The following is a 57,671-nucleotide window of genomic DNA, read 5'->3' on the forward strand; positions in this document are numbered from 1 at the left end:
GCGGGAACGGACGTCGTCCATCTGCGGCGGAGCCTCATCGACCAGGTCATCGTCTTCGCGGGGGAGATCGGGCCGTCCGCCTCCTGAGTCGTTCTCCTCTGGCGCCGTCCTACTCCTGAACCGGCCCCGTCCGGGGCCGCGGGTCTAGCCGAGATCATCTTCACTACGCTTCGGTCGTCCCGTGCGGAGGTCGTCCGCCCAGGCCGCACGCGGGTGGTGTGCCGGTGCGATCTGCTGGTGGTGGACGCCGAGGGCTCTGCGGCCGGGCACGTCAGTCGACACAGAGCTCGTTGCCCTGGATGTCCTGCATCACGATGCGGGATCCGTTCTCCTCGTCGGCCTCCATGACCCGCACACACACCAGTGGGAGGCTCCATGGCCGGTTGCTGCGGACCGTGTACACCGGACCATGCACACCGGACCGTGTCCATGCCCTGGCGCCGTGGAACCGTGACCAGCTCGCCGAAGGCGCGAGGGCTCAGCCCGGAGAACGGGTTGTCCAGGGCGGCTCCGACGCCGTGATCACACCAGCCACGTCCGGAGCATCTCAGCTCGCCGGTCGGCCTGTGTGCCTTTCACGGCTGACGGTCCGCCCGCTTCCTCGCGTGGTGCTGGCGCGCCGCCATTGCGAGCAGGACCGGCGCCGGCGGATCGCCGAGGCGGTCTGCGCGCTGATCGCGCGCTCGGGCATGGAGGCCGTCAGCCTCCGCGACGTCGCCTCCCGGGCGGGTGTCTCCGGCCACCGCGCTGGCCATCCTGCAACGGAACGTCGACTACCTGCTGGAAGGCGGGTCCGACCGCAACTGACTCCTCCGCTCCGGGCGACAGGCGCGCACCAGTTCCAGTGGCAGCCTGCTCAAAGTGGATTCGGAGTCACGGGGCATCGCTCAGGGGGCCGTACGACCAGAGGCGTACGCCTAAATGTCCCATAGTTTGATGCTTTCAGAGCATTCGCAGTCGAAAGTGGAGGTGAGCAAAAGAGATTTGTTCGCAGTCGAACAGGAGAGAACATGCGTGGCGTTCTGATAGGCGTCGTGGGCGCCGTGGCGGTGCTCGGAGTCGCGGCCGCAGTGGCCGTACCCGAGGCCAAGGAGTGGTACGAAGGGCGTCACGAGCAGACCTCGGCCTACGCCACGGGCAAGGAGGCGAAGGAGGAGCGCGAGTCCGTTCCCCGCTGGCTGCCGGACGACGCGGCCTCTGTCGAGTACGCCATGAGGACCACCGGCGGCGAGCGCATCCTGAAGGCCACGCTCAGCGACGGCGGCCTCCCCGCGCGGTGTGAACCGCTCGACGGCGGGAGCGGCCCGGCCCCGGCTCCCGAGATCAGCGCGTCCTGGTTCCCCTCGGGGGTCGCGAGCAGCGCGAAGGGCCGCTGCGGCTCCTACTACGTCTCGCTGGAGAACCACACGCTGTACGCCTGGCAGACGAACGACGACTGGGTCGAGGAGAACCGCCGCTCGACGCAGTAGGCCGCCGACCTGGGGTCCTGCGGACCTGCGCCCGAGAACCTGCGCCCGAGAACCTGCGCCCGCGGACCTGGGGTCCTGCGGACTCACCGACCCGCTGTCCCCCGCTGCCCCCGCCCCGACGGTGCCGCGTACCACGCGGCCGACCGACCCGACGCACCCGACGCACCCGAGGTCCCAGTGATCGCCTTCGTACCGACAGCCGTCTTCCTCCTCTGGTCCTGCTGGGGTGTACGGCAGGACCGTCGCCAGTTCCGTAACGCGGTCCTGCTCGGTCTGACCGTGCTGAGCCTGTCGTTCGCCCTGCTGACGCAGGTGGACCGGTTGCCGGGGAATCTGGCTCTCCTGGTGTACTCGCTGGTCTTCCTCGTCCCCGTCCTCGCGGTCGTGGTCCTCGGCGGCTTCCTCCTCGTCAACGGCCTCACCATGGTCCGCAAGGAAGGCCGCAGACCGGCCAACCTCCTCTCGGGGCTGGCCGGGGTGGGTATTCTCGTCGTCCTGACGCTCGTGGCCACGGCCGACTACTTCGGCGGCTCGAACGCGTACCGGTCGTTCATCCTGGCCGTAGTGCTGATCACCGGCTATATCGGCTTCCTGTTCCTCTGCTTCCTCGCCTACGCCTTTCTGTACGGGCGCATCCGCGTGCGTGGCGATGTGGACTTCGTGGTGATGCTGGGCTCGGGCCTCATCGCCGGTGAACGCGTGCCTCCGCTGCTCGCCTCGCGCTTGCGGGCCGGACTCCGCATCCAGGAGCAGCAGGTGGCACGGGGTGCGGCGGCCCCCGTACTGCTGGTCTCCGGCGGCCAGGGCGCGGACGAGAAACTGCCGGAGGCCGAGGCGATGGGCCGCTGGCTGGCAGCCGAGGGTGCCGACCCGGAACTCGTCCTGGAGGAGTCCCGCTCCCGTAAGACGACGGAGAACCTGCGCTTCAGCCGACGGCTGATGGAGGCGGCCGACGAGCGTTACGTATGCGTCGTGGTGACCAACAACTTCCACGCGTTCCGCGCGGCGATGACCGCCCGCCGGGAGGGCGTGCGCGGCCAGGTGATCGGCTCTCCGACGGCCGCGTACTTCTGGCCGAGCGCCACGATCCGGGAGTTCGTCGCGGTCTTCTGGGAGCACCGGATCGTCAACGCTGCTTTGTGCGTGCTGCTGGCGGCGCTGGCTGTGGTGGTCGGCATGGGCTGGTGAGAGGGAGAGCGGCCACTGGGAACTCGTGACACGATCATGAAGAGGTGCCATCCCTGGTCATACGCCCGCGGCGGCCCAGAGCCCTGTGGTGTCTACGACTTGGGCGTACGCGACCCGAAAGCGGGACCGAACACCACGAGCAACGCCAAGTCCTCGGTCACGTCGATGAATCGGTGCTCCTCGCCGGCCGGTACGAAGATCACCGCCCCGGGGCCCACCTCGGACGTCCGGTCAGGCGTCATGATCTTGGCCCGCCCGGCCATGACGACGTAGACCTCATCCTCGGTGTGAGGGCTCTGGGTATCGCGCCCTCCGACGGGGATGCAGTACGTGCCCAGCGACAGATCTGACGTCCGTAGCTGCTCAACCCAGTCGTTGCCCACTTCACCGGGATGCGCCCACACTCCGGCGCCCTTGATGATCTCCATGGCATGAGCCTAGTGATGCACCCGGCCCCCAGCACCCAAGACCCTTACGAGCGCTTAGGATCGATGTCCGCCGCACCCGACCCTGACCACGTCGGGCCCACGCGGCTCAAGGAAGACCAATGGGCGAAACACGTATGGGGGAGTCGAAGTGCACGCAGATGAAGGTGTGGGAGTCCCGTCGAAGAACGACGAGGTGAGAAGCCTTCCCTACTGGCTGACGCTCGCCGTTTCGCTCGGCGTGGTTTTCATCGGCGGGCAGTTCTTCGGCTTTCCGTGGTGGCTGCGCCTGATAACGGTCGTGGCCGTCACCTGCCTCCTGGAAGGCGTCAACCAAGCTGTGGGCCGTGCCCGCGCGAAGAAGGGGCGCCACTAGGAGCCCGGCGGATCATGGCCGGGGCTGCGGTGTTCCGTGACCACCAGCTGCGCCTGACCCTGCCCTGTGAGGGCAGCGGCGAGGCGGTCCGGGCGTACTACCGCGGGCACCCCGAAGTCACGGGCGTACCGCGCTACTTGGACGCGGCGACGGCGGCGATCCGGCTGAGGCCCGCCCACCCTCGTCGCGGCCGCGCTCCTCGACCCGTCCGTGCCGTGCACCCCGCGAGGCGTCCCGGCGTCCTGGGCCGGGGCCTACTGGACCAGGCAGGTGTACGGGTGGTCCGGGGACGCCGGACAGAGATGGAGTTGCAGGTCGTAGCCTCGGGCGAGGTCGAGCATGGTCGGATTCGACGGCTGAGGGGCGGGCAGGGGCGGCGTGGGGCGGGCCTGGTCCTCATAGGGGGCCCAACTGAGGGTGACGGCGTTCCATTCGGCGGAGGCGATCGTCAGCAGCGGGTCCATCTCGGTGCCGCATGCGGGGCAGAGCCTGGGGACGGGATCGGTGAGGCCCCAACGGGTCCAGCCGCCGACCTTCCAGCCGGGAGCCACCGACAGCTCGTTCCGGTAGAAGGTCCGCGGCGTGGGCTCGTAGGAAGGGGCGACTGCGGCCCCGGCCGCCTGCCAGGTGCGCCAGTCCTCCAGCCGTCGCTGTAGTTCGCTGCTCAGCTCCATGGGGTTGGGGTACTCGGTGATCTGTTCCGGCGCGAGCAGGCACGGCTCGGGCAGATAGCCGGGGAACTGGATCACGGGCGGTTCGGGCGGGGCTGTGAGAGTTTCGGTGACATCCGCCGAGGACCGCCAGAACAGCGCGGGCTCGGGGTGGGCGGGGTGGTCGAAGGGGCACCACAGCACCTGGAGGAGATCGGCCTCGGACTGCCCGGGCGGGCGCAGCGAGGGGATGTCGCGCGCGTACAGCTGCGCCACGGGCAGCAGGGCGACCGGCCCTTCCGGCCAGGGGCCGCCCTCGATCCGCTGATAGCGCATCCACTCCTCGATCGTGTACGGCGCTGTCCAGGTGCTGTCGTCCGGCCGCGTCGCTCGTGCCGCCCGGATGCGCCGTTGCAGCCGTACGTCATCCGGGGCCAGAGCCTCGTTCAGTTGATCCCACTCGTGCGGGCCTTCGCACTGGGGCCACGGCTCGTCGGCGGGCCACAGCAGTGGCCCGCCGATCGAGCTTTCGTGGGGTGACGGTGTTCCGGGACGCGGGTGCAGCCGGGTCGCGGGACGTGCCAACGGGGCCAGTTGAGGAACGACCGCGGTGATGTCGACGGGGCGCGGCGGGGTGGTACGGCTCATTCTGGCTCCCGGTGGTGTGATGCGGTGGGACCAGTTTCCGAGATTCAGCAGCCCGGTGTTGCCTCGGGTGTTGGTGATGGAGATCGCGTCACTCGGCCCGATGGTGCCGTCATTCACTGCCTTCTGGATCAGCGCCTCATAGGAGCGCATACCGGCGTTCCGATGTTCATCCCTACGTGCCGGCAGGGGGCGAGGTCATCCGGTCCTGATGGCTGCGCAGTCGCGTTTGAGCGTGCGCCAAAACGTTCCTCCGGGCGAGTGAGCTTCGGGCCCGTGTCCGTCGTGTCGCCGTCCCCTCGCGCAGGCGGGCGCTTTCAGTGGGTGGAAGGAATCGGTGTGATCAACTGCAAATGCCACCAAATACGCACTATCCGGTCCATTCCGGTACGGGGTGGTCCGGGCCGGCCCCGGAGGTACCAGCCATGTCCCACGTCGGCGTCCCGCGCGGGACGGTCCGAAAGCGCCGATCGCTTCGCCAGTGCCGATCGCTCGCGCTCCTCACGACGGGGGTGCTCACGATCCCGGTACTGGCGGGCTGCAGCTCCGGCACCGAGGAGACCTCCCGGGCGGTTCCCCAGGACATCGCACCCGCCGCCCGCGACGCGGTCGCCGACGGCTCGACGGTGAACTGGGCGGTCGACGCGCTGCCCGCCACCTTCAACGCCTTCCAGGCGGACGCCGACAGTGCCACCACCCGGATCACCGGCGCCCTGCTCCCCACCCTCTTCCCGATGGACGCCTCCGGGCAGCCGAAGCTCAACCCGGACTATCTGGAGTCCGCGAAGATCATCGAGCGTGAGCCGAAGCAAGTGGTCCTCTACAAGCTCAACCAGCAGGCGGTGTGGAGCGACGGACGGGAGATCGGGGCCCCCGACTTCGTCGCCCAGTGGCGGGCGCTCAGCGGCAAGGACTCCGCGTTCTGGACCGCCCGCAACGCCGGGTACGAGCGGGTCGAGAGGATCGAGCGCGGCGCGGACGACCTCCAGGTGCGGGTCACCTTCTCCAAGCCGTACGCCGACTGGCGCTCGCTGTTCTCCCCGCTCTACCCGAAGGAGATCACCGGCTCGCCGGACGCCTTCAACGACGGGGCGCGCACGACGCTGAAGAACACCGCCGGGCCCTTCGTCCTGCGCGGTGTCAGCAAGTCCAAGGGCACCGTCACCCTGGCCCGCAACCCGCGCTGGTGGGGCGACAGGGCCAAGCTGGACACCCTCGTCTTCCACGCCGTCGCCACCAAGGACCGTACGAAGGCCCTCGCCGACGGCACGGTGCACGTCGCCGACATCGACGCGGCCACCGCCGACCGCATCACCCTCGCCCTCCGCGACCGGGGGAACAACGGGCAGCCGCTCACCCACGGCCCCGGCTCCGAGATCACACCCGCCGCGGCCCTGCGCTCCTGGGCCCTGGCGTACGGCTCCGACGAGGAGCAGGCGGAGATCGCGCAGGCGGCCCGGGAGAAGAACCGCAAGGCCGTCGCCGTGTACGGGGCCCAGCAGAAGGCCCTGCGCGACTTCGCCGTCCGCAAGTCCCTGGAGCCCGCCTACACCCAGCTCGCGCTGAACGGCGAGTCCGGGCCGCTCGCCGACGACCGGGTCCGGCGCGCGGTGGCCCGCGCCCTGGACCGCGAGGAGCTCGCCCGGACGGTGCTGGGGCCCCTGGGCCTTCCGGCGAAGCCGCTCGGCAGCCACCTCGCCCTCGCCGGGCAGCCCGGCTACAAGGACGGCAGCGGCGCGCTCGGCGACCAGGACACCAAGGAGGCCCGGGCTCTGCTGGCGGACGCCGGCTGGACCCGGGGCGGCGCGCTCGACAAGCCCAAGGACACCAAGGCGGGCAGCGAGGCGGAGAAGAAGGACGGCGAGGCGGCGAAGGAGAAGGACAAGAAGGAGAAGGAGGAGGACAAGAAGGAGACGGGCGCCGACGCCGAGGGTTCCGAGGCGGCCGAGAAGAAGAAGGCCGACGAGAAGGCCGACGAGGAGGCGGACGAGAAGAAGGCCGAGAAGGAAGAGAAGGCCGAGGAGAAGGCGGCCGCGAAGAAGAAGGCCGACCAGGACTCCGAGGACACCGCCGCCTCCCGCGACGAGGGCCTCTACATCGTCGGCGGCGACAACAAGCCCGGCGCCCAGGCCCCCGCGCAGCCCCCGGCCTCCGCCACCGGCGCCTCCGCCGTCCACGTCCTCGCCCCCGCCCGGGCGGCCGCCGCCCAGAGCACCGCCCTGCTCCGCCAGGCCGGAGCCCTCGGCGCGGACGGTGCCGCCGCCGCCCAGGACAAGCAGCCCGGCGTCGCCGCCGGAGCGTACGCCCCCGTGGGTACCGCGGCCCCGGCTGCCCCCGCCGCGGCCAAGGGACAGCTCGGCAAGGACGGCAAGACGCTGACCCTGCGCTTCGTGCTCCCCTCCGGGCCCGGCTCCCAGTCGCTGCGCAGCGTCGGCGACAAGATCGCGGCGATGCTGCAGAAGATCGGGATCGGCACGGAGATCACCAAGGTCTCCGACGAGAGCTACTTCAAGGACCACATCGCCTCCGGCGACTTCGACCTGGCGCTCTACTCCTGGCCCGCCACCGCCTACCCGGCCACCGACGGGCGCCCGATCTACGCCAAGCCGGAGCCCGCCACCGACGGATCGCTCCTCGTCGAGCAGAACTACACGCGCGTCGGCACCGACCACATCGACCAGCTCTTCGACCAGGCCGTCGCCGAGCTGGACGAGAAGGCCGCGAGGGAGCTGATGAAGCAGGCGGACGCCCGGATCTGGGCCGCCGCCGGATCGATTCCGCTCTTCCAGCGCCCTCAGCTCGTCGCGGTCGACAAAAAGCTCGTGAACGTCGGCGCCTTCGGGTTCGCCGCCCCCCGGTATCAGGACATCGGGTTCAAGAACCGGAAAGCGGCAGGTTCCCCCGCAGACCGCAAGAAGTAGCGGGGAAGCGCCCCGCCCCTCCGCCGCCAAGCTCAGATGCACCTCAAAACCCTTGCCCGCCGGTTTACCCGGCGGGCAATGTGGTTCCTGCCCTGACCCGGGCCGTTCATCGCTTCACCACTCCTCACCCCCCCCAAAAGCTTCGCCAGAGCTCCACCACAGCTCCCCCCACCGGCCTCCCACGGGCCCGGCAGCACCTTGACATCGGCTCACCGCAGCACCCAAGGGCCCTCCTCCGCCCTTGACACCGGCTGAATATCGCCTGAATCACACGGGAAGACCGCCTCTGCGGATCGGCCCGGGAAGCCCGGTGGGCGCAGGGCCCGTACCATGGGACGAGCCGTGGCGTGCCGCCCGGCGGGCGTACGAGGACTCGAAGACCGACTGAGACGCCTGATCCCACGATCCGAGAGAAGCGCAAGCCACCCATGCCCACGCGCCACGACATCCGTAACGTAGCCATCGTCGCCCACGTCGACCACGGCAAGACCACGCTGGTCGACGCCATGCTCAAGCAGGCCGGCTCCTTCGCCGCGCACGCTGCCGAGTCGCTCGACGACCGCATGATGGACTCGAACGACCTGGAGCGTGAGAAGGGCATCACGATCCTCGCCAAGAACACGGCGGTGAAGTACCACCCCAAGGACGGCGGGGACCCGATCACGATCAACATCATCGACACCCCCGGCCACGCCGACTTCGGCGGCGAGGTCGAGCGCGGTCTGTCGATGGTGGACGCGGTCGTGCTGCTCGTCGACGCCTCCGAGGGCCCGCTGCCCCAGACCCGCTTCGTGCTGCGCAAGGCGCTGGCCGCGAAGATGCCGGTCATCCTGTGCATCAACAAGACGGACCGCCCCGACTCCCGGATCGCCGAGGTCGTCGACGAGACGTACGACCTGTTCCTGGACCTGGACGCGGACGAGGACCAGATCGAGTTCCCGATCGTCTACGCCTGTGCCCGTGACGGCGTCGCCTCGCTGACCAAGCCCGAGGACGGCACCGTCCCGCAGGACAGCGAGAACCTGGAGCCCTTCTTCTCCACGATCCTGTCGCACGTCCCGGCCCCGGAGTACGACGAGGACGCGCCGCTCCAGGCCCACGTCACCAACCTGGACGCCGACAACTTCCTCGGCCGTATCGCGCTGTGCCGCGTCGAGCAGGGCGAGCTGCGCAAGGGCCAGACCGTCACCTGGATCAAGCGCGACGGCACCATGTCCAGCGTCCGCATCACCGAGCTGATGATGACGGAGGCGCTCACCCGCAAGCCGGCCGAGGTGGCGGGCCCGGGCGACATCTGCGCCATCGCCGGTATCCCGGACATCATGATCGGCGAGACCCTGGCCGACCCCGAGAACCCGATCGCGCTGCCGCTGATCACGGTCGACGAGCCCGCCATCTCGATGACCATCGGCACCAACACCTCGCCGCTCGTCGGCAAGGGCGGCAAGGGCCACAAGGTCACCGCCCGCCAGGTGAAGGACCGCCTGGACCGCGAGCTGATCGGTAACGTCTCGCTCCGCGTCCTGGACACCGAGCGGCCCGACGCCTGGGAGGTCCAGGGCCGCGGTGAGCTCGCGCTCGCCATCCTGGTCGAGCAGATGCGCCGCGAGGGCTTCGAGCTGACCGTAGGCAAGCCCGAGGTCGTCACCAAGCAGATCGACGGCAAGACCCACGAGCCGATCGAGCGCATGACGATCGACTCCCCCGAGGAGCACCTCGGCGCCATCACCCAGCTCATGGCGACCCGCAAGGGCCGTATGGAGACCATGACGAACCACGGTTCGGGCTGGGTCCGCATGGAGTGGATCGTGCCCTCCCGCGGCCTCATCGGCTTCCGTACGGAGTTCCTGACCCAGACCCGCGGCACCGGCATCGCGCACTCGATCTTCGAGGGCCACGAGCCGTGGTTCGGTGACCTGCGTACGCGTCACAACGGCTCGCTGGTGGCCGACCGCGCGGGCTCCGTCACGCCGTTCGCGATGGTCAACCTCCAGGAGCGCGGTGTCATCTTCACCGAGGCCGGCACCGAGGTCTACGAGGGCATGATCATCGGCGAGAACTCCCGGGCCGACGACATGGACGTGAACATCACCAAGGAGAAGAAGCTCACCAACATGCGTGCGGCCTCCGCGGACACCACGGAGAACGTGGTCCCGGCCCGCAAGCTGTCGCTGGAGCAGTCCCTGGAGTTCTGCCGCGAGGACGAGTGCATCGAGGTGACCCCGGAGACCGTGCGTATCCGCAAGGTCGTCCTGGACCAGAGGGAGCGCAGCCGCGCCGCCTCGCGCGCCAAGAACGGCTGAGTCCGAGCCGAGCACGGCTGAGCCGTCGCCAGGTACGGCTGAGTCCGCGCCGAGCAGCGCTGAGCGAGCGCCTGCTTCCTGAGCCCCTCCAGAGGCTCGGCACGGTCGGAGGCGCACGCTCCGTATGCGAAGGTCCGTCCGATCGCGATTCATCCGGTCGGACGGACCGTCAGCACAGGCATTGACAGAAGGCCCGGCCCCCCACAGACACTGTGGGGGGCCGGGCCTTCGTCAATCGCTTTTCCTGACCGTGGTGTCCGGATATCGGGGGTCGCTCTCCGGAACATGTGTTAACAGTCCGTTTCGGGCGTGTCTGTCTGGGATCGCTTTGTCCGGATTTCGGGCACACGGGGGGGTCTGATGTTGTCAAACCGAGACCCTTTAAGTGTGGTTTACAGCCCGGTCGTACTCAATAGTTGGCTCCATTGAGCTCGGGTCAATGGGTCACGCACTGTGGGGAGTGCCGACTCACGAGCACACTCGGGGCACTGAACGATCACCGTCAGGGGTGTCGGTGAATCTCTCCAGTGCCCTTCTTGTAGTCAAAAAGTGGACTCATGAGGAGGAAACCCATGCGCGGTGCCAAGAGCGCCAAGTGGGTCGCGGGAGCGGCAATCATCGCCCTGGCCGCGACGGCCTGTGGCGGCGGCAGTGGTGACGGTGACAAGAAGAACACGTCGGGTCAGCCCGCCGGTTACGTCTCGATCGACGTCGGTGAGCCTCAGAAGCTGCTGATGCCGGCCGACACCAACGAGAGCAACGGCTCCTACGTCATCCAGTCGCTGTTCACCCAGCTGCTGGACTTCGACTCCAAGGGCGAGATCGTTCTCACGAACGCCGAGTCCGTGGAGACCGAGGACTCCAAGACGTGGACCGTCAAGCTCAAGAAGGGCTGGAAGTTCCACAACGGCGAGGACGTCACCGCGCAGTCCTACATCGACGCGTGGAACTGGTACGCCAACGTCAAGAACAAGCAGCAGAACGCGTTCTGGTTCGCCGACATCAAGGGCTACGCGGACGTCCACCCGGAGAAGGGTGAGCCGAAGGCCGACAAGATGTCGGGTCTGACGGCCGTGGACGACACCACCTTCACCATCGAGCTGGCGGAGAAGGTTCCGTACTTCAACTACAAGCTCGGCTACTCGACGTTCGCGCCGCTGCCGAAGGTGTTCTACGACGACCCGAAGGCGTTCGGCCTCAAGCCGATCGGTAACGGTCCGTACACCTTCGAGAAGTGGGACCGCAAGAAGCTGATCCAGGTCAAGGCCTGGGACCAGTACCAGGGCCCGAACAAGGCTGCCAACAAGGGCATCCAGTTCAAGAACTACACGACCGTCGAGGCCGCTTACGCGGACGTCGTCTCGGGCAACCTGGACATCATCCGCCAGGTCGGTCCGCGTGACCTGCCCAAGTACAAGTCGGACCTCGGTGACGGCGCCATCGAGCAGCCGTACGCCGCGATCCAGACGCTGGTCCCGGCGTTCTACACGGACACCTTCAAGGACATCGACCCCAAGGTCCTCCAGGGTCTGTCCATGGCGATCGACCGTGACACGATCACCAAGACCGTCCTGAACAGCACCCGTACGCCCGCGACGAGCTTCACGCCGCCGCAGGTCAAGGGCAACCAGCAGCTTGAGTCGGACTTCCTGAAGTTCGACCCGGTCAAGGCCAAGGCCCTCATCAAGGAGGGTGGCGGTGTCCCGGGTGACAAGTTCTCCATCCAGTACAACGCGGACGGCGGGCACAAGGAGTGGGTGACCGCGGTCTGCGAGTCCATCCGCAACTCCACCGGGATCGACTGCGTCGGCGACGCCAAGCCGGACTTCCCGACCGACCTTGAGGCTCGTGACAACGACGAGGTCAAGGGCATGTACCGCGGTGGCTGGGTCGCCGACTACCCGGTCAACGTGAACTTCATCAAGGAGCTCTACCACTCCAAGGCGGAGTCCAACAACGGTCGCTTCTCCGACAAGGAGATCGACGAGCTGATGGCCAAGGGCGACAAGGCCGACTCGCTGGAAGAGTCCGTCGCCGCCTACCAGGAGGTCGAGAAGGCGCTCGTCGAGAAGATGCCGGCGATCCCGCTCTGGTACTACCGCATCAACGGCGGCCACGGAAAGAACGTCGACAACGTCAAGGTCGACTTCCACGGTGACCTCGAACTGACCGGCGTCACCACCAAGTAACACGCCTGCGGGTCATTTCCCCACCTGGCCGTCATCCGGTCGCGTCGGTCATCGGCGCGACCGGAGGCGCGAGGGCCGCCTCTGCCAAGAGGCGGCCCCCGCGCCGCAGTTATCCCCACACGGAGGCACCCATGGGGCGCTATGTCGCACGACGACTGCTCCAGATGATCCCGGTCTTCATCGGGTCGACCCTGCTGGTCTTCCTGATGATGTACGCACTGCCCGGCGACCCCGTCAGAGCACTTGCCGGTGAACAGCACGTAGACGCCACCCAGATCGCGCAGATCAAGGCGGACCTCGGTCTCGACCAGCCGATCTGGATGCAGTATCTGAACTACCTGGGCAACCTGTTCCAGGGGGACCTCGGCACACAGATCGGGACGCAGCGCCCGGTGGCCGACGTCATCGCCGATGCCTACCCGATCACCGTCAGACTCGCGATCTTCGCGTTCGTCTTCACGGTCGTCGCCGGGATCTCGCTCGGCATCATTGCGGGTCTGAAGGCCGAGTCCCTCCGGGACCGCGGTCTGCTCGGCCTGACGCTGGTGCTGATCTCCATGCCCTCCTTCGTCCTGGGCTTCCTCGTTCAGCACCTCTTCGCGTTCCAGCTCGGCATAGCCAAGCCCAACGTGAGTATCGAACCGACCAACGGCGAGCTGATCATGCCGGCCGTCGTGCTGGCGTCGCTGTCGCTCGCCTACGTTGCCCGTCTCACGCGTACCTCGGTCGCCGAGAACCTGCGCGCGGACTACATGCGCACGGCCGTCGCCAAGGGCCTGCCGCGCCGCCGTGTCATCGGCGTCCACCTGATGCGCAACTCGCTGATCCCGGTCGTCACCTTCCTCGGCACCGACATCGGCGCCCTGATGGGCGGCGCGATCGTCACCGAGGGCATCTTCAACATCAAGGGTGTCGGACAGCTCGTGTTCGAGGCCCTGGGGAAGCGCGAGGGCGCCACGGTGGTCGGCATCGTGACGCTGCTCGTCATCGTCTACCTCGTCTGCAGCCTGCTCGTCGACCTGCTCTACGCGGTCCTGGACCCGAGGATCCGGTATGCCTGACACCACCGCACTCAAGAAGAGCACCGACGTCCCGGCCGCCGCCGGTCAGACGCCCGCCGCGACAGACGCAGGGCCCGCGCCCGGCAAGCCCCGCAGCCTCTGGTCCGACGCCTGGCACGACCTGCGCCGGAACCCGCTGTTCCTCGTCTCGATGGTGCTGATCGTGCTGCTCGCCGTGATGGCGGCCTTCCCGAGCCTGTTCACCAGTGCCTCGCCGCGCGACGCGGACCTGGCCAAGCACTATCTCCAGCACCCGAACTGGGGCAACTTCTTCGCCCCGGACTGGCTCGGCTACGACGGCCAGGGGCGCTCGATCTACGCGCGTCTCATCTACGGGGCCCGTGCCTCCATCACCGTCGGCGTCGTCGTGACCCTCGCGGTCACCATCACCGGCCTCATCGTCGGCATGATCGCCGGTTACTTCGGCGGCTGGATCGACACGATCCTCTCGCGCGTCACCGACGTCTTCTTCGGTGTCCCCTTCATCGTCGGCGCCATGGTCATCCTGACCACCTTCGAGGAGCGCTCGGTCTGGGTCGTGATCCTGTCGATGGCCTTCCTCGGCTGGACCTCGATCGCCCGTGTCGCCCGCGGCTCGGTGATCACGATCAAGCAGGCCGACTACGTCGTCGCCGCCAAGGCGCTCGGCGCCTCCACCACCCGGATTCTGACGCGGCACATCCTGCCGAACGCCATCGCTCCGGTGATCGTGGTCGCCACCATCGCGCTCGGCGGTTACATCGCCGCCGAGGCCACCCTGTCGTTCCTCGGTATCGGCCTCGCCGAGCCGACGGTCTCGTGGGGCATCGATGTGTCCGCTGCGAAGGACCAGCTCCGCAACGCTCCGTACGTCCTGATCATCCCCTCGGTGATGGTCTCGATCACGGTGCTGTCCTTCCTGATGTTCGGCGATGCGGTCCGCAACGCCCTCGACCCCAAGATGCGCTGAGGGAGGCGTTCGTGACCACCATCGACAAGACGGCTCACGTCCCCGCACCGCGGGAGTCCGTGAGTGGCGACGGTCCACTGCTCGACGTCCGTGACCTGCACGTGGAGTTCCACACCCGTGACGGTGTGGCCAAGGCGGTCAACGGTGTGAACTACACCGTCAGCGCCGGCGAGACTCTCGCGGTGCTGGGTGAGTCCGGCTCCGGCAAGTCCGTGACCGCGCAGACCATCATGGGCATCCTCGACATGCCGCCCGGGAAGATCACGCAGGGCGAGATCCTCTTCCGCGGTCAGGACATGCTGAAGATGTCCAACGAGGAGCGCCGGAGGATCCGCGGCCGCAAGATCGCGATGATCTTCCAGGACGCCCTGTCCTCGCTGAACCCGGTCCTCAGCGTCGGCTACCAGCTGGGCGAGATGTTCCGGGTGCACCAGGGCCTGTCCCGCAAGGACGCCAAGGCCAGGTCCATCGAGCTGATGGACCAGGTCAAGATCCCGGCGGCGGCGGCCCGTATCTCGGACTACCCGCACCAGTTCTCCGGCGGTATGCGCCAGCGCATCATGATCGCCATGGCGCTGGCCCTGGAGCCGGACCTGATCATCGCGGACGAGCCGACCACCGCGCTCGACGTGACGGTGCAGGCCCAGGTCATGGACCTGCTGGCCGAGCTCCAGCGCGAGTACAACATGGGCCTGATCCTGATCACCCACGACCTCGGCGTGGTCGCCGACGTCGCGGACAAGATCGCCGTGATGTACGCGGGCCGGATCGTGGAGACGGCCCCGGTGGGCGAGCTGTACAGCCGCCCGGCGCACCCGTACACCCGTGGTCTGCTGGACTCGATCCCGCGCCTGGACCAGAAGGGCCAGGAGCTCTACGCCATCAAGGGTCTGCCGCCCAACCTCACGCGCATCCCCGCCGGTTGTGCCTTCAGTCCGCGTTGCCCCAAGGCGCAGGACATCTGCCGTACGGACGTCCCGCCGCTCGCTCCGGTGACCGAGCAGGACGGCCTTGAGCTGGTCGGCCGCGGCAGCGCGTGCCACTTCTGGAAGGAGACGATCCATGGCTGAGCTCAAGAAGGAGCCCGTGGACGCCACCCCGAACGTCTCCGACGTGGAGACCGCGGACGCCGCGACCGAGGCGGAGGCCGTAGCCGCCGTCGACGCGCCCGCCGGCCAGGGGGAGCCGATTCTCCAGGTGCGCAACCTGGTCAAGCACTTCCCGCTGACTCAGGGCATTCTCTTCAAGAAGCAGATCGGCGCGGTCAAGGCCGTCGACGGGATCTCCTTCGACCTGTACGCCGGTGAGACCCTGGGCATCGTCGGGGAGTCCGGCTGCGGCAAGTCCACGGTCGCCAAGCTCCTGATGACGCTGGAGCGGGCCACCGCCGGTGAGGTCTTCTACAAGGGCCAGGACATCACCAAGCTGTCCGGCCGTGCGCTGAAGGCCGTGCGCCGCAACATCCAGATGGTGTTCCAGGACCCGTACACCTCGCTGAACCCGCGCATGACGGTCGGCGACATCATCGGGGAGACCTTCGAGATCCACCCCGAGGTGGCCCCGAAGGGCGACCGGCGCCGCCGCGTCCAGGAGCTCCTGGACGTCGTGGGTCTGAACCCGGAGTACATCAACCGGTACCCGCACCAGTTCTCCGGCGGTCAGCGCCAGCGCATCGGCATCGCCCGGGGCCTCGCGCTCAACCCGGAGATCATCATCTGCGACGAGCCGGTCTCCGCGCTCGACGTGTCGGTGCAGGCGCAGGTCATCAACCTGATGGGGAAGCTCCAGGACGAGTTCAACCTGTCCTACGTCTTCATCGCGCACGACCTCTCCATCGTCCGGCACATCTCCGACCGCGTCGGCGTGATGTACCTGGGCAAGATGGCCGAGATCGGTACGGACACCCAGATCTACGACCACCCGACGCACCCCTACACCCAGGCGCTGCTGTCGGCGGTCCCGGTGCCGGACCCGGCGGCCCGCGAGGGGCGCGAGCGGATCATCCTGACCGGTGACGTTCCGTCCCCGGCGAACCCGCCGTCCGGCTGCCGCTTCCGTACCCGGTGCTGGAAGGCCGAGGAGCGCTGCGCGACGGAGGAGCCGCTGCTGGCGATCCCCGAGCGCTTCGTGTCGGGGGCCACCCCGGCCGCGCACGAGTCGGCGTGCCACTTCGCCGAGGAGAAGGACGTCGTGCACGCGGCGTAACCTCTTTCGGTAGCTCGACGAACGATGCCCGGTCCCCCGTGGGGGCCGGGCATCGTCGTGTCCGCGCACCCCCGTGCCCGTACGGGGTAAGCCCGCATGCGATGAGTGGTGTTATGGGGTGATATGAGGCATTGAGCTACTCGATGACTCTAGGAGGCACTCCATGCGCGGAGCCACACACGTCAGGTGGGCCGCATGTGCGGTGGCCGTCGCCCTGGCCGCGACAGCCTGCGGTGGCGGGGACGACAGCGGCGGCGGCAGCGGCGCCGACGGGATCGTCAGCTCCTCCTGGGGCGACCCGCAGAACCCGCTGGAACCGGCCAACACCAACGAGGTGCAGGGCGGCAAGGTCCTCGACATGGTCTTCCGCGGGCTGATCCGCTACGACCCGAGGACCGGCGAGGCCCAGAACATGATCGCCGAGTCCATCGACACGACGGACTCCCAGACCTTCACGATCAAGCTGAAGGACGGCTGGACGTTCTCCAACGGCGAGAAGGTCACCGCCAACTCCTTCGTCGACGCCTGGAACTACGGCGCCGCGCTGAAGAACAACCAGAAGAACGCCTACTTCTTCCAGTACATCGAGGGCTACGACACGGTCCACCCGGAGTCCGGCACCGCCTCCGCCGAGACCATGTCCGGACTGAAGGTCGTCGACGACCTGACCTTCACCGCCAAGCTCACCCAGAAGTTCTCCCTGTGGCCCGACACCCTCGGCTACTCCGCCTTCGTCCCGCTGCCCAAGGCGTTCTACGACGACCACGACGCCTGGCTCTCCAAGCCCATCGGCAACGGCCCGTACACCGTCGAGTCCTACGCCAAGGGCTCCTCGATGAACCTGCGCCGCTGGGACGACTACCCGGGCGACGACAAGGCGCAGAACGGCGGCGTGGACCTCAAGGTCTTCACCGACAACAACACCGCCTACACCTCGCTGACCTCAGGCAACCTCGACCTCGTCGACGACGTGCCCGCCTCCCAGCTCCGGAACGTCGAGCAGGACCTGGGCGACCGGTACATCAACACCCCCGCCGGCATCATCCAGACCCTCTCCTTCCCGTTCTACGACGACGAATGGAACACCGACGACGCCCGCAAGGTCCGCCAGGGCCTCTCGATGGCGATCAACCGGCCGCAGATCACCGACCAGATCTTCCAGAAGACCCGTACCCCGGCATCCGACTGGACCTCCCCGGTCCTCGGCGAGGAGGGCGGCTACAAGGAAGGCCTCTGCGGCAAGGAGTGCACGTACGACAAGGACGAGGCCAAGAGGCTGATCGACGAGGGCGGCGGCATCCCCGGCGGCCAGCTGAAGATCTCGTACAACGCGGACACCGGCTCCCACAAGGAGTGGGTCGACGCCGTCTGCAACAGCATCAACAACGTCATGGGCAACAACCAGGCCTGCGTCGGCGGCCCGGTCGGCACCTTCGCTGACTTCCGCAACCAGGTCTCCACCCAGAAGATGACCGGGCCCTGGCGCGCGGGCTGGCAGATGGACTACCCGCTCATCCAGAACTTCCTCCAGCCGCTCTACTACACCAACGCCCCCTCCAACGACGGCAAGTGGACCAACGAGGAGTTCGACGACCTGGTCGACCAGGCCAACGCCGAGAGTGACAAGGCGGCGGCCGTCACCACCTTCCAGGAGGCGGAGCAGGTGCTCGTCGAGCAGATGCCCTCCATCCCGCTCTGGTACCAGAACGGCAGCGCCGGCTACTCGGACCGGATCGACAACGTCGCACTGAACCCCTTCAGCGTCCCGGTCTACGAAGAGATCACCGTCAAGTGACCTGCTGATACCGGACGGCCGGGACGCCCGACGCGCGTCCCGGCCGTCCGCGCACCCCTCCGCCGAGCCCGCCCCGACCCCCGGAGCCCCTCATGGGACGTTATGTGATCCGGCGGCTGCTGCAGATGATCCCCGTCTTCTTCGGCACCACGCTGCTGATCTTCCTCATGGTGAACGTGATGGGTGACCCCATCGCGGGTCTCTGCGGCGACCGCCAGTGCGATCCGGCCACCGCCGCCCAGCTGCGCGCCGAGTTCGGCCTCGACAAGCCGGTCTGGCAGCAATACCTGACGTACATGGGCAACGTCTTCACCGGCGACTTCGGCACCGCGTTCAACGGGCAGAAGGTCACCGAGCTGATGGCCACGGCCTTCCCGATCACGATCCGGCTCACCGTCGTCGCGATCGCCTTCGAGATCGTCATCGGCATCAGCCTCGGCGTCGTCACCGGCCTGCGGCGCGGCCGCCCCGTCGACACCACCGTCCTCATCCTCACGCTGGTCGTCATCGCCGTCCCGACCTTCGTCACCGGCCTGCTGCTCCAGCTCCTCCTCGGCGTCAAGTGGGGCATCATCAAACCCTCGGTCTCCCCGGACCCCACCATCGACGAACTGCTCGTCCCCGGCCTCGTCCTCGCCTCGGTCTCGCTCGCCTACGTCACCCGGCTCACCCGGACCTCGATCGCCGAGAACGCCCGCGCCGACTACGTACGCACCGCCGTCGCCAAGGGGCTGCCCCGCCGCCGGGTCGTCGTCCGGCACCTGCTGCGCAACTCGCTGATCCCCGTCGTCACCTTCATCGGTACGGACGTGGGAGCCCTGATGGGCGGGGCCATCGTCACCGAGCGGATCTTCAACATCCACGGGGTCGGTTACCAGCTCTACCAGGGAATCCTGCGCCAGAACTCCCAGACCGTCGTCGGGTTCGTCACGATCCTCGTCCTCGTCTTCCTGGCCGCCAACCTGATCGTCGACCTCCTGTACGCCGTACTCGACCCGAGGATCCGCTATGCCTGAGCCGCAGTCATCGGACGGAGCGATCTCCCCGGCGGGAGCCGGCGGCGCGATGGACCTCGCCCTGGAGGAGGGCGCCAGCCTGGAGAAGACCCCGGGCGGACCCGAGGGCACCGGCCCGGCCGGAAAGCCCCGCAGCCTGTGGTCCGACGCCTGGCGCGACCTGCGGCGCAACCCGGTCTTCATCATCTCCGCGCTGGTCATCCTCTTCCTGGTGATCATCTCGATCTGGCCCTCGCTCATCGCGAGCGGCGACCCCCTCCAGGCCGACCTGGACGACGCCCAGAAGGGCTCGGAGCCCGGCCACCCCTTCGGCTTCGACCCGCAGGGCCGCGACGTCTACACCCGCGTCGTCTACGGCACCCGGACCTCGGTCACCGTCGGCGTCTGCGCCACCCTCGGCGTCGCGATCCTCGGCAGCGTGCTGGGCGGGCTCGCGGGCTTCTTCGGCGGCTGGTGGGACTCGGTCCTCTCCCGCCTCACCGATGTCTTCTTCGGCATCCCCGTCGTCCTCGGCGGCCTGGTCTTCCTCTCCGTCGTCACCAGCTCCACCGTCTGGCCCGTCGTCGGCTTCATCGTCCTGCTCGGCTGGCCCCAGATCGCCCGTATCGCCCGCGGCTCGGTGATCACCGCCAAGCAGAACGACTACGTCCAGGCGGCCCGCGCACTGGGCGCCTCCAACTCCCGGATGCTGCTGCGCCACATCACCCCGAACGCCATCGCCCCCGTCATCGTCGTGGCGACCATCGCGCTCGGCACCTACATCTCGCTGGAGGCGACCCTGTCCTTCCTCGGCGTCGGCCTGAAGGACCCGGCGGTCTCGTGGGGCATCGACATCTCCGCGGCCGCCAACTACGTCCGCAACGCCCCGCACATGCTGCTCTGGCCCGCCGGGGCACTGGCGATCACCGTGCTCGCCTTCATCATGCTCGGCGACGCGGTGCGCGACGCCCTCGACCCCAAGCTGCGCTGAGGAGCCGGTTGCCATGTTGCTCGAAGTGCGCGATCTGCATGTGGAGTTCCACACCCGCGACGGGATCGCCAAGGCCGTCAACGGGGTCAATTACTCGGTGGCCGAGGGCGAGACGCTCGCCGTCCTCGGCGAGTCCGGCTCCGGCAAGTCCGTCACCGCGCAGGCGATCATGGGCATCCTCGACATGCCCCCCGGGAAGATCGCGGGCGGCGAGATCCTCTTCAAGGACCAGGACCTGCTGAAGCTCAAGCCGGAGGAGCGGCGCAGGATCCGGGGCCAGGAGATGGCCATGATCTTCCAGGACGCCCTGTCGTCCCTCAACCCGGTCCTCACCGTCGGCCAGCAGCTCGGCGAGATGTTCGTCGTCCACCGCGGGATGTCCCGCAAGGACGCGAAGGCCAAGTCGGTCGAGCTGATGGACCGGGTCCGCATCCCGGCCGCCAAGGAACGGGTCGGCAACTACCCGCACCAGTTCTCCGGCGGGATGCGCCAGCGCATCATGATCGCCATGGCGATGGCCCTCGAACCGTCCCTGATCATCGCGGACGAGCCGACCACCGCCCTCGACGTCACCGTCCAGGCCCAGGTCATGGACCTGCTCGCCGAGCTCCAGCGCGAGCTGAACATGGGCCTCATCCTCATCACCCACGATCTCGGTGTGGTCGCCGACGTCGCGGACAAGATCGCGGTGATGTACGCGGGCCGGATCGTGGAGACCGCGCCCGTCCACGAGATCTACAAGGCGCCCGCCCACCCGTACACCAAGGGCCTCCTCCGGTCGATCCCGCGCCTGGACCAGAAGGGCCAGGAGCTCTACGCGATCAAGGGCCTGCCGCCCAACCTGCTCCGCATCCCGCCGGGCTGCGCGTTCAACCCCCGCTGCCCGATGGCCCAGGACGTGTGCCGCACCGATGTGCCACCCCTCTACGAGGTGGACGAACAGCGCAGGAGCGCCTGCCACTTCTGGAAGGAGACGCTCGATGCACGCTGACGGCGACCGGAACGAGGGGAGCGGGGGCGGTGCGGCGGGGTCCACCCTGCTGTCCAAGGCGGGGGAGGGCGGCAAGCCGTACGCCGACGGCGACCCGATCCTCGAAGTGCGCGGCCTCGCCAAGCACTACCCGCTCACCCAGGGCATCCTCTTCAAGCGGCAGATCGGCGCGGTCCGGGCCGTCGACGGTGTCGACTTCGACCTCCACGCGGGCGAGACGCTGGGCATCGTGGGGGAGTCCGGCTGCGGCAAGTCGACCGTCGCCAAGATGCTCGTGCATCTGGAACGCCCCACCGCGGGCGCGATCCGCTACAAGGGCGAGGACGTCTCGCGGCTGTCCGGCCGGGCGCTGAAGGCCGTGCGCCGCAACATCCAGATGGTGTTCCAGGACCCGTACACCTCGCTGAACCCGCGCATGACGGTCGGCGACATCATCGGGGAGCCGTACGAGATCCACCCCGAGGTCGCCCCCAAGGGCAGCCGCCGCCAGAAGGTCCAGGATCTGCTGGACGTCGTCGGGCTCAACCCGGAGTACATCAACCGCTATCCGCACCAGTTCTCCGGCGGCCAGCGCCAGCGCATCGGCATCGCCCGGGGACTCGCCCTCAACCCGGAGATCATCGTCGCCGACGAACCGGTCTCGGCGCTCGACGTCTCCGTACAGGCCCAGGTCGTCAACCTGCTGGACCGGCTCCAGGCCGAATTCAGCCTGAGCTTCATCTTCATCGCGCACGACCTCTCCATCGTCCGGCACATCTCCGACCGGGTCGGCGTGATGTACCTCGGCCGGATCGTGGAGATCGGCACGGACGCGGAGATCTACGACCACCCCACCCACCCGTACACGCAGGCGCTGCTCTCCGCCGTGCCCGTACCGGACCCGGAGGCCCGCGCCCACCGGGAGCGGATCATCCTGCACGGCGACGTCCCCTCGCCCGCCAACATCCCCTCCGGCTGCCGCTTCCGTACCCGGTGCTGGAAGGCGCAGGAGCGGTGCGAACTGGAGGTGCCGCTGCTGGCGGTCCCCGCGGAGTTCCGGTTCTCCGACACCCCTGCCCGGCACGACTCGGCCTGCCACTTCGCGGAGGAGAAGCATGTGGTGCCGCAGGAGGGGGAGTTGGAGATCCCGGGGCGGCGACCGGTCGAGGACGTGCCCGAGCCGGGGGACGACGGGCCAGGGCCGGGGGACGACGGGTCCCAGCCGGGGCCCACGAAGGACGAAGCACCGTAAAACGGCATCAGATTCGTTAACAAGCCGGCAACTCGCCCGTCGCCACACCGATATACGAACGCTCCATGCTGTACAGCGTACGGCCGTGCGGGTGCCGTGAACCGGCCGGAGCGTCGTCCTGTCGCCCCGGCCGGTTTCCCGTCGCCCCCCCCGTTGCCCGCGTCGACCTGCTGATTCGTTGTCACCTTGTTCATTCGTTCGGGGCGGTGGAGTATCGCCGGGTGACACTTACACGGGGAGCGAGAATCACCGGCGCCGTTCTGTGCGCGGTGCTGGCACTGATGGCCCTGGCCTGGATCGTGCGGGACGTGCGGGCCGCCGACGGGCCCGTGGCCGTGTGGGAGTACTGGTCGGGCACCGCCGACCTGCGGACAGGCCTGCGGCCCGCCACCACGTCGACCACCTTCGTCCTGCTGGTGGCCTACATCGCGGCCGCCGTGGCCGCGCTGCGTTCCACCGCCGCCGCTTCGGTCCTGGTCGTCACCGGGATCGTCACCTTCGCGCTGCGGCTGCCCGGTGTCTGGACGGTGGGCGACGCCCTGGCCCCGGAGGACCTGCGCGACCGGGCTCTGCTCACCACGTACGCGGCGCTCGCCGCCTCCGTCGGCCTGATCGTCGCCGGGGCCGCCGGCCGCCGCCCCGCCCCCGAGGGCGGGGTGCGTCCCCTGGGTCCTGGGCGCGGGGCGGGGGTGGCCGCTCTCCTGCTCCTCGGTTTCCAGGCCGTGGTCTTCGCCGGCTGGGAGATCCGGCAGCCGTTCGTCTATCCGTCCAACCTCTATCCCGCGTGGTTCATCGGCGGGAGGCCCCTGCACACCCCGCTGACCGAGGGGCCGCCCGGGTGGGTCAACGCGGTGCTCGTCCTGATGTTCCTGGCGGCGGCCGTCGGAGCGGTCGCGGGAGCGGTCAACGCGCGACCGCTCGGCCTGATCGCGGGCGGGTTCGCGCTCTGCTCCGGCGTGCTGGGCGTGGCGCGCGCGATCCACTTCGACATGTTCGACGGGTTCGCCGGCATGGACATCGAGGGGCAGCTGAACCTGCTGAGCTTCGTCACCTCGCTCCTCGCCGGCATCGCCGTGATCATCGTCCTCGCCCGCAAGGGTGTCGAGCGGTCCCCCGGCGGAGCCACGGGCCCGTGGGGCGGCCCGAACTCCTGGGGCGGTGGCTGGGGCCCGCCGGGGCCCTGGGGCGCTCAGGCCCCCGGCGGGCCGGGAGCGCAGGGCTACCCGCCCGCCCCCGGGCACCCGCCCGTATCCGGACCTCCGCAGGGCGGTGGCTTCGGACCCCCGCCCTCCTCGCCGCCCCGCTGGTGAGCCGGCGAGCCGGTGAGGGAGAGGCGGGCGGGGTGCCGAGGCCTCAGCTTCCGGTCAGCCCCAGCGAGCGCTTGAGGAAGTCCACCTGAAGCAGGAGCAGGTTCTCCGCGACCTGCTCCTGCGGCGTCATGTGCGTCACCCCGCTCAGCGGCAGCACCTCGTGCGGCCGCCCGGCCGACAGCAGCGCCGAGGACAGCCGCAGGGCGTGCGCGACGACCACGTTGTCGTCGGCGAGCCCGTGGACGATCATCATCGGGCGGAGCTGCTCGGCGGGCTCGGACAGCCCCTCGTCGGTGACCAGCGCATTGGACGCGTACACCTCGGGCTGCTTCGACGGGTCTCCGAGATAGCGCTCGGTGTAGTGGGTGTCGTACAGCCGCCAGTCCGTCACCGGAGCGCCCACCACGGCCGCGTGGAAGACGTCGGGGCGGCGCAGCACCGCGAGGCCGGAGAGGTAACCCCCGTACGACCAGCCCCGGATGGCGACCCGGGACAGATCGAGCGGGAACCGCTCGGCGAGCGCCCGGAGCGCCTCGATCTGGTCGTCCAGGGTAAGGGTGAAGTCGTCCCGCACCGCTTTCTCCCAGGCGGGCGAGCGGCCCGGCGCGCCCCGCCCGTCCGCGACGACCACCGCGAAGCCCTGGTCCGCGAACCACTGCGAGGTCAGGTGCGCGTTGTGGGCGGCGACCACCCGGCGGCCGTGCGGACCGCCGTACGGATCCATCAGGACCGGAAGCGGACCATCCGATTCCCGGTAGCCCGTGGGAAGTAGCACGGCGCACGGAATCCGCCGTGCGCCCCCCTCGGTGAGCGTCACGACGGCGGAGAGAACCGGATCCTGGGCGAAGCTCGCGATCCGGGCCAGCCGCTTGCCGTCCCGCAGCACCCACGCGGCGGCTCCTGGCTCCTCGGGGACGGCCGAGACCACCACGGTCAGACCGCCCGAGCGGACGGCGGAGTGCACACCCACCCCTTCGGAAATCCGCTCGATTCCCAGCTCGTTGACCCGGTACACATGGATCTGCCCGACCTCCGGCTCGACGGCGTCCTCACCGGCCACCGCCGAGACCAGGATGTCGGACTCCCCGATGTCCAGCACCGACTGGACATGCAGCTGGGAGCCGGTCAGCAGCCGGTCGCCGACCGCGAGCACCCGCGCACCGCCCTCGTCCGCGATCCGTACCAGCCGCCCGTCCGGTGCCCACGCGGGTACCCCGGGGAAGAGATCCAGCCACACCGGGTCCTCGTCCACATGCACGATCCGGGTCGCGCCGGTCTCCGGATTCACCGCCAGATACCGCTGAGCGCGCTGGTCGCGGGTCTGCACCAGCAGCAGCGGAGCACCCGCGGAGGACCAGTGCACCTGGGCCAGGTACGGGAACGCGGCCCGGTCCCAGACCACTTCCGTACGAGCCCCCTCCAGGTCCATGACGAAGAGCCGCACCTCGGCATTGGGCGTCCCCGCCGCCGGATAGGCGACCTCCGCGGGCTTGCGCTCCGGGTGCGCCGGATCGGCGATCCACCACCGCTGTACGGGGCTGTCGTCGGCCCGCGCCACCAGCAGCCGGTCCGACTCCGGCGACCACCAGAAGCCCCGGTAGCGGTGCATCTCCTCGGCTGCGACGAACTCCGCCAGGCCGTAGGTGACGTGGGAGTCCTCCGGCTCGGCCAGTGGCCGGTCGCCTTCGCCCTGCGCCCCGACGACCCGCAGCGCGCCCTTCGCCACGTACGCGATGTGCCGCCCGTCGGGCGAGGGGCGCGGGTCGATCACCGGCCCCGGCACCGGCAGCGCCCGCGCGGTCCCGGCCCGCAGCTCGGCCACGTACACCTTTCCGGACAGGGCGAAGGCCGCCAACTCCGCGGCCCGGTCGACCGCGTAGGAGACGATGCCCGCCGAACCCTCCCGGGTCCGCTCGCGCCGGGCCCGCTCCTGCGGCGACAGCTTCTCCGCCGAACCGCCCAGCAGGACTTCGGGATCGGCGGCGATCCGCTCCTCACCGGTCGCCGGGTCGAGCACCCAGAGGCGGGTGGTCCGGTCGGTGCCGGAGGCGGACCGCAGGAAGATCACGCGTGTCTCGTCCGGTGAGACGGTGAAGGCGCGAGGTGCGCCGAGAGTGAACCGCTGGGTCCGTGCGTGCTGGCGGGGAAAGGACAGCTTCTGCGAGGTCATGGCTCCGAACTTAGCTCCGAACTCGGCCGCGTGGCGCGGTTCGTGCGCCCCTCGTGCTGCAATGCCCCGATCAATGCGTTGGCACGGATAGTTATGATCCGTAGCGCTCGGTGGGTATGAACCCGCTGGCTCCGCGTGTGCCGCCCGTCCCGACCGTACTGATGGAGGTGAACCGCCGTGGCGCTCTCGATTTCGGCGGTAGTGCTGCTGGCGATCATCGTCTTCCTGCTGATCCGGAAATCCGGGCTCAAGGGGGGGCACGCGGTGGTCTGCATGCTGCTCGGGTTCTACATCGCGAGCTCGTCCATCGCGCCGACCATCTCCGACCTGACGACCAACGTGGCGGGGATGATCAGCAGCATCAAGTTCTGACCCGGGGCGGGCACGGGGTACGGGCGCGGGGGCACGGGGGGTCTCCGGGCTCGTAGGGTGGTCCCCATGAAGGACCTTCCCGCCCGCCGTCTGCTGCTGGTGCACGCGCACCCGGACGACGAGTCGATCAACAACGGCGCCACCATGGCCAGGTATGCGGCCGAGGGCGCCCACGTCACCCTGGTCACCTGCACGCTCGGCGAGGAGGGCGAGGTCATCCCGCCCGCCCTCGCCCGCCTCGCCGCCGACCGGGACGACGTCCTCGGCCCCCACCGGGTCGGCGAGCTGGCCGCGGCGATGAAGGAGCTCGGCGTCACCGACCACCGCTTCCTCGGCGGCGCGGGCCGCTACCGGGACTCCGGAATGATGGGCGCCGAGCAGAACGGCCGCCCCGGCTCCTTCTGGTCCACCCCCGTGGACGAGGCGGCCGCCCACCTCGTCGAGGTGATCCGCGAGATCCGTCCCCAGGTCCTGGTCACCTACGACCCCGACGGCGGCTACGGCCACCCCGACCACATCCAGGCCCACCGGGTCGCGATGCGCGCCGCCGACCTGGCCGCCGACCCGGCGCACGGCACCGGCGCCCCGCACACCGTCGCGAAGATCTACTGGAACCGGGTGGAGCGCCCCGTGGTCGAGGCCGCCTTCGACCGGCTGCGCACCACGGCGCCGGACGCCTTCCCGGGCATCGCGGCCGTGGACGACGTCCCGGGAGTGGTCGCGGGCGACGAGATCACCGCGGAGATCGACGGATCGGCGTACGCCGGGGCGAAGTCGGCGGCGATGCGCGCCCATGCCACCCAGATCGTGGTGGACGGTCTCTTCTTCGCCCTCTCCAACGACCTGGGTCAGCCCCTGCTGACGACCGAGTGGTACCAGCTGGTGCGGGGAGTCCCGGGGGCGCCCCCGGGCGCCCGCGAGAGCGATCTGTTCGCGGGCCTGCCGGACGCGACGGGGGGTGCGGCATGAGCGGCAACCCGGGTAACGGCGGCGGCAAGGGCGCGAACCCCGGCAAGGGCGGTGGCGCGAGCGGTAGCGGTAGCAAGGGTGACGGCATGAGCGCGAACCCCGGCAAGGGGGGTGGAACAGGCGGCAACCCGGGCAAGGGCCGCGATCGGGCAGGCGCCTCCCGTGCCCCGCGGACCAGCGCCCCGCCGAGGGCCCCCGAGCCTTCCGCGTTCACCGCCCGGCCGAACCCGGCCCGGATCGCGGGCTACTTCGGCCTGGCCGTGCTCGGCGTCCTCGTCGCGCTCGCCGGAACGCTCGTCCAAGCCGCCTGGTTCCCGGCCGGGTTGATCATCGCGCTGGCGGGCTCCGGGGGCCTCTTCTACGGCGGCCGCATCCTGACCGGCACCCAGATCGGCGCACTCGCGCCCGCGGTCGGCTGGTTCATCACGGTGTTCCTTCTGCTGAGCGGGCGGCCGGAAGGCGACTACGTCTTCGGCGACGAACTCGGCCTGGTGCTCTTCATGCTCGGCGGCACCGCCGTCGCTGTGATGTGCGCCACCACGTCAAAAGTGCCGCAATCAGCCACCCGCAACGCCCGGTCCGGCGTCTGAAGTGCCAAGTCCGGGACCGGGACAACCCCCACAGGTGTGATGCACGGGTGGAGGTTTCCCCCGGTCGCGGAGTGTCCGACGGCGGCGGCCAGTATGGTGGTGCGCGCGCCGAGCCGTCCCCTGGCCTGCGGCATGGGGGAAGTACGGGCGGCGGAGCCAATCGGGAGAACCTGCTTTGAGTCGTGAAACTGACAGTTCGTCGTCCGGGCCCCAGGGGCGCGGTGGGGCCGCGTACCCATCGGGTACGCCGCCGTACGGATCCCGCCAGTATCCGTCGCTGCACCCGTCGCAGGACGGCTCGGACGACACCCCGGAATCCGTGGATCCGCCCCGGCCCGAGGAACCGAGGACCGAGACGACGCTGACGACGCGCATCCGGATCAACATCCCCGGGTCGCGCCCCATCCCACCGGTCGTGATGCGTACGCCGATGGCCGAGAGCGACATCGCCACGGGCGGCCCCGACACGGAGCGCACCGGCAGCACACCGCGCCCCGGCACGCCGTCGGCGGCACCCGCACCGGCGGACCGCGCGGGCGGTGCGGACCGTGCGTACGGCCCGTCCGCTCCGGACAGCAGCGCGACGGCCGACCGGTCCCGGGACGGCGGCGCGACGGCCGACCCGGCGCCCGCGGAGAAGCCGGCCCGGGAGAAGAGCGGCAGCGACTGGTTCGCCCCGCGCAAGGCACCGACCCCGCCGCAGGGCGTGGCCACGCAGGGCCCCGGCACGGCCGGTGGCGCCTCTTCCGCCACGGGGGGCGCTTCGGGCGGTCCGGGCGGCTCCGGCCCGGGTGGCCCGGGAGCGGGTGGCCTCGGCTCCGGTCCGGGTGCGGGCGGTCCTGGCGCGCCCGGCGCGTCCGGTCCCGGCGGTGGCCCGGGTCCCTCGCGCCCCGACCTGCCGTATTTCTCGGACGCCCCGCAGCCCGGCGGTGGCCCGGGTGCCCCCGGCGCACCCCGCCGCAGCGCGCTCGACGGGTACGGCGCGGAGCCCCCCGGCGGCGGTCCGCTGCCCACCCCCGACCTCGGTGCGCGGACACCCGGCCCGTCCGGCCCCACCACGGGCCCGGTCACCGGCACCTCATCGCTGACCCCGAACCTCAGCGGCATCCCGGGCCTCGGCGGCCCAGGCCCGATGGTCCCGGGCCATCCCGGCGGCGTACCGCCCCGGATGTCCGACGACACCGCGATCCTCACGCCGCAGGCCCCGGCGCCCGAGCCCGGCCCCGGCGGCCATGTCTCGGGCGACACGCTGACCAGCGGCATCCCGGTCGTACCCAGCGAGCCCCGCTCGCCGTTCCCGGACCGGCCGGACGGCCTCGGCGGCCCGGCGGCGGGCGGGCCCGGCGGGCCGGGGGGACCCGGTGTCCCCGCACCCGGGCCCGCCGCACCCCGTCCGGCGGCGCAGTCCGCCCCTGCTCCCGCCCCTGCTCCCGCCCCCGCGAAGAAGGGCCGCTCGAAGCTGGTCCTTCTCGGTGTGGCCGCGGTCGTGCTGCTCGGGATCGCCTACGGGGCGGGCCTCCTGCTGAACCACTCCGAGGTCCCCAAGGGCACCACGGTGCTCGGAGTCGACATCGGCGGCGGCACCAAGGAGGAGGCGGTCACCAAGCTCGAAGCCGCACTCGGCGAGCGGGCCCGGACGCCGCTCCAGCTGTCGGTGGACGGCAAGGAGGAGAAGCTCGACCCCGCAAAGGCCGGTCTCACCCTGGACAGCCAGGAGACCGTGCGCGGCGCGGCGGGCAGCGACTACAACCCGGTCTCGGTGATCGGTTCGCTGTTCGGCGGGGAGCGCCCCGCCGCCCCGGTGATCCCGGTCGACGAGGAGAAGCTCGGCGTGGCCCTGACCGACCTGGCGGGCGCCTCCGGGTCCGCCGCCGACGCCACGATCCGCTTCGAGCCGAACAGGGCCGTGGCGGTGCCGGGCAAGCCGGGCAAGACGCTGGACGTCGGCCAGTCGCTGATCTCGGTCCGTGACGCCTTCCGCGCCCAGGTGCAGACCGGGCAGGCCAAGCTGGTCGAACTGCCCGTCACCACCAGCGAACCCACCATCACCCAGGCCGAACTGAACCGGGCGATGAAGGAGTTCGCGGAGCCCGCGATGTCCGGCCTGATCACGATCAAGGCCGGACCCAAGCAGATCCAGTTCGGCCCGGCCAGGAGCCTGCCGCAGATCCTCTCGATGAAGCCCGTCGAGGGGCGGCTGGTCGACGTCTACGACAAGAAGGCGATCGACACCCTCCTGGAGGGCGTCTTCGACGGCATCATGGCGGTCAAGGCCGACGGCAAGGAGCGCCAGGTCGGCGCGGACGACGTGGCCCAGGCCATGAAGACGGCCCTGACCGGGAAGACCCCGGCCGAGCGCACGGTCACCATCGACCTGACGGGCCAGGGCTGACGTCCTACGGGTACGCCGCCGAGGGCACCATCCGCCGTCCCCGCCCGGACCGCTCCGGGCGGGGCGGCGTGCGCTTGCCCAGGTCGGCTGTACACGTCAAGAGGTGTGCGCGAGGAGCCTCATGAGGCACTGGTGAATCTGACAACTGGTGTCGTGTGCCGGGGAATTGACGGTTCTGGTTCGGCCGGGGCGCCCCCGGCCTCAGAACCTGATGTCCTGCCTGCTCGCGGGTGCGGTTCCGGCCGGTCGCCGGGCGGGCCCGGACAGGCGGGGGCGGGGCGTACGGGGGACGATGGGGCCATGAGTTCCCCTGCCGGACCGGAACGCCCGCCCCGCGAAACCGACCAGATCAAGATCTGGTTCCGCTTCGCGCCTCGCGAGGGCTGGTTGCCGTACGACACGGAGGGGTTGTGGGCGACACGGCTGGGTCCGGACACCGCACGGGTGGACAATGTGCCCTTCCTCCAGGACGGGGTCGCCGAGGGCGAGACCGTACGGTTCCGGACGGACGAGCACGGCGTGCACTGGGCCATGGGCCGGGTGGTGGACTCGGGCAACTGCACCGTACGGGTGCTCCCCGTGCCGGAGGGTCCGCTCGGGCGGGACGCACGCGCTGTGCACGAGCGGCTCGCGGGGTTCGGGCTGCGGGGTGAGGTGTTCAGCGCCGAGTTCCCGCTGGTCGCGCTGACTGTGCCGGGCGGGGCGGACCTGCGGGGGGTCAAGGCGCTGCTCGCCCGGGGCCGGGACGAGGGCTGGTGGCACTTCGAGGTCTCGTGCGTCACGGACGCGTGGCGGGCGGCGTGACACCTCCGGTCGCGTGATCCTTTCGTACGGGTGGCGGGAGCGGGACGTGCCCGTACGGTGATCCTTCTCCGCCGAGCGGTCCGCCCCCGTCCTCACCCGCCGCGGTGCGCAGCCCCGGCGCCAGCGCCAGGGTCACCGCCACCGAGAGCGCCGCGGCCGCCGCCATACCCGTCGCGGGGGAGGTCAGCTGGGCGATGGCGCCCGCCACGGCGGCGCCCACCCCCTGCATCGCGAGCATCCCCGAGGAGGCCAGCCCGAGGGCCTGACCGCTCAGCTCCGGCGGCGTCAGGGCCACCAGCCGTTCCTGGAGCAGCAGGCTCGCGGCGAAGCCGACGCTCGCCAGGACCACCGCCGCCAGCGCGATCGGCAGCCCCGGGCGCAGGACGAAGAGGAGGTGGGGCGCGGCCAGCAGCAGCCGGAGCGGGCTGCCGAGCCGCGCCCGCCACCGCACCGTGACGAACCGCCCGACCAGCGCGTCCCCGGCCAGCATCCCCAGGGCCCCGCCGGCGAAGAGCAGCCCGGCGTGCCCGGGGGCGTAGGCGACGTACAGGGACTCGCAGCCCACGACGAGCCCGTTGGGCACCCACAGTGCGAGGAACACATGCCGGCGCGGCACGGACGACCAGAGCCGCGCGTTCGTCCGCCGGGTCTCGCCGACCGAGGCCCGGCCGGTGGACCGCGGCGTCCGGGCGGTGAGCCCGAACCGGGCCACGGCCGCCGCGACGACGTACAGGGCCGCCCCGACCAGCAGCGTGCCGCGCGCGGAGAACACGGCCACCAGCATCCCGCCCACCGCGAACCCGCAGATCTGCATCGCGCCGCCCGTCATGTTCAGCACGGAGCGGCCGAGCAGGAACCCCTCGCGCGGAACGATCTCGTTGAGCAGTCCATGCCGTACGCCGCCGCCCGGCGACGCGGCCGCCCCCAACGCCAGCAGCACGCCGAACGCGGCCCACAGCGGCAGCCCCGGCACCGCCTGGACGCACGCGCCGAGCGCGGACAGCAGGGCCAGGGCGGTCAGCGCGGCGCGCGGCGGCACCCGGTCCGCCGCCGAGAGCAGGGTGAGCGCCCCGGCGAGCTGGGCCAGGGAGGGGCCGAACATCGCCAGCGCCGACAGCAGCGGCGAGCCCGTCCGCGCGTACACGAGGGTGCCGAGCGCCAGGCCGGTCGAGGTCTGGGCGGCCGTCTGCACGGAGACGGCCGCGAGGAAGGGGAGGAACTCCGGGGTGCGGAAGAGTTCGCGGTAGGTGCGCATCAGCGGAGTGTGCGGGCGTGCTCTCCGGGCTGGTTACTCTTTCGCGGCCAGGCGAAACATCGAGGATCAGGAGGGCGGGCCATGGGCTGGTGGCAGATCGGCACCGACACCCTCGCCACCAGCCGCTTCGTCGTCTCCCCGCTGGTCGAGACCGTGGCGAGCCTGCGTACTCTGGAGCGGGCCGTCGCCGCGCATCCGCGTGAGCGCGCCTGGCTGGAGCGGTGGCTGCCCGCCTACCGGCGGTTCCGGTCGGAGGACCCGCTCGCCGCCCGGATCGTCCGCGCCGCGTTCGCACCCCGCTGGAACGCCGATTTCCTCACCCCCGCCCCCGTACCGCCGCCCGCCGGGCAGCCGCCGGACACCTTCGCCCAGGAGCTGGAGCGGGTCCGGGCGACACCGCCGGAGAAGGCCCGCGCCGATCTCGCCGCGACCCTGCGCGGACCGCTGCCCGCCCCACTGGACCGGGACGACCTGGCCCCCCGCAGCGCCGACGTCCTGGAGTGGGTGTGGACGCAAGCGGTGCTGCCGGAGTGGCCCGCCCGGCGCCGGGTTCTGGAGTCCGACGTGATCGCCAGGGCCGCCCAGTTGAGCCGGGGCGGCTGGGCGCAGGCGATCGACGGGATGCGGCCCGGGATGCGCTGGCTGGGGAAGAGCCGGCTCCAGATCAACGCGTACGACAACCCGCCGCGCGAACTGGACGGAGCCCAGCTGGTGTTCACCCCCGTCACCGCCGACGTGGGCTGGGTCTGCTGGGACATCCCGCACCGCTACGGCGTCGTCTACCCGTGCGCGGGCGCCCTCGCCGACACCGGGCGTACCCCCGTACCGCAGGCGCTCGGAGCGCTGATCGGCCCCGCGCGGGCGGGAGTTCTCGTCCTGCTGGCCTCGCCGCTGTCCACGACCCAGCTCACCGCGCTGACCGGGCAGGGGCTGGGGTCCGTCGGGCGCCACCTGCGGGTCCTGCTGGACGCCGGGCTGGTGCGCCGCCGCCGGGCAGGACGGTCCGTGCTCTATTTCCGTACGTCGGCGGGGGACGGGCTGGTGCGTGCGGGCGGCTGAACGCGCCCCGCGCGCGCCCCCGTCCGCAGCTGGGAAGTCACCGGAAGGCGATGCGGTCCGCATGGATCGTGCGCATGTATGAGTCGTGACATCGGTGACTATTGGCGATGCTCATCGTTGTGACAATTTCTCTCTCGTCAGCAACGACCGAGCGAGGGGAATGTCGTGAATCCGGAGTACGCCGCGTACTGCCAGGCGGACCGCCGCTTCTACGACGCCCCCCACCGTTCCCTCGAATCCCTCGGAGAGGGTGACGAGGACCGCTCGTTCTACGCTCCGGTCCGCAGCGCGGCACCCCAGGGGTGGACCCGCTCCCGGCGCGGCGACTGGCTCTCCTTCAGCCCGGACGGGCTCCGGCTGCCGGCCCAGGGCTGGAAGATCCACATATCGGCCGCCGCCGACAACGCCGCATCCGTGCTGGAGCGGGTCGCCGGACACTGTCTGGCCCACCGGCTGCCCTTCAAGTGCGTACCGTCGCCCGGCCTGTTGAACCTGCGGAACGCCAAGTACGCGGACCGGGCGGGGAGCGGCAAGTTCATCACCGTCTACCCGCACTCCGAGGACACGTTCCCCGAGGTGTGCGCCGCGCTGATGAAGCTGCTGGAGGGCGAGCACGGCCCGTACATCCTCAGCGATCTGCGGTGCGGGAACGGTCCGGTGCACACCCGGTACGGGTCGTTCGCCGCCCGCTTCTGTACGGGCCCCGACGGGCGGCCCGTGCCCGCCGTCGCCGACCCGCAGGGCCGCCTGGTCCCCGACGACCGGGGCCCTGCCTTCCGGATACCGGCCTGGGTGACGCCGCCCGACTTCCTGCGCCCGCACCTCGAAGCCCGCGCCGCCGTCGGCCTCGGCGATGTGCCGTACACCGTCGAGAAGGCGCTCCATTTCTCCAACGGCGGCGGCGTCTACCTCGGCCGCGACACCCGCACCGGCGAGCAGGTCGTCCTGAAGGAGGCCCGCCCCTACGCCGGGCTCGCCGCCGACGGGGCGGACGCCGTCGCCCGGTTGGAGCGGGAGCGGGCCGCGCTGGAGAAACTGGCGGGACTGGACTGCGCACCGGCGGTGCACGACGCGTTCGAGGTCGGTGGCCACCACTTCCTCGTCCTCCAGTACCTGCCGGGCACCACCCTCAACACCGTCTTCGCCCGCCGCTTCCCGCTCGCCCGGCAGGACCCGGGCCCGGAGCTGCTCGCCGAACACGCGGCGTGGGCCGAGGAGGTGTACGGGAAGGTCGAGCGCGCCGTCGAGGCCGTGCACGCCCGAGGCATCGTCATCAGCGACCTGCACATGAGCAACGTCATGGTCGACGAGGAGACCTCCCGGATCTTCCTCCTGGACTTCGAGGCCGCCTCCCCGGCCGGTGACCGGCGCCGCCAGATCGTAGCCAACCCGGCTTTCGTGGCCCCGCCCGACCGGCGTGGCACCGAGATCGACCGGTACGCGCTGGCCTGTCTGCGGCTCGCCCTGTATCTGCCGCTCACCACGCTCTTCGGCGTCGACCGCACGAAGGCCGCCGGTCTCGCCCGCGAGATCGCATGGGTGTTCCCGGTGGCGGAGGAGAGCCTGCGGCCGGCGGTGGAGGAGATCCAGCAGGGTACGGAACCGGCTGCCGCGCTGCCCCCGGCCCCCGGTGACTGGCCCGAGAGCCGCGCCGCGATGGCCCGCGCCATCGCGGCCTCCTGTACGCCCGACCGCGAGGACCGATGTTTCCCGGGCGACATCGCCCAGTTCGCCACGGCGACCGGCGGCCAGTCCTTCGCGTACGGGGCGGCCGGAGTGCTCTACGCCCTGCACGAGACCGGCGCCCCGCGCGTCGAGCCGGCCGAGGAATGGCTGCTGCGGCAGGCCAAGGACCCGGCCTCCGGCTCCCCCCTCGGCTTCTACGACGGACTCACCGGCATCGCCTGGACCCTGAACCGGATCGGCCGCACCGCCGAGGCGTCCGACCTCATCCGGATCGTCCTGGATCAGCCCCTGGAAGGCCTGACGCCGGGCCTGCACAGCGGGTACGCCGGTATCGGCCTCGCCCTCGACGACCTGGCCCGTACCGCCTCCGCCGCCGAAGGCCCGGCGCTCGCCGCCGCTGCCGGCCGCTGCACCGCCCTCGCCGCACGCGCCCTGGTCGACGGTCCGCCTTCACCCCGGACCGGACTCCTGCACGGTGCGAGCGGGGTCGCCCTGCTGCTGGTCCGCCGGTACGGGACCACCGGGGACACCGCCCTCCTCGACCTGGCGGCCGCCGCGCTGCGGCGCGACCTGGACCGGTGCCGGGCGGGCGACGACGGCGAACTCCTCGTCGTCGAGGGCAAGCGGCTGATGCCCTACCTCGGAGCGGGCAGCGCCGGCATCGCGGCCGTCATCGACGCCTACCTGGCCCACCGCCCCGACCCGGAGCTGGAGGCCGCGGGCCGAGCCTTGGTCCCGGCCGCCCTCTCCGCCTTCTACGTCCAGCCCGGACTGCTGCGCGGCTCGGCCGGACTCCTCCTGCACCTGGCGGCCACGCCCCTGTGCGACGAGGAGACCCGGCAGCGGGCGATCCGCCTCCACACCCGCCTCCTGGCCGGTCAGGCGCTCGCGTGCGAGGGCGGACTCGCCTTCGCCGGCGAACAGTTGATGCGGATGTCGATGGACCTGGCCACCGGGACCGCCGGCTGCCTGCTCGCCCTGGGCAGTGCGCTGGACACCGCACCGGGCCCGCCCGCCACGCTTCCCTTCCTCGCCGCCGCTCCACAGGCGGCCCACCCCGGCCGCGCGAGCGGCCCCACGGACCGGCTCCTTCAGGGGTCGTAGCAACACCACCGCTCAACACCCAGCCGGAGCAACGAATTCCGGTTGCCGTCCCAGAAAGGAAACACCATCATGGCGCTTCTTGACCTTCAGGCGATGGAGACCCCGGCCGAGGACTCCTTCGGTGAGCTCGCGACGGGCAGCCAGGTCTCGCTCCTGGTCTGCGAGTACAGCTCGCTGAGCGTGACCCTCTGCACCCCGTGACGCCTCGCCGCCCGCTCCGCCGGTGAACGTAGCGGCGGACCGGGCGGCCCGCCCGCCGGTCCCGTGCGGTTCGTCCGCCCGGGACCGGCGGCGTCCTCACGTCCGTACGCGATCGACGCGGGTCCGGAAAGAGAGACCACGTGCCGACCGACCGCCGCGAGCCGGAAGGCAGGAACACGTGCGGCTGATACCCCGCCCCGCGACCGCATCCGGCCCCCGGCTGCTCGCCCGCCGCCACCCCGCCGCCCTCCTGGCCCTGTTCCTCTGCTCCACCGGCGGCGCGCTCGCCGCCCTCGCCCTGCCCGCCGCCCTCGGCCACACGGTCGACGGGCTCATCGACGGCGGGCCCGTGCCCTGGTCCGGGCTGCTGCTCTGTGCCGCACTGACCCTCGCCGAGACCGGGTTCGACGCGGGCGCGGCCGTGCTCGGCACCAGCACCACGGCCCGGCTCACCGCCCACCTGCGCACCCGCACCACCGCCCGGGTCCTGGCCGCCGAACCGCGCGACGCCCTCGCCGTACCGACCGGCGACCTCACCGCCCGGCTCACCGCCCGCACCGCCGACGCGGCGGCCGCACCCGTCACCGCCGCCGGAGCCGTCGCGGGCGTCCTGCTGCCCCTCGGCGCGGTCACCGGCCTCTTCCTCATCGACCCCTGGACGGCGGCCGCCTTCCTCCTCGGCGCACCCCTCCTCGTCGCCCTCCTGCGCACCTTCACCCGCCGCACCGCCGACGCCGGGGCCGACTACCAGCGTGCTCAGTCCGTCATCGCCCACCGCCTCACCGAGGCCCTCGACGGCGCCGACACCATCCGTGCCGCCCGCACCGGAGCCCGCGAGTACCGCCGCATCCTCGAACCGCTCGGCGCCCTGGCCGACCACGGCCGCCGCACCTGGACCGTGTACGGGCGGGCCGCCGGCCAGAGCGCCCTCCTGCTGCCCCTCCTCATGCTGCTGGTCCTCGCGGTCGGCGGACTCCGCCTCGGCGCGGGCGCGATCGGCGTCGGCGACCTGGTCGCCGCCTCCCGGTACGCGGCTCTCGCCGTCGGCATCGGCGCCCTCACCGGAGCCCTCGGCGCTCTCGCCCGCAGCCGGGCCGCCGCCCGCACCCTGGACCCGCTCCTCACTCTGGACCCGCTGCCGCACGAGGGGCTGGGCCCGCTCCCCGGCGGCCCGGGCCACCTCGAACTCCGGGACGCCGGTGTCGTCCAGGACGGGCAGCCGCTGCTCACCGGCGTACACCTGAGCGTCCCCGGCGGCACGTCGCTGGCCGTCGTCGGCCGCTCGGGCTCGGGCAAGTCGGTGTTCGCGGCGGTCGCTGGACGGCTCCTGGACCCGGACACCGGGACCGTGCTCCTCGACGGCGTCCCGCTCACCGCCATGGACCCCGCCCTCCTGCGTCCCGAGGTCGCCTACGCCTTCGCGCGCCCCGCCCTGCCCGGCACCACGGTCGAGGACACGATCGCCTTCGGGCCGTGGACCGCGGACCCCGAGGCGGTACGGGCCGCCGCCCGGGCCGCCCGCGCCGACGGGTTCGTCGGGCTCCTCCCGTACGGCTACGCCACCCCGCTCTCCGACGCCCCGCTCTCCGGCGGCGAACGCCAACGGCTCGGCCTGGCCCGCGCGTTCGCCCACCCCGGCCGGCTGCTGATCCTGGACGACGCCCTCTCCGGCCTCGACACCGTCACCGAGCACCACGTCCGCCGCGCCCTCGACGAGCGGGCCGGGCGCTGCACTCGCGTGATCGTGGCCCACCGGCTCTCCTCGGCCGCCCGCGCGGACCGGGTCCTCTGGCTGGAGGACGGCCGCGTCCGGGCGACGGGCCCGCACGAGGAGCTGTGGGCGGATCCGGAGTACCGGGCGGTCTTCCGTACGGAGCCGGCGGAGGTGCTGCCGAGCCCGCCGCGCTCCGAAGCGATGCAGGCAGCGGAGACCCGGTGAAGGCACCTCGGCCACCCCGACGACCCCGACCGGCCCAGGGCAACGCTCGCCGCAACGGCGCCCTCACCCGCGTCACGCACGACGCCCGCCCCTTCCTCCGCGCCCGCACCGGAGTCGCCCTGCGACTGGCCGGCTGGTCCCTGCTGGAGTTCGTCCAGACCTTCCTCGGCGGGTACGGCGTCGCCAGGGCCCTCGACCACGGCTTCCTCGCCGGACGCGCGCTCACCGGCCTCCTCTGGCTGGCCGTCGCCGCCGCGGCCGTGCTCCCCGCCCAGCTGGCCACCCGCGGGGTCTTCGGACGCCTGGCGGACCTGGTGGAGCCGCTACGCGACGGACTCGTGCGGCGCGCGGTGTCCCGGGCGCTCTCCGGTGCGCTCGCGCACCCCGCCTGCACCACCGCCCGCTCCCTCTCCCAGGTCACCCATCAGAGTGAGATCGCCCGGGACGGCTGGGCCGGACTCGTCCTGACACTGCGGTCGTTCGTGTTCACGGTGGCCGGGGCCGTGGCGGGGCTGCTGGCCCTGGAGCCGAGGCTCCTGCTGATCGTGGCGCCCCCGCTGATCCTGGGCGCCGCCCTCTTCCTGGCCACCCTGCTGCCGATGGCCGCCCGCCAGCGCGACTACCTCACCGCCGACGAGGCGTACGCGGCCCACGCGGGCCGGGCCGCCGGCGACCTGCGGGACATCGCCGCCGCCGGGGCCGCCGACCGCACGGTGGCGGAGTCCCGGGACCTGGCCGAGAACCAGGTCCGCGCGGCCCGGTCACTGGCCCGCTGGTCCGGTGTACGGGTGGTGGCGCTCGCGGTCTGCGGCCGCTTCCCACCCCTCCTGCTGCTTGTCGGCGCTCCTTGGCTGCTCCGCGACGGCCTTACGTCCGGCGCACTGGTGGGCGCGCTGACGTACCTCACCCAGGCGCTGGCTCCGGCGGTCCAGGCGCTGATGACCATGCTCTCCACGGTCGGCGGCCGCCTGCTGGTGGTCCTGGACCGCTTCACGGACACGCCGCCGCCCCCGGCCGAGGACGAGGCCGACACCCCTCGACCGCTTCCGGAGGGCCACGCCCCCGTGGCCGAACTCCGCGCCGCCACCTTCGCGTACGGGCCCGCCGCGCACCCCGTGCTGGACCGGCTCTCCCTCTCCGTCGCCCCCGGCGAGCACCTGGCCGTCGTCGGGCCGAGCGGCAGCGGCAAGTCGACGCTCGCCGCAGTCCTCGCCGGCGTGGAGGCGCCGACCGGAGGCGCGGTGCTGTGGCACGGGCGGCCGGTGCGAGGGGCCGACGCCACCTCCGTACGTGTCCTGCTGCCCCAGCACGCCTACGTGTTCACCGGCTCGCTGCGCGACAACCTCCGCTACCTCCGCCCGGGCGCGGATGACCGGTCCATGGCCGCCATGATCGACGCGCTCGGCCTGGACTGCCTGCTCTCCCGGCTCGGATCACTCGACGCGGACCTGGAACCGGACCGGCTCTCCCAGGGGGAGCGTCAGCTGGTAGCCCTCGGCCGGGCGTATCTGGCGGCCCCGCCCATGATCGTGCTCGACGAGGCGACCAGCCGCCTGGACCCGGCCGCCGAGACCCGCGCCGAGCTCGCCTTCGCCGCGCTGCCGGGCGCCCTTGTGGTCGTCGCCCACCGTCTCAGCTCGGCCCGCCGCGCCGACCGGATCCTCGTGATGGACGGCCCCCGCACCCGCTGCGGGACCTCCGCGGAACTGCTGCGGACCTCGGCCCTCTACCGGGACCTGGCAGGGCTCTGGGAACCGGACGAGGAGCCCCGCCGCAACAATGGCGAACCTGACAGCCGGCCCACGGGAACGGGTTCATATCCACCCCGCCTCCTTCGCCCGTCTGATGGCGTCGACCCGATTGCGCGCCCCGGACTTCCGAATGGCGGCGGCGACGTAGTTGCGCACCGTGCCGGGGGTCAGATGCAGCCGCTGCGCGATACCGGAGACGGTTTCCCCGCCCTCGGCAAGGGAGAGCACACTCAATTCCCTTGGCGATAAGGGCATGTCGGCCACTTGTAACAGGCTGAACGCAAGTGACTCGTCGATATACCGTCCGCCGTCGGCCAGTTTGTGCATGACTTCGGAGAGGTCGTCCACCGGCCGGTACTTGTCGATATATCCGCGGGCGCCCGCCTCGTAGGCCCGACGCAGCCCCCGCGGCCGGTCGCTGCCGGTGAGGACCGCCAGCGGACAGCCCCTGCCGTGCGGTTCGGCCAGCGACCTCACCTCCTCCAGGACGTCCAGCGCGTTCGGACAGTCGAGGTCGGTGAGCAGCACATCCGGTCCTGGTCCCGGCCCGGCGCCGGCGAATGCCGAACGTATCGCGCCCCGGTCAGCCGTCGTCACGTCTATTCCCTGCCCCGCACCGAGCAGGGAGGCCAGCGAAGCGCGCCACAGCGGCACGGTGTGGACCAGCAGAACGGTTGTCATCAAGCTGCCCTCGGCATTTCTCTCCTGGCGCGCACTACAGGCGTATCGCAGAATGCGATGGCGTGTGCGCGTCGAGTGACGGGTCTCCAGTGGAGCGCATGAGCATTCGGGTACGCCGACGAATTGGCGGATTCCCGTGCCTGATGGGCGCGGACAGGGGCGTCCGGATGTACAGCGGGAGCGCACGGCGTGGTGGAACGGCTGGAACCGGCTCAGTTCAGCAGGGCCCGGGCCGCCTGGGCCTTGTGCCGGATCGCCTCGGCCGTGGTCGGCTCGATGGTGTCGAGCACCTCCGCGTACTCCTCCATCTCCGCCGCCCCGCGCTGGAACTCCCCGCGCTGGACCAGGAGCTGGGCCCGCTCGTAGCGCAGCCGCGCCGGGTGCGAGGGCAGCAGCAGCGAGAGCTCCACCGCCCAGAGGGCCACATCCGTGCGCTCGGGGCGGGCGGCGGCCCAGGCCCTGATGTTGTTCAGGATCCGCAGCACGATCTCCAACGGCCGGGCGGGTGTCAGCATGGACGGCTCCAGCGGGGCCCCCGTCGCCGCGGTGACCAGGAGGTCCGCGTCCTGGCCGGTCAGCGGCGCGCCCCCGGTGAACGGATCGACGAGCACCGGCTGTGCCGGGTCCCCGAAGCCGACCACGAAGTGGCCGGGCAGAGCCACCCCGAACACCGGGGCACCGGCCCGCCGGGCGACCTCGATCCAGACCACCGAGAGCAGGATCGGCAGCCCCCGGCGGCGCCGCAGCACCTGCTGGAGGAGCGAGGACTCCAGCCGCTGGTAGTCCGCCGGCGACCCGCCGAACTCGTGCCGTTCGCCGAGCAGTTCGGCCAGCGCCGAGGCCCAGGCGACGGGGGAGCGGGCGCCGTGGGGCAACAGCCCGGCCAGCCGGTCCAGTTCGATCTGCGCCGTGTCGATCCCGTGCGGGTCCAAGGAAGTCTCCCCCGGGTCGACCGGGCGCGGTTCCTCGGGGCCGACCGGGCCCGCCTCCGCGCCCACCAGCAGACAGAGCAGCGCCAGATCCGGCCGCTCGGACCGGGCCTCATCGGCGAACTGCCGCCGGCGGTCGGCCGTACCGGAATCCTGCGCGCTCATATGCGACCCATGCCCCTGCTCGTCCCTGCTGCTGGCTCCCCCGCCCCGGCCAGGGGGTCCGGTCTCCGTTACGCGGGCCGGAAGTGGTGATAGCGGTGGTGCGGCGTGAAGCCCATGCCGTCGTACAGCGCCCGTGCCCCTTCATTGTCCTCCTCCACCTGGAGCCAGGCCGCCGAGGCGCCCTCGTCCAGGGCCCGGCGCGCGAGCGCGGTCATCACCGTGGTGGCCAGCCCCCGCCGCCGCTGCTCCGGGGCGACCTCGACGGCCATGAAGCCCGCCCACCGCCCGTCCACGACGCACCTGCCGATCGCGTCCGGTGCGCCGGCGTCGCCCGGGACCGTGGCGAACCAGACCGAGGGGCCGCTGCCCAGGACCCGCAGCACATGCGGGCCGGGGGTCGAGAAGCGCTGGTAGCGGGCGAGCCAGGCCGCGTCCGGCTCACGCGTCAGCCGCACCGCCGAAACGTCCGCGTCCAGATCGCCGACGGGTGCCAGCGCGGCGATCCGCACCTCGGCCGAGACCTCGCGCCGCCAGCCGTGCCGCTCCAGCTCCGCGCACAGCGTCTCCTGCGTGCCCTCGGCCCCGGTCGCCGTCTGGATGTACGCGGGCAGGCCCCGTTCCTCGTACCAGCTTCCGACCCGTCCGAACGCCTCGCCGAGCGGCAGACCCGGATCGCCGAGCGGCAGCGCGGAGTTGGCGCGCCGGGTGAAGCCCCCGGCGGCGCGCAGCCGCCAGTCGCCCAGGGCCTCGCTCTCCACCGGCTGCCAGGCGCGCGCGGTGACGTCCGCCAGCTCCTCGAAGGAGGCGGCGGGGCCCCGCCGGCGGGCCGGCGCGGCGGGTACCACCTTGCCCGCGACCAGCGACGATTCCGCGATGTGGACGGACTCCCCGCTCTTTCGTGTGATCGACAGCACACCGCCGTTCCATGATGTGAGAACCCCGATCGTGTCGGTGAACTCCAGGCCCGTGCCGGCGCTGTCCGTCCGGCACCGCACGGACACGCGTTTGCCCACGTCAGCCGGTGTGATGCGGACTTCCAGCCGTCCGCCGATGGTGAATTCCACAGCTCTGTCCGCCCCTCCTGTTCGGATCGTGCCCGAGAACGGAGATACTAGGGGCGGGCATCGACGACGCCGCGCTCCCGCGCGAGAGCCAACGCCCTACCGAGGAGGAACGACAGCGTGACCTACGTCATCGCGCAGCCTTGTGTCGACGTGAAGGACAAGGCCTGCATCGAAGAGTGCCCCGTCGACTGCATTTACGAGGGCCAGCGGTCCTTGTACATCCACCCGGACGAATGCGTCGACTGCGGAGCCTGTGAGCCGGTCTGCCCGGTCGAGGCCATCTTCTACGAGGACGACACTCCGGAGGAGTGGAAGGACTACTACAAGGCGAACGTCGAGTTCTTCGACGACCTCGGTTCGCCGGGCGGTGCTTCCAAGCTCGGTCTCATCGAGCGCGACCACGCGTTCGTCGCCGGACTGCCGCCGCAGAACCAGTAGAACGGCGGCACCACGTGCGCAGCCCGGTCCCGTACGGTCAGTCACCGTGCGGGACCGAGGCGTATCCCCGTACGGCCGCCGTCGCCGCGCACGCAGCCGCCGGTACATGAACAGCCCGAGAAAGCAGAGCCCTGTGTCCGCAGTCTCCTCCCGCCTCCCGGCATTCCCCTGGGACAAGCTCGCGCCGTACAAGTCGACGGCGCAGGCCCACCCCGACGGTCTGGTGGACCTGTCCGTCGGCACCCCGGTGGACCCGGTTCCCGAGCTGATCCAGCAGGCGCTCGTCGCCGCGTCGGACAGCCCCGGCTATCCGACGGTCTGGGGCACCGAGGCCCTGCGTGACGCGCTCACCGGCTGGGTGGAGCGCCGCCTCGGGGCGGTCGGGGTGACCCACGCGAACGTGCTGCCGGTCGTCGGCTCCAAGGAGCTGGTGGCCTGGCTGCCGACGCAGCTCGGCCTCGGCGCGGGAGACCGGGTCGCCTACCCGCGGCTCGCCTACCCGACGTACGAGGTCGGCGCCCGGCTCTGCGGTGCCGAGCCCGTCGTCTACGACGACCCGACCGAGCTGGACCCGGCGGGGCTGAAGCTGCTCTGGCTCAACTCGCCCTCCAACCCGACCGGGCGGGTGCTGGCCAAGGATGAGCTGACCCGGATCGTCGCCTGGGCGCGCGAGCACGGCGTACTGGTCTTCAGCGACGAGTGCTACCTGGAGCTGGGCTGGGACGCCGAGCCGGTCTCGGTGCTCCACCCGGACGTCTGCGGCGGTGACTGCACGGGACTGGTCGCCGTCCACTCCCTCTCCAAGCGCTCCAACCTCGCCGGATACCGGGCCGCGTTCATCGCGGGCGACGCGGCCGTCCTCGGTGAGCTGCTGCTGATCCGCAAGCACGGCGGGATGATGACTCCCGCCCCCGTCCAGGCCGCCACCGTCGCCGCCCTCGGCGACGACGTGCACGTGGCCGAGCAGCGCGCCCGCTACGCGGACCGCCGCCTCGCCCTGCGGGCCGCCCTGGAGGAGCACGGCTTCCGGATCGAGCACAGCGAGGCGAGCCTCTACCTGTGGGCCACCCGCGACGAGCCGTGCTGGCAGACCGTGGCGTACCTCGCGGAGCTGGGCATCCTGGTGGCGCCCGGGGACTTCTACGGGCCGGCGGGCGAGAACTTCGTCCGGGTGGCCTTCACGGCGACCGACGAGCGGGTGGCGGCGGCGGTCAAGCGGCTGTCCTGACGCACCTGGACGTACCTACGCGTACGCGGGAGGGCCTGAGGGGTGCGCACTCCTCAGGCCCTCCCGCGCGTTCACGGAGTGGTGAATCAGCCGACCGGCAGACCGCCCGTCAGGCCGTTGGTGGGCAGGCCGCCGCCGAGGGCGTCGGTGGGCAGGCCGCCCTTGGTGACGGCGTCGGTGGGCAGACCGCCACCCAGAGCGTCGGTGGGCAGGCCACCCCCGGCGGCGTCGGTCACACCGCCGACGGCCTCGCCCGCGTTGCCCGCGGCCTGGCCCGCGGTCTCCTGGGCCGCGGGGGCGGCGACCCTGGCGGTCTTGCCCGCGGTCTGGCCCGCGGCCGGCAGGGCGGTGCCGACGAGACGGCCGCCGGTGTCACCGGCGGCCTGGGTGCCCTGCTGGGCGGCGCTGTCCACGGTGTTGCCGAGGCCGGCGCCGTCCAGTGCGGTCAGACCGCCCAGGTTCGGGGTCTGCGGGAGCTCTGCGGCGCCCGCGGCACCGGCCGCACCGACCACGGGGGCTGCACCTGCGGCGATCAGCAGCGCGGTACGAGCGATCCGACGGGCCAGGGGGAGAGACATGATGCTCCTTCGACGGGGTGTGCACGAATGTGTCTGTCCGTTGATCGGACGCACTGACAACCGCCTTGGGGGAGGGGAAAGTTGCGGTGGCCGAAGGTAAAGACTGAGTAATGCGTCCGATAATCCGCAGCGGAGGAATCCGGGCAAACAATGCATTCCGCGGCGGTCCGGTGAACCGTCACTTCCCTTGCGGCGCAAGGGGATCACGGCAGGGCGAGCGCATCGTCGAAAGGTGTGCGGAAAAGGTCCGGGGCGAAGTCCCCCAAGGCCCGTACGGGTGACAGGTCGTACTACTGGGCGACCCGGATCGCGACCGCCGCGGTGCCCGGTTCCTCACCCTTCGTGCGTTCCGTCCGCCAGCCCGAAGAGGCGTCCCACACCCGGTCCGCGTAGCTCACCCGCTCGATCCGCAGCGCCTCGGAGTGGGCCACGGCCCAGTGCGCCAGCTCCCACCCGCGGCGCGGTGCGGCCTTGCTCCCGGCCCGGTCCGTCGTCGCCGGGACGGGCACCGAAACGGTCGCCGAGGCGGACGCGCCCGCGGCCTTCGCGGTGGGCAGCACCTTCTTCCCGAAGGCGCGCACCAGTTCGGCCCGCACCTGCGCGGCGTCGCCCGGACCGTCCGCGGTGGCCGTCGAGGGGGTGCAGTTCAGCACGGCGGGCTTGCGCCCGGTCAGCGCGGCGGCCAGCAGCGCGGCGTCCGGCTCGTGCTTCGCGTACGCCTGCGGGAAACCGCTGCGCTGCACGCGCTGCGCGGCCACGGTCAGCGGGAGGCGCGAATAGCCCGGGACCTCGGCGAGATGCTCGTAGAACTTCCCGGCCGAGTAGACCGGGTCCATGATCTGCTCCACGGTGCCCCAGCCCTGCGAGGGCCGCTGCTGGAACAGGCCCACCGAGTCCCGGTCGCCGTAGTCGATGTTGCGGAGCGTGGACTCCTGGAGCGCGGTGGCCAGCGCGATCGTGACCGCCCGCTCCGGCATCCCCCGGGTGGTGCCGACCGCCGAGATCGTCGCCGCGTTCGCGGCCTGGGCGAGGCTCATCTCGTACCTGTGCGAGGTGCCCCCGTCCTCGTCCGTCGCCTCCACGACGCAGCGGGGCTGGTTCTTCGAGCCGGAGGAGTCGTACTGCACGGCCAGATACCCGCCCAGCGCCGCGAGCACGGCGAAGGCGGCCGCGTATCGGAGGAGGCGGCTGCGACGGCGAGGGCTGGCTGTCCTGGGCACGGGCCCACGGTACTGGAGGCCCCGGCCGGGGCCTCCACCCAAGTCCCTTAGGGTCGGGGCCATGGCCGACAGCACGCTTGACCTCACTCTGGACGGACCCGCGCTCACCGCCCGGCTCGTCGATCTCCCCTCGGTCAGCGGGGAGGAGAAGGCCCTCGCCGACGCGATCGAATCGGCTCTGCGCGCCCTGCCCCACCTGACCGTCGACCGGCACGGCAACAACGTCGTCGCCCGGACGAACCTGGGCCGCTCCGAGCGCGTCGTCCTCGCCGGGCACATCGACACCGTGCCGATCGCCGACAATGTCCCCTCGCGGCTCGACGCGGACGGCATCCTCTGGGGCTGCGGGACCTCCGACATGAAGTCCGGCGTCGCCGTCCAGCTGCGGATCGCCGCGACGGTCCCCGAGCCCAACCGCGATCTGACCTTCATCTTCTACGACAACGAAGAAGTCGCCGCCCACCTCAACGGCCTCGGCCACATCGCCGAAGCCCACCCCGACTGGCTCGCCGGAGACTTCGCGGTCCTCCTGGAGCCCTCCGACGGCGAGGTCGAGGGCGGCTGCCAGGGCACGCTCCGGGTTCACCTGCGTACGACGGGGGAGCGGGCACACTCCGCGCGCAGCTGGATGGGCTCCAACGCCGTCCACGCCGCCGCCCCGATCCTGGCGGCCCTCGCCGCGTACGAGCCCCGCCGCCCGGTCATCGACGGCCTCGAATACCACGAGGGCCTCAACGCCGTCGGCATCGAGGGCGGTGTAGCCACCAACGTCATCCCGGACGCCTGCACCGTCGTCGTCAACTACCGCTACGCCCCCGACCGCAGTGAGGAGGAGGCGATCGCCCACGTCCGCGAGGTCTTCGCGGACTGCGGCGTTGCCGAGTTCGTCATCGACGACCACTCCGGTGCGGCCATGCCCGGGCTCTCCCACCCCGCCGCCCAGGCGTTCATGACCGCGGTCGGCGGCACCGCGCGGCCCAAGTTCGGCTGGACCGACGTCTCCCGCTTCGGCGCCCTCGGCGTCCCCGCGGTGAACTACGGCCCCGGCGACCCGATGTACGCCCACAAGCGCGACGAGCACGTGGCGGTCGAGAAGATCACCCACTGCGAGGACCGCCTCCGCTCCTGGCTGACCGGCTGACCGCCGGACGCACGGCATTCCCCCGCGCGTAACCTCCGTGGATCTACGCTGGCCGGACGCAGCACGACACGTACGACCCAGCACGACGCAGGTCGGTGGAGGGAGCGGAACATGGGCAACGCCGAGGACGCACGGATTCCCGAAGGTGCGGAGGTCCCCGAGGGCGCGGTGGCCCCCGAGGAGCAGTGGCTGGGTCCGGTACTGCGCCGCAGGGAGCAGGTCCAGCCCGGCACGACCGATCAGCGGCTGCTGGACTCCGAGGGCGATTCCGAGTGGGTGCACACCGACCCCTGGCGGGTGATGCGCATCCAGTCGGAGTTCGTCGAGGGCTTCGGCGCGCTCGCCGAACTGCCGAGCGCGATCAGCGTCTTCGGCTCGGCCCGCACGCCCGCCGGGTCGCCGGACTACGAGGCCGGGGTGGCGATCGGCAAGGCCCTGGTCGACGCGGGCTTCGCGGTGATCACCGGCGGCGGCCCGGGCGCGATGGAAGCCGCCAACAAGGGCGCCCGGGAGGCCAAGGGCGTCTCGGTCGGCCTCGGCATCGAGCTGCCCTTCGAGTCGGGGCTGAACCCCCACGTCGACATCGGCGTCAACTTCCGCTACTTCTTCGTCCGCAAGACGATGTTCGTGAAGTACGCCCAGGGCTTCGTTGTCCTCCCCGGCGGCCTCGGCACTCTGGACGAGCTCTTCGAGGCGCTGACCCTCGTCCAGACCGGCAAGGTCACCCGCTTCCCGATCGTCCTCTTCGGCACCGAGTACTGGGGCGGCCTGATCGACTGGCTCCGCGACACGGTGGTCGCCCAGGGCAAGGCATCGGACAAGGACCTGATGCTCTTCCACGTGACGGACGACGTGGAGGAGGCGGTCATGCTGGTGACGAAGGAGGTCGGGCGGTGAACGGCTGAGCCCGCCCGGCAGAACGCAGGCCCGTCCGGCGATTGAGGACATCTTTCCAGCCCTCCAGCCCTCCGGCGCTTGGGGAGCGGGGCCCAGGGGCAGCGCCCCGGGCCCCGCTCATCGGGCAGGCGCCCGGCGCCAGGCCCTACGCCAGCCCCCTCCGCGCCACGGCCGGAGGCCGGTGCCCGGCAATCGACGCCACCATGTCCAGCACCTGCCGCGTCTCCGCCACCTCATGCACCCGGTACACCTGCGCCCCCAGCCACGCCGAGACCGCCGTCGTCGCCAGCGTGCCGATGACCCGCTCCTTCACCGGCCGGTCCAGCGTCTCGCCGACGAAGTCCTTGTTGGACAGGGACACCAGCACCGGCCACCCCGTCTCCGCCATCTCCCCGAGCCGCCGCGTCGCCTCCAGCGAGTGCCGGGTGTTCTTCCCGAAGTCGTGACCCGGGTCGATCATGATCCCGTCCGGCCGCACCCCGAGCTCCACCGCCCGCTCGGCAAGCCCCACGGTCACCCGCAGGATGTCCGCCATCACATCGTCGTACGCGATCCGGTGCGGCCGGGTCCGCGGCTCCGCGCCGCCCGCGTGCGTGCACACCAGCCCCGCCCCGTACCGCGCCGCGACCTCCGCGAGCTTCGGGTCCACCCCGCCCCACGCGTCGTTCAGCACGTCCGCCCCGGCCTCGCAGACCGCCTCGCCCACCTCGTGCCGCCAGGTGTCGACGCTGATCACCACGTCCGGGTGGCGGCGGCGGACCTCGGCGACGAACCCCACCGTGCGGCGCGCCTCCTCCTCCGCGTTCACCTCCTCGCCGGGACCCGCCTTCACACCGCCGATGTCGATGATCGCGGCGCCCTCGGCCACCGCCTGCTCGACCCGGGCGAGCGCGGGCTCGTCCTGGAACGTGGCGCCCTGGTCGTAGAAGGAGTCCGGGGTCCGGTTCACGATCGCCATGATCACCGGCTCGTGCGGACCGAATTCCCGCCGCCCCAGCCTGAGTGCACCGCTTCGCATCCCCTGTTTCCTCCTCAGTAGCCCGCCTGCGACCCTAACGGTCGGCCCGACCGGTCAGTGCCGCATGCTGTCAGTGCCTCGTGGCACGATCGGTGCCGGACGAGGTTTCCGCCCCCGGGGAGATACGCGTGTTCTGGTTCTTGCTGCTCACGATGGTCGTGGTCGTCACGGCGGTCACCCTCGCGGTGGTCGGCGGCGGCGGGAGCCCGGTGCTCCAGGACGTGGAGCCCGAGCGGTTCACCGATCCGCTGCCCACGACCCGCCCGGTAGGCCGGGCCGACGTCGAGGGGCTGCGCCTCCCGATGGCCGCGCGCGGCTATCGCATGGCGGACGTCGACGAGGCGCTGTCCCGGCTCGGCGCCGAGCTGGCCGAGCGGGACTCCCGGATCGCGGAGCTGGAATCCGCCCTGGCCGGTGTGCAGGCGGCCGCGGTGTCGACGGGCACCGACCTGTTCAAGCAGCCGGGAGACCGGCCCGCCGAGCCGCGCGGCCGGGAGAACGGCGGCGCGGACCCGGCCGAGAGGGACGAGCGATGAGCGGCGGAGCCGTGACGGCCCCCGACGGAGGCCTGCGCTGCCCGTGGGGCCTGTCCGCCGAGGACTACCTCGACTACCACGACACCGAGTGGGGCCGCCCGGTCCACGGCGACGACGCCCTGTTCGAGCGGCTCTGCCTGGAGGCCTTCCAGTCCGGGCTGTCCTGGATCACGATCCTGCGCCGCCGCGAGACCTTCCGTGCCGCCTTCGAGGGATTCCGGATCGGGGCGGTCGCGAAGTTCACCGACGCCGACCGGGAGCGGCTTCTCGCCGACCCGGGGATCATCCGCAACCGGGCCAAGGTCGACGCGACCCTCGCCAATGCGAAGGTGCTCGCCGACTGGCCGGCCGGGGAGCTGGACGAGCTGATCTGGTCCTACGCCCCCGACCCGGCCGGCCGGCCCGCCCCGCGCACGCTGTCGGACGTGCCGGCCGTCACCCCCGAGTCCACCGCGCTGGCCAAGGCGCTGAAGAAGCGCTCGATCCGCTTCGTCGGCCCCACCACCGCCTACGCCCTGATGCAGGCGTGCGGACTGGTCGACGACCACCTCGCGGACTGCGTGGCGCGCGGCGGCGGCAGCACGGCTCGCTGAAGGGTTACCGACCCCCGGGGCGGAAGGGGCTACTTCCCGAGGTAGACCGGCTTCTCCTTGGCGAGGAACGCCTCGACCGCGATGGTGTGGTCCGCCGACGCGCCCGCCCGGGTCTGGAGTACGTCCTCCTTCTCCAGCGCCTCGGCGAGCGTGTGCCCCGCGCCGTAGGCCATCGACTCCTTCAGCGCCGCGTACGCCACCGTGGGCCCGTCGGCCAGGGTTCGGGCCACCGAGGCGGCCTGCTCGGCCAGCTCGGCTGCCGGGACAACGCGGTTGACGATGCCCAGCTCGTACGCGTCCTGGGCGGAGATCGAACGCGGGAAGAACAGCAGGTCGGCGGCGCGGCTCTGCCCGATCAGCCGGGGCAGCGTCCAGGACACGCCGGAGTCGGCGGTCAGCGCGACGCCCGCGAACGAGGTGTTGAAGGAGGCGGTGTCGGCCACCACCCGGTAGTCGGCCGCCAGAGCGAAACCGAACCCGGCCCCGGCCGCGACGCCGTTCACCCCGGCGACGACCGGCTTCGGCATCTCGGTGATCGCCCGCACGATCGGGTTGTAGTGCTCCCGTACCGTGCTCAGCGCGTTCCCGCTGCCCGACTCACGGGTCGCCGCGAGCGAGGCGACGTGCTCCTTGAGGTCCTGGCCGACGCAGAAGGCGCGCCCGGTGGCCGTGAGCAGAACGGCCCGGACGTCCGCGTCCGCCGACGCCTCCACCAGCGCGTCCCGGAGCGCGACCTTCGCCGCGGTGTTCATCGCGTTCATCGCGTCGGGTCGGTTGATCGTGATCGTCGCGAGCCCCTCGCTCACGTCGTACAGAACGGTGTTCGCCTGCTCGTCGGCCATTCCGGTATCCCCTCACTGCTCGGGCATCGTTGCCACTGGAGGCAAGCATGGCCGACGCCGACCGGGGCAGAGATGTGACCTGCGTCTAACAATTGGCTCTCACCTGGGAGGCCGGGGCGGCGCAGTATCGCAGCCGGATCGCCGAATTGGGGGGTTTTGCGAGAGCGCGTTGCGCAAGCGATGCGGACCGATGTTGGTCATCGGGGTCCCTGATGCGGGATAATGGCGAAGAAGCAATGTGTTCGATGCCGGTGAGGCAGCGCCTGTCATGGGGCCGCCGGTTGCGATGAGCTGGTTTCAGGAAGGGGAACGAGCATGGCGGCCATGAAGCCGCGGACGGGCGACGGCCCGCTCGAGGTGACAAAGGAGGGGCGGGGCATCGTCATGCGCGTTCCGCTCGAAGGCGGCGGTCGGCTTGTTGTCGAGCTGACTCCGGACGAGGCCGATGCCCTCGGCGACGCGCTGAAGAAGGTCGTCGGCTGACGCGGAACGCCCATCACCTTCACCGCTGCCCCGGTACGGCATCCACGGATGCCGTACCGGGGCAGCGGTGCGTTCCGGGGCCGTACGGGAACACCGGGGAACGACAGGGAACACCCGGGCGTACGGGGTCAGCCGCGCCGGACCGCGCAGAGCAGGCCGTCGCCGACCGGCAGCAGGGTCGACATCAGCTCCTGGCTCTCCCGCACCGCCCGCAGCAGGTCCCGCAGCCGCAGCACTTCGGCGGGCTGGGCGGCGGAGTCGACCGTGCGGCCGTCCGCGAAGACGCCCTCGAAACAGACCAGGCCGCCGGGCCGCAGCAGGCGCAACGATTCAGCGAGCACGTCGAGGCTCTCCAGCCGGTCGCCGTCGCAGAAGACGAGGTCGTAACCGCCGTCCGCGAGCCGGGGCAGGACGTCCAGGGCGCGGCCGGGGATGAACCGGGCCCGGTTGGTGGCGAAGCCCGCCTCGCGGAACGCCTCCCGGGCGAACTGCTGGCGCTCGGGCTCGGGGTCCACCGTGGTCAGGACGCCGTCCGGCCGCATGCCGTGCAGCAGATAGATGCCGGACACACCCGTGCCCGTGCCGATCTCCGCCACCGCCTTGGCGTCCGCGGCGGCGGCCAGCAGGCGCAGCGCGGCGCCGGTGCCCGGTGACACCGAGCGGAGCCCCAGCTCGCGGGCCCGTTCCCGGGCCCGGTGCAGGGCTTCGTCCTCGGCGACAAAGGCGTCGGCGAACGCCCAGCTCGTCTGCCGGTTGGCGGTAATGACCCTCTCCTGTCCCCGTAGTTGGCGCAACGGTGACTGTATCCGCTGGACCCGGGAACCCGCAGATGGGACCGGGCGTTGTGCAAGGAGTGGGGAAAGCGCAGCGACCCGGCCCGCGGATCGGACCGGTGAGCTGCGGGGAAGTTCCGGGCCCTGCCCGGCCCCAACAGGGAAAAGGCTTATCCGGAGCTAACGGGCGAGGTGGCTATGGTAGGGGCTCCACTGGACACCACCAGAGCCGATAGGGGAGGTGCGGCTGCGCCTGTGGATCGGGGAGGGGTGCTGAGGCGCCTTCTCAGGTCGGCCGGTGAGCCGAAATCCGTGACCAACATTGCTGACCGTTCTTCCGAAGACTCCGCACCGACCGCGACCTTCGCCTCTGATGCGGATTCTCAGGCGTGGACCCCGCCCTCATGGGAAGAGATCGTCAGCACGCACAGCGGTCGCGTGTACCGCCTCGCCTACCGGCTGACAGGAAACCAGCACGACGCCGAGGACCTCACCCAGGAGGTCTTCGTCCGCGTGTTCCGCTCGTTGTCGACGTACACCCCGGGCACCTTCGAGGGCTGGCTGCACCGCATCACGACCAATCTCTTCCTCGACATGGTCCGCCGCAAGCAGCGCATCCGGTTCGACTCGCTGGGCGACGACGCGGCCGAGCGGCTGCCGAGCCGTGAGCCGTCCCCGCAGCAGGTCTTCAACGACACCCACTTCGACGCCGATGTGCAGCAGGCGCTGGACACCCTCGCGCCCGAATTCCGCGCGGCCGTGGTCCTCTGCGACATCGAGGGCCTCAGCTACGAGGAGATCGCCGCGACCCTCGGGGTGAAGCTCGGCACCGTCCGCAGCCGCATCCACCGGGGCCGCTCGCATCTGCGCAAGGCCCTCAAGCACCGTTCGCCCGAGGCCCGCGCCGAGCAGCGCTCCCTGGCGGACGCGGTCCTGGCGGGGGAGGGCGGAACGGCGTGAGTGGTACAGGTCCGACCCCTGCCGAAGCGCACCTGGGGGACCGGCTCGCCGCGCTGGTCGACGGCGAGCTGAATCATGACGCCCGCGAGCGGGTCCTGGCCCACCTGGCGACCTGCGCCAAGTGCAAGGCCGAGGCCGACGCCCAGCGCCGCCTCAAGAGCGCCTTCGCCATGTCCGCCTCACCTTCACCCTCCGAGGGGTTCCTGGCCCGCTTGCAGGGCCTTCCCGGGGGTCCCGGCGGCGACGGCACCGGCTCCGGTTCACCGTTCGGCGGCCGGGGTCCCTTCGCCGACGAGTTCTACCCCGGGCTGCGGCCCTCCACCGGCGGCACCCGCACCGACGCCGCGCGCTCCCCCCTGGACGGCTTCGGCTACCTCCCCGCCGCGCACGGCTCCACCGCCGTGCTGCCCGGCGCCTCCGGTTCCGGTTCGGTCTTCCGCATACACGAGGTGTCCCGCGACGCGGACCGTTCGCCGTGGCGCGGGCGGCGATTCGCGTTCGCCGCGGCCAGTGCCGTCTCCCTCGCGGCCATCGCGCTCGGCGGCACCCTGCCGCTGGAGTCCGGCGCCGAATCCCCGCTTCGTGCCGAGGGCAGCGGGAACAACGTGACCCCGCTCGACGCCGAGACCCGCGCCGAGAACGGCACCGACGCGGTCAGCCGCCGGGGCGGCGGCGCCCTCGCGGTGACCGGCGACGACGCGGCGGCGGGACAGCCCCCGAGCGGCACGACGGCCTCCGGGACGAACGGCGTGCCCCCGTCGCTCACGGGCACGGCGACTCCGGCGGATCCGGCCGTGACCCCGCCGGTGAACCGGCAGGCGGCGACGGCCGCACCGCTGCTTTTCGGCCTTTCCGCGCCGACCGGACACCCCTTCACGCTTCCCGCGCTGAACGTGTCCGTGCCGCCGCTGATACGCCCGACCGCCTCCGGTGCCCCGCTGCTCGCGGCGGCCCTCGGCGGCGGTGCGCTGTCGAAGCCGCCCCCGGCGGCAGCCCCCTCAGGACCGTCCCCGTCCGTGCCCGCCAACGATCTGGCGAGCCCCCTTTCCCCGCGCCGTTGACCGGACCCTGCGCGGGGATTCGCGAACCTGGTTGAATTCCGGTGAGGGACGCCTCTGTGGGGCGTGCAGAGGCCAGTTGCGGGGAGAGCATGGACGACGGGAAGCCCACCGGGCCGCAGGCGAAATGGTGGAGTCGCCCCACGGGGCCGAAGAGCGAGTCGCAGGCCACTACGGCGTCCCCGGCCGTCACCGAGGACGCCTCGGCCGGTACGCAGGGCGCCCCGGAGGCGGCCGCCCCGGCCGTACCCGGCACCCCCGACCCGGTGGACACCCGCCGTACCCCGGACGCCCCGGCCCCGGACGCCTCGGCTCCGGATGCCCCGGCGCCCGGAGCGGTCGGCGGACTGGTTGCTTCCGGCTCCTCGTCGGACGCGTACGGCCACCCGGGCCCGGCCTCCTGCCCCGAAGGTCAGCCGCTGCACCAGCCTGACGAGTACAGCACCCCGCCCTACGGCGGCCCCGGCCCCTGGGCGCCCGCGCCCCCGGTGCAGCGGCCGACGCCGCCGCACGGCACCGCCGTACCGCCGCAGGCCGGCGGCCCGTCCCCGCAGTACGCCGCGACGAACGGTGCGGGTATCCCCGCCCCCGCCCCCGGCCCGGCACCGCGGTCCGCGCCCGAGGACAGCTTCGTAGCCCCGCCCCCGCAGCCGAGCGACGGCTTCGCACCCCTGCAGGCCCAGCACCCGCAACCCCCGGCGAACCCCGGGCCCCCGGCGAACCCCGCGCACGCGACGCACCCCGGGCCCGACGCACACGCACCACAGCAGCACACGCAGCAGCACACGCAGTGGCTCCAGTACGACCCCTGGGGCGCCCCGGGGCAGCCGCTGACCCGCGGCGGGCCGCCCGAAGGCGCCGAGCCGGGGCGGAAGAAGCGCCGCCGGGGCGGGGCGTTCGCGGGCGTGCTCCTGCTGACCCTGGTCGCGAGCGGCATCGGCGGCGGAGTCGGCGCGTACGTCGAGCGCAACGGCGGGCTGACCACGGTGGAACTGCCGCAGGCCGGCCGGGACAGCGGCGACCGGGCGCCCGAGAGCGTCGCGGGCATCGCCGCCAGCGCCCTGCCCAGCGTGGTCACCCTGCACGTCAGCGGCACCGCCGAGTCCGGCACGGGCACCGGCTTCGTCCTCGACGGCCAGGGCCACATCCTCACCAACAACCACGTCGTCGCCCCGGCCGGATCCAGCGGGGACATCACCGTGACGTTCAGCAGCGGTGAGACGGCCTCCGCCGAGCTGGTCGGCAAGGACAGCGGCTACGACCTCGCGGTCGTCAAGGTCCGCGGGGTCTCCGGACTCAAGCCCCTGCCCCTCGGCAACTCCGACAATGTGCGGGTCGGCGACCCGGTGGTGGCGATCGGCGCCCCCTTCGACCTGTCCAACACGGTGACCTCGGGCATCATCAGCGCCAAGCAGCGGCCGATCACCGCGGGCGGCGAGAAGGGCGACGGCAGCGACATCAGCTACGTCGACGCCCTTCAGACCGACGCCCCCATCAACCCGGGCAATTCCGGTGGTCCCCTGGTCGACACCAAGGCCCACGTCATCGGCATCAACAGCGCGATCCGTGCGGCCGACAGCGGCAAGGGCCCCGAGTCCGGCGGCCAGTCGGGTTCCATCGGCCTCGGCTTCGCGATACCCATCAACCAGGGCAAGCGCGTCGCCGAGGAGCTGATCAACACCGGGCGGGCGACCCACCCGGTCATCGGCGTGACGCTCGACATGAAGTTCACCGGCGACGGGGCCAAGGTCGGCACGAAGGGCGCCGACGGCGGACCGGCCGTCGCGAAGGACGGTCCGGCGGACAAGGCGGGCATCCGGTCCGGCGATGTCATCACCGAGGTCGAGGGCCAGCGGGTGCACAGCGGGGAGGAGCTGATCGTGAAGATCCGGGCCCACCGTCCGGGTGACGATCTGGACCTCGTCCTGACCCGGGGCGGCGAGGAGCGGACCGTGACGCTGACCCTCGGTTCGGCGAGCGGCACGTGACGGCCATCGCAAGGTACCGCCCGGACACGTTCGACAGGTACCGTTGAGCGGTCCGGCGACCGGAGAGGCCCGGTCGGGATCGCACGGAGAACACGCGGAGAACACGAGGAGCAGCTAGGTGTTCAATGACATAGGCGCACTGGAGCTGTTGACGCTCGGAGTGCTGGCCGTGCTGGTCTTCGGCCCCGACAAGCTCCCCAAGCTGATCCAGGACGTCACGCGCACCATCCGCAAGATCCGTGAGTTCTCGGACAGCGCGAAGGAAGACATCCGCTCGGAGCTGGGTCCGCAGTTCAAGGACTTCGAGTTCGAGGACCTCAACCCCAAGACGTTCGTCCGCAAGCAGCTGATGGACGGCAACGACGACCTGGGGCTGAAGGAGATCCGCGAGAGCTTCGACCTGCGCAAGGAGATGGCGGACGTCACCGACGCGGTCAACGGCCGCTCGGCCGCCCCGGCCACCGCGGCCGATTCCGCCAACAGCGCGGCGAACGGCTCCGCCGGCGCGAACGGGGCAGGCCCGTCGACCAGCCTCACCAAGACCGATGTCACCACACCTGACCTGCTGAAGAAGGCCCCGGCCGCCGACCGGCCCGAGCGCCCGCCGTTCGACGCAGACGCCACCTGACCCCGGTCAATCCCGACTCGTCCGGACGGTATGGCTATTCTCCATCTGTCCGGTTGCGAGGACGCCCACGCCCGCGGGGGGCGGGCCGCTCCGGATCTTGACTGATCGAGGAGGCGGCCGCTCAGATGGAGACGACGAGTCGGGTGGATACGGACGGTGCCCCGGGCACGGTCACGGCGGAGGGCGTGCCGGCGGCCCGGCGGACCGTCGACGGCTACCTGGAAGCGCCCTTCCCCTGGTACGGGCTGGACGAGGCCTTCACCGGCCCGCGCTGGCTGATGCAGGTCGGCACGGCGGCGGACGGCACGGTCCAGCACGGGTCGGTCGGGCACGGCCACGAGCCGTCGGTGAAGACCGACGGGGCCGCCGCCGAGAAGGAGCGGTTCGCGGTGGTCATCACCGTGGCGGCGAGCCCGGTGCGGCGCAGCGGTGACGGTACGGGTGTGCTGGACGCCACCACGGTGT

Annotated in this window: 50 protein-coding genes and 3 pseudogenes (2 of these 53 running past the window's edge); 40 read left to right on the forward strand and 13 right to left on the reverse strand. The window is 71.4% G+C overall.

Features of this window, described 5'->3' with window-relative positions; translation table 11 throughout:
- Positions 1-87, forward strand: the 3' portion of a protein-coding gene (locus tag RI138_RS22470; protein WP_033948004.1) for a nuclear transport factor 2 family protein. Its footprint begins 300 nt before the window's first position; 87 of the gene's 387 nt are visible here — the last part of the coding sequence; the start codon falls outside the window, past its left edge; it ends in the stop codon at positions 85-87.
- Between the two features lie 329 nt (positions 88-416).
- Here the strand turns inward: RI138_RS22470 and RI138_RS22475 are convergent.
- A pseudogene (locus RI138_RS22475) lies at positions 417-535 on the reverse strand (IS5/IS1182 family transposase); the annotation flags it as partial.
- Between the two features lie 475 nt (positions 536-1,010).
- On the opposite strand from RI138_RS22475, the gene RI138_RS22485 reads away from it, so the two are divergent.
- Positions 1,011-1,469, forward strand: a complete 459-nt coding sequence (locus RI138_RS22485) for a hypothetical protein (RefSeq protein ID WP_311121370.1) — start codon at positions 1,011-1,013, stop codon at positions 1,467-1,469.
- A 177-nt stretch (positions 1,470-1,646) separates the two neighbouring features.
- Positions 1,647-2,657: a YdcF family protein gene (locus RI138_RS22490; protein ID WP_311121371.1), complete on the forward strand. Its 1,011-nt coding sequence runs from the start codon at positions 1,647-1,649 to the stop codon at positions 2,655-2,657.
- 92 nt (positions 2,658-2,749) lie between these two features.
- Here the strand turns inward: RI138_RS22490 and RI138_RS22495 are convergent, their stop codons facing one another.
- Complete coding sequence (locus tag RI138_RS22495; RefSeq protein ID WP_311121372.1) at positions 2,750-3,085, reverse strand: cupin domain-containing protein; 336 nt, start codon at positions 3,083-3,085, stop codon at positions 2,750-2,752.
- A 148-nt stretch (positions 3,086-3,233) separates the two neighbouring features.
- Here RI138_RS22495 and RI138_RS22500 point away from each other — a divergent pair, with 148 nt between their 5' ends.
- Entirely contained in the window at positions 3,234-3,458 is a 225-nt protein-coding gene (locus RI138_RS22500; RefSeq protein ID WP_311121373.1) for a hypothetical protein, read from the forward strand.
- A gap of 32 nt (positions 3,459-3,490) precedes the next feature.
- Positions 3,491-3,674, forward strand: a pseudogene (locus RI138_RS22505) (acetylxylan esterase); the annotation flags it as partial.
- A gap of 38 nt (positions 3,675-3,712) precedes the next feature.
- Here the strand turns inward: RI138_RS22505 and RI138_RS22510 are convergent.
- Complete coding sequence (locus tag RI138_RS22510) at positions 3,713-4,756, reverse strand: hypothetical protein (RefSeq protein WP_311122981.1); 1,044 nt, start codon at positions 4,754-4,756, stop codon at positions 3,713-3,715.
- Positions 4,757-5,178: 422 nt separating this feature from the next.
- Here RI138_RS22510 and RI138_RS22515 point away from each other — a divergent pair, with 422 nt between their 5' ends.
- The 13 genes from RI138_RS22515 (at position 5,179) to RI138_RS22575 (ending at position 23,694) form a co-directional block, all read left to right on the forward strand.
- On the forward strand, positions 5,179-7,674 hold the full coding sequence (locus RI138_RS22515; RefSeq protein WP_311121374.1) for an ABC transporter family substrate-binding protein: 2,496 nt from the start codon (positions 5,179-5,181) through the stop codon (positions 7,672-7,674).
- Between the two features lie 428 nt (positions 7,675-8,102).
- A complete protein-coding gene (typA, locus tag RI138_RS22520; RefSeq protein WP_096626944.1) occupies positions 8,103-9,977 on the forward strand; it encodes a translational GTPase TypA in 1,875 nt (624 codons plus the stop codon).
- A 572-nt stretch (positions 9,978-10,549) separates the two neighbouring features.
- The gene (locus tag RI138_RS22525) at positions 10,550-12,166 is read left to right on the forward strand and encodes a peptide ABC transporter substrate-binding protein (protein ID WP_311121375.1); all 1,617 of its coding nucleotides are present in this window, start codon (positions 10,550-10,552) and stop codon (positions 12,164-12,166) included.
- Between the two features lie 131 nt (positions 12,167-12,297).
- Complete coding sequence (locus tag RI138_RS22530) at positions 12,298-13,227, forward strand: ABC transporter permease (protein ID WP_311121376.1); 930 nt, start codon at positions 12,298-12,300, stop codon at positions 13,225-13,227.
- Positions 13,220-14,176 carry an ABC transporter permease gene (locus tag RI138_RS22535; RefSeq protein WP_311121377.1) on the forward strand — a complete coding sequence of 319 codons (957 nt, stop codon included), beginning with the start codon at positions 13,220-13,222 and terminating at the stop codon, positions 14,174-14,176. Before RI138_RS22530 ends, RI138_RS22535 begins: the two co-directional genes overlap by 8 nt.
- 11 nt (positions 14,177-14,187) lie before the next feature.
- Positions 14,188-15,246 carry an ABC transporter ATP-binding protein gene (locus RI138_RS22540; RefSeq protein ID WP_311121378.1) on the forward strand — a complete coding sequence of 353 codons (1,059 nt, stop codon included), beginning with the start codon at positions 14,188-14,190 and terminating at the stop codon, positions 15,244-15,246.
- Entirely contained in the window at positions 15,239-16,381 is a 1,143-nt protein-coding gene (locus RI138_RS22545; RefSeq protein ID WP_311121379.1) for an ABC transporter ATP-binding protein, read from the forward strand. Before RI138_RS22540 ends, RI138_RS22545 begins: the two co-directional genes overlap by 8 nt.
- Positions 16,382-16,544: 163 nt before the next feature.
- Entirely contained in the window at positions 16,545-18,176 is a 1,632-nt protein-coding gene (locus tag RI138_RS22550) for a peptide ABC transporter substrate-binding protein (RefSeq protein ID WP_311121380.1), read from the forward strand.
- A 92-nt stretch (positions 18,177-18,268) separates the two neighbouring features.
- Positions 18,269-19,192 carry an ABC transporter permease gene (locus RI138_RS22555; protein WP_311121381.1) on the forward strand — a complete coding sequence of 308 codons (924 nt, stop codon included), beginning with the start codon at positions 18,269-18,271 and terminating at the stop codon, positions 19,190-19,192.
- Entirely contained in the window at positions 19,185-20,162 is a 978-nt protein-coding gene (locus RI138_RS22560; protein WP_096626953.1) for an ABC transporter permease, read from the forward strand. The genes RI138_RS22555 and RI138_RS22560 overlap by 8 nt, the downstream gene beginning before the upstream one ends.
- A gap of 13 nt (positions 20,163-20,175) precedes the next feature.
- Positions 20,176-21,153: an ABC transporter ATP-binding protein gene (locus RI138_RS22565; RefSeq protein ID WP_096626954.1), complete on the forward strand. Its 978-nt coding sequence runs from the start codon at positions 20,176-20,178 to the stop codon at positions 21,151-21,153.
- Entirely contained in the window at positions 21,143-22,384 is a 1,242-nt protein-coding gene (locus RI138_RS22570) for an ABC transporter ATP-binding protein (protein WP_311121382.1), read from the forward strand. Before RI138_RS22565 ends, RI138_RS22570 begins: the two co-directional genes overlap by 11 nt.
- A 221-nt stretch (positions 22,385-22,605) precedes the next feature.
- Positions 22,606-23,694, forward strand: a complete 1,089-nt coding sequence (locus RI138_RS22575; RefSeq protein ID WP_311121383.1) for a hypothetical protein — start codon at positions 22,606-22,608, stop codon at positions 23,692-23,694.
- A 43-nt stretch (positions 23,695-23,737) separates the two neighbouring features.
- Here RI138_RS22575 and RI138_RS22580 read toward each other — a convergent pair whose 3' ends face one another.
- Positions 23,738-25,864 carry a S9 family peptidase gene (locus RI138_RS22580; protein ID WP_311121384.1) on the reverse strand — a complete coding sequence of 709 codons (2,127 nt, stop codon included), beginning with the start codon at positions 25,862-25,864 and terminating at the stop codon, positions 23,738-23,740.
- Between the two features lie 177 nt (positions 25,865-26,041).
- Here RI138_RS22580 and RI138_RS22585 point away from each other — a divergent pair, with 177 nt between their 5' ends.
- From RI138_RS22585 to RI138_RS22605, 5 genes are all read left to right on the forward strand, one after another.
- Positions 26,042-26,236 carry a hypothetical protein gene (locus RI138_RS22585; protein WP_010063247.1) on the forward strand — a complete coding sequence of 65 codons (195 nt, stop codon included), beginning with the start codon at positions 26,042-26,044 and terminating at the stop codon, positions 26,234-26,236.
- 66 nt (positions 26,237-26,302) lie between these two features.
- Entirely contained in the window at positions 26,303-27,205 is a 903-nt protein-coding gene (gene mshB / locus RI138_RS22590) for an N-acetyl-1-D-myo-inositol-2-amino-2-deoxy-alpha-D-glucopyranoside deacetylase (RefSeq protein ID WP_311121385.1), read from the forward strand.
- A gap of 86 nt (positions 27,206-27,291) precedes the next feature.
- On the forward strand, positions 27,292-27,795 hold the full coding sequence (locus tag RI138_RS22595; RefSeq protein ID WP_311122982.1) for a DUF6113 family protein: 504 nt from the start codon (positions 27,292-27,294) through the stop codon (positions 27,793-27,795).
- Positions 27,796-27,970: 175 nt separating this feature from the next.
- Complete coding sequence (locus tag RI138_RS22600; protein ID WP_311121386.1) at positions 27,971-30,187, forward strand: hypothetical protein; 2,217 nt, start codon at positions 27,971-27,973, stop codon at positions 30,185-30,187.
- A 300-nt stretch (positions 30,188-30,487) separates the two neighbouring features.
- Positions 30,488-30,991, forward strand: a complete 504-nt coding sequence (locus RI138_RS22605) for a DUF4265 domain-containing protein (protein ID WP_096626961.1) — start codon at positions 30,488-30,490, stop codon at positions 30,989-30,991.
- Here the strand turns inward: RI138_RS22605 and RI138_RS22610 are convergent.
- Entirely contained in the window at positions 30,966-32,246 is a 1,281-nt protein-coding gene (locus RI138_RS22610) for an MFS transporter (RefSeq protein WP_311121387.1), read from the reverse strand. The genes RI138_RS22605 and RI138_RS22610 overlap by 26 nt on opposite strands.
- 81 nt (positions 32,247-32,327) lie before the next feature.
- On the opposite strand from RI138_RS22610, the gene RI138_RS22615 reads away from it, so the two are divergent.
- The 5 genes and pseudogenes from RI138_RS22615 to RI138_RS32420 all read left to right on the forward strand — a co-directional run.
- Positions 32,328-33,305, forward strand: a complete 978-nt coding sequence (locus tag RI138_RS22615; protein WP_311121388.1) for an ArsR/SmtB family transcription factor — start codon at positions 32,328-32,330, stop codon at positions 33,303-33,305.
- Between the two features lie 165 nt (positions 33,306-33,470).
- Positions 33,471-36,095, forward strand: coding sequence for a class III lanthionine synthetase LanKC (lanKC, locus tag RI138_RS22620; RefSeq protein ID WP_311121389.1), 2,625 nt, complete (start codon positions 33,471-33,473; stop codon positions 36,093-36,095).
- A 69-nt stretch (positions 36,096-36,164) separates the two neighbouring features.
- Positions 36,165-36,296: a SapB/AmfS family lanthipeptide gene (locus RI138_RS22625; RefSeq protein WP_096626963.1), complete on the forward strand. Its 132-nt coding sequence runs from the start codon at positions 36,165-36,167 to the stop codon at positions 36,294-36,296.
- Positions 36,297-36,474: 178 nt separating this feature from the next.
- Positions 36,475-38,235: an ABC transporter ATP-binding protein gene (locus tag RI138_RS22630; RefSeq protein WP_311121390.1), complete on the forward strand. Its 1,761-nt coding sequence runs from the start codon at positions 36,475-36,477 to the stop codon at positions 38,233-38,235.
- Positions 38,236-39,179: 944 nt separating this feature from the next.
- Positions 39,180-39,725: pseudogene (locus tag RI138_RS32420) on the forward strand (ATP-binding cassette domain-containing protein); the annotation flags it as partial.
- A gap of 324 nt (positions 39,726-40,049) precedes the next feature.
- Here the strand turns inward: RI138_RS32420 and RI138_RS22640 are convergent.
- The 3 genes from RI138_RS22640 to RI138_RS22650 form a co-directional block, all read right to left on the reverse strand.
- Positions 40,050-40,667 (reverse strand): response regulator transcription factor, encoded by a 618-nt coding sequence (locus tag RI138_RS22640; protein ID WP_311121391.1) that lies wholly within the window; start codon positions 40,665-40,667, stop codon positions 40,050-40,052.
- 212 nt (positions 40,668-40,879) lie between these two features.
- Positions 40,880-41,761, reverse strand: coding sequence for a transglutaminase-like domain-containing protein (locus RI138_RS22645; protein WP_311121392.1), 882 nt, complete (start codon positions 41,759-41,761; stop codon positions 40,880-40,882).
- A gap of 68 nt (positions 41,762-41,829) precedes the next feature.
- The gene (locus RI138_RS22650) at positions 41,830-42,825 is read right to left on the reverse strand and encodes a GNAT family N-acetyltransferase (RefSeq protein ID WP_311121393.1); all 996 of its coding nucleotides are present in this window, start codon (positions 42,823-42,825) and stop codon (positions 41,830-41,832) included.
- A gap of 117 nt (positions 42,826-42,942) precedes the next feature.
- On the opposite strand from RI138_RS22650, the gene fdxA reads away from it, so the two are divergent.
- Both fdxA and dapC read left to right on the forward strand, forming a co-directional pair.
- A complete protein-coding gene (gene fdxA, locus RI138_RS22655) occupies positions 42,943-43,263 on the forward strand; it encodes a ferredoxin (protein ID WP_003966501.1) in 321 nt (106 codons plus the stop codon).
- A gap of 133 nt (positions 43,264-43,396) precedes the next feature.
- Positions 43,397-44,491, forward strand: a complete 1,095-nt coding sequence (gene dapC, locus RI138_RS22660; RefSeq protein ID WP_311121394.1) for a succinyldiaminopimelate transaminase — start codon at positions 43,397-43,399, stop codon at positions 44,489-44,491.
- An 86-nt stretch (positions 44,492-44,577) separates the two neighbouring features.
- Here dapC and RI138_RS22665 read toward each other — a convergent pair whose 3' ends face one another.
- Positions 44,578-45,069 carry an ATP-binding protein gene (locus tag RI138_RS22665; RefSeq protein ID WP_311121395.1) on the reverse strand — a complete coding sequence of 164 codons (492 nt, stop codon included), beginning with the start codon at positions 45,067-45,069 and terminating at the stop codon, positions 44,578-44,580.
- A gap of 290 nt (positions 45,070-45,359) precedes the next feature.
- A complete protein-coding gene (locus RI138_RS22670) occupies positions 45,360-46,289 on the reverse strand; it encodes a hypothetical protein (RefSeq protein WP_311121396.1) in 930 nt (309 codons plus the stop codon).
- A 61-nt stretch (positions 46,290-46,350) separates the two neighbouring features.
- Between RI138_RS22670 and dapE the strand changes: the two genes are divergently transcribed.
- Positions 46,351-47,430, forward strand: coding sequence for a succinyl-diaminopimelate desuccinylase (dapE, locus tag RI138_RS22675; protein ID WP_096626972.1), 1,080 nt, complete (start codon positions 46,351-46,353; stop codon positions 47,428-47,430).
- Between the two features lie 111 nt (positions 47,431-47,541).
- Positions 47,542-48,327 carry an LOG family protein gene (locus tag RI138_RS22680; protein WP_096626973.1) on the forward strand — a complete coding sequence of 262 codons (786 nt, stop codon included), beginning with the start codon at positions 47,542-47,544 and terminating at the stop codon, positions 48,325-48,327.
- Positions 48,328-48,472: 145 nt separating this feature from the next.
- Here RI138_RS22680 and folP read toward each other — a convergent pair whose 3' ends face one another.
- Positions 48,473-49,345, reverse strand: a complete 873-nt coding sequence (folP, locus tag RI138_RS22685; RefSeq protein ID WP_096626974.1) for a dihydropteroate synthase — start codon at positions 49,343-49,345, stop codon at positions 48,473-48,475.
- Positions 49,346-49,473: 128 nt separating this feature from the next.
- Between folP and RI138_RS22690 the strand changes: the two genes are divergently transcribed.
- Together RI138_RS22690 and RI138_RS22695 are read left to right on the forward strand one after the other, a co-directional pair.
- Positions 49,474-49,881, forward strand: coding sequence for a cell division protein DivIVA (locus tag RI138_RS22690; RefSeq protein ID WP_311121397.1), 408 nt, complete (start codon positions 49,474-49,476; stop codon positions 49,879-49,881).
- The gene (locus RI138_RS22695) at positions 49,878-50,474 is read left to right on the forward strand and encodes a DNA-3-methyladenine glycosylase I (protein WP_311121398.1); all 597 of its coding nucleotides are present in this window, start codon (positions 49,878-49,880) and stop codon (positions 50,472-50,474) included. Before RI138_RS22690 ends, RI138_RS22695 begins: the two co-directional genes overlap by 4 nt.
- Positions 50,475-50,503: 29 nt before the next feature.
- Here RI138_RS22695 and chcB read toward each other — a convergent pair whose 3' ends face one another.
- A complete protein-coding gene (gene chcB / locus RI138_RS22700) occupies positions 50,504-51,316 on the reverse strand; it encodes a 2-cyclohexenylcarbonyl CoA isomerase (protein ID WP_096626977.1) in 813 nt (270 codons plus the stop codon).
- Positions 51,317-51,631: 315 nt separating this feature from the next.
- Here chcB and RI138_RS22705 point away from each other — a divergent pair, with 315 nt between their 5' ends.
- On the forward strand, positions 51,632-51,799 hold the full coding sequence (locus RI138_RS22705) for a DUF3117 domain-containing protein (protein WP_003966491.1): 168 nt from the start codon (positions 51,632-51,634) through the stop codon (positions 51,797-51,799).
- Between the two features lie 128 nt (positions 51,800-51,927).
- Here RI138_RS22705 and RI138_RS22710 read toward each other — a convergent pair whose 3' ends face one another.
- On the reverse strand, positions 51,928-52,593 hold the full coding sequence (locus tag RI138_RS22710; protein ID WP_096626978.1) for an O-methyltransferase: 666 nt from the start codon (positions 52,591-52,593) through the stop codon (positions 51,928-51,930).
- A 177-nt stretch (positions 52,594-52,770) separates the two neighbouring features.
- On the opposite strand from RI138_RS22710, the gene sigE reads away from it, so the two are divergent.
- The 5 genes from sigE to RI138_RS22735 all read left to right on the forward strand — a co-directional run.
- Positions 52,771-53,532: an RNA polymerase sigma factor SigE gene (gene sigE / locus RI138_RS22715; RefSeq protein WP_179500089.1), complete on the forward strand. Its 762-nt coding sequence runs from the start codon at positions 52,771-52,773 to the stop codon at positions 53,530-53,532.
- The gene (locus RI138_RS22720) at positions 53,529-54,593 is read left to right on the forward strand and encodes an anti-sigma factor family protein (RefSeq protein ID WP_311121399.1); all 1,065 of its coding nucleotides are present in this window, start codon (positions 53,529-53,531) and stop codon (positions 54,591-54,593) included. The genes sigE and RI138_RS22720 overlap by 4 nt, the downstream gene beginning before the upstream one ends.
- A gap of 89 nt (positions 54,594-54,682) precedes the next feature.
- Positions 54,683-56,578 (forward strand): trypsin-like peptidase domain-containing protein, encoded by a 1,896-nt coding sequence (locus RI138_RS22725; protein ID WP_311121400.1) that lies wholly within the window; start codon positions 54,683-54,685, stop codon positions 56,576-56,578.
- A gap of 118 nt (positions 56,579-56,696) precedes the next feature.
- On the forward strand, positions 56,697-57,206 hold the full coding sequence (locus RI138_RS22730; RefSeq protein WP_311121401.1) for a sec-independent translocase: 510 nt from the start codon (positions 56,697-56,699) through the stop codon (positions 57,204-57,206).
- 125 nt (positions 57,207-57,331) lie between these two features.
- A protein-coding gene (locus tag RI138_RS22735) for a hypothetical protein (RefSeq protein WP_311121402.1) crosses the window boundary here: on the forward strand, positions 57,332-57,671 show its 5' portion. The gene runs 323 nt beyond the window's last position; the window shows 340 of its 663 coding nt (coding positions 1-340); it begins with the start codon at positions 57,332-57,334; the stop codon falls past the right edge of the window.

It is taken from the genome of Streptomyces durocortorensis (assembly GCF_031760065.1).
GTDB lineage: Bacteria > Actinomycetota > Actinomycetes > Streptomycetales > Streptomycetaceae > Streptomyces.

Excerpts from the sequence above, each read along its gene's own strand:
- folP (WP_096626974.1), bottom strand. The coding sequence starts at position 49,345 with ATGCGAAGCGGTGCACTCAGGCTGGGGCGGCGGGAATTCGGTCCGCAC.
- RI138_RS22485 (WP_311121370.1), top strand. The coding sequence starts at position 1,011 with ATGCGTGGCGTTCTGATAGGCGTCGTGGGCGCCGTGGCGGTGCTCGGA.
- RI138_RS22510 (WP_311122981.1), bottom strand. The coding sequence starts at position 4,756 with ATGAGCCGTACCACCCCGCCGCGCCCCGTCGACATCACCGCGGTCGTT.
- RI138_RS22545 (WP_311121379.1), top strand. The coding sequence starts at position 15,239 with ATGGCTGAGCTCAAGAAGGAGCCCGTGGACGCCACCCCGAACGTCTCC.
- RI138_RS22565 (WP_096626954.1), top strand. The coding sequence starts at position 20,176 with ATGTTGCTCGAAGTGCGCGATCTGCATGTGGAGTTCCACACCCGCGAC.
- dapE (WP_096626972.1), top strand. The coding sequence starts at position 46,351 with ATGGCCGACAGCACGCTTGACCTCACTCTGGACGGACCCGCGCTCACC.
- RI138_RS22555 (WP_311121381.1), top strand. The coding sequence starts at position 18,269 with ATGGGACGTTATGTGATCCGGCGGCTGCTGCAGATGATCCCCGTCTTC.
- RI138_RS22705 (WP_003966491.1), top strand. The coding sequence starts at position 51,632 with ATGGCGGCCATGAAGCCGCGGACGGGCGACGGCCCGCTCGAGGTGACA.
- RI138_RS22535 (WP_311121377.1), top strand. The coding sequence starts at position 13,220 with ATGCCTGACACCACCGCACTCAAGAAGAGCACCGACGTCCCGGCCGCC.
- sigE (WP_179500089.1), top strand. The coding sequence starts at position 52,771 with ATGGTAGGGGCTCCACTGGACACCACCAGAGCCGATAGGGGAGGTGCG.
- RI138_RS22525 (WP_311121375.1), top strand. The coding sequence starts at position 10,550 with ATGCGCGGTGCCAAGAGCGCCAAGTGGGTCGCGGGAGCGGCAATCATC.
- RI138_RS22495 (WP_311121372.1), bottom strand. The coding sequence starts at position 3,085 with ATGGAGATCATCAAGGGCGCCGGAGTGTGGGCGCATCCCGGTGAAGTG.
- RI138_RS22645 (WP_311121392.1), bottom strand. The coding sequence starts at position 41,761 with ATGAGCGCGCAGGATTCCGGTACGGCCGACCGCCGGCGGCAGTTCGCC.
- RI138_RS22570 (WP_311121382.1), top strand. The coding sequence starts at position 21,143 with ATGCACGCTGACGGCGACCGGAACGAGGGGAGCGGGGGCGGTGCGGCG.
- RI138_RS22680 (WP_096626973.1), top strand. The coding sequence starts at position 47,542 with ATGGGCAACGCCGAGGACGCACGGATTCCCGAAGGTGCGGAGGTCCCC.
- RI138_RS22550 (WP_311121380.1), top strand. The coding sequence starts at position 16,545 with ATGCGCGGAGCCACACACGTCAGGTGGGCCGCATGTGCGGTGGCCGTC.
- RI138_RS22725 (WP_311121400.1), top strand. The coding sequence starts at position 54,683 with ATGGACGACGGGAAGCCCACCGGGCCGCAGGCGAAATGGTGGAGTCGC.
- RI138_RS22615 (WP_311121388.1), top strand. The coding sequence starts at position 32,328 with ATGGGCTGGTGGCAGATCGGCACCGACACCCTCGCCACCAGCCGCTTC.
- RI138_RS22695 (WP_311121398.1), top strand. The coding sequence starts at position 49,878 with ATGAGCGGCGGAGCCGTGACGGCCCCCGACGGAGGCCTGCGCTGCCCG.
- RI138_RS22640 (WP_311121391.1), bottom strand. The coding sequence starts at position 40,667 with ATGACAACCGTTCTGCTGGTCCACACCGTGCCGCTGTGGCGCGCTTCG.
- RI138_RS22580 (WP_311121384.1), bottom strand. The coding sequence starts at position 25,864 with ATGACCTCGCAGAAGCTGTCCTTTCCCCGCCAGCACGCACGGACCCAG.
- typA (WP_096626944.1), top strand. The coding sequence starts at position 8,103 with ATGCCCACGCGCCACGACATCCGTAACGTAGCCATCGTCGCCCACGTC.
- mshB (WP_311121385.1), top strand. The coding sequence starts at position 26,303 with ATGAAGGACCTTCCCGCCCGCCGTCTGCTGCTGGTGCACGCGCACCCG.
- RI138_RS22530 (WP_311121376.1), top strand. The coding sequence starts at position 12,298 with ATGGGGCGCTATGTCGCACGACGACTGCTCCAGATGATCCCGGTCTTC.
- RI138_RS22515 (WP_311121374.1), top strand. The coding sequence starts at position 5,179 with ATGTCCCACGTCGGCGTCCCGCGCGGGACGGTCCGAAAGCGCCGATCG.
- RI138_RS22560 (WP_096626953.1), top strand. The coding sequence starts at position 19,185 with ATGCCTGAGCCGCAGTCATCGGACGGAGCGATCTCCCCGGCGGGAGCC.
- RI138_RS22605 (WP_096626961.1), top strand. The coding sequence starts at position 30,488 with ATGAGTTCCCCTGCCGGACCGGAACGCCCGCCCCGCGAAACCGACCAG.
- chcB (WP_096626977.1), bottom strand. The coding sequence starts at position 51,316 with ATGGCCGACGAGCAGGCGAACACCGTTCTGTACGACGTGAGCGAGGGG.
- RI138_RS22625 (WP_096626963.1), top strand. The coding sequence starts at position 36,165 with ATGGCGCTTCTTGACCTTCAGGCGATGGAGACCCCGGCCGAGGACTCC.
- RI138_RS22595 (WP_311122982.1), top strand. The coding sequence starts at position 27,292 with ATGAGCGCGAACCCCGGCAAGGGGGGTGGAACAGGCGGCAACCCGGGC.
- RI138_RS22665 (WP_311121395.1), bottom strand. The coding sequence starts at position 45,069 with ATGTCTCTCCCCCTGGCCCGTCGGATCGCTCGTACCGCGCTGCTGATC.
- RI138_RS22610 (WP_311121387.1), bottom strand. The coding sequence starts at position 32,246 with ATGCGCACCTACCGCGAACTCTTCCGCACCCCGGAGTTCCTCCCCTTC.